The sequence below is a fragment of the Vibrio sp. 2433-A1 genome, from assembly GCF_056726085.1.
The window spans coordinates 230686-288356 of sequence record NZ_JBRESC010000001.1 but is presented as its reverse complement, the minus strand read 5'-3'; the positions used below and the strand labels follow the sequence as shown (position 1 = coordinate 288356).

Below are 57671 nucleotides of genomic sequence, written 5' to 3'. Positions count from 1 at the left end.
GAGAAACTGACAGACAAGATTAAAGATGAAGAGACCAAGAAAGCGGTTGATGGGCTGTTAAAAGGACTGTTCAACTAACTTGGTGTCATGTATCAAAAGCCAGCGTACCCACGCTGGTTTTTTTGTCTCAATCGGTAGCCACTGTGTATCGATTTCGAATCTCTTTATAAGCCTGTGAAGCTTGAAACTCTTCGAGTGCTTGCTGCCATTCATTGAGCACTTTTGGATCTGTTCCTTTAGAAAAGGCGATATAGAGATCAATATCGAACAGACTGATATCGGATCGGATCACGCTATTTGAATCAATCCCTTGAGCCTCTAAAAGGCTTGGCATTGCAAACTCCCCCGCGACCATTGCTGTGACTCTATCGTAAATAAGTAGACGCGTATTTTCTTTTGGTTGACTTGTGACCCAAAGGTTGTCGAACCCCAGATCTATCAATACTTGGTGTTCTGGGTAATTGGCTGTGACCGCGATACTTTTCCATTGCTTTGCGCTGTTGATGGTTTCGTTGGAGGAATCAAACTTATCGTTGTGGAAAAGGTAGACGCCATCAGAAAGGATAGGGCCAACCCATTCGAATTTGTCATTGCGGGCAGGGGTTCGAGCAACACAAAATAGCGCTCGGTTAGGTAATAGTTCGAGCTTTTTAATCGCGCGAGACCAAGGGAGAACTTGGATTTCAGAGGAGATATCGAGTTTATTGGTCAGTGCTTGAACGATTTCTACACCTATACCTGTCAACTTACCTGATGAGTCATAGTAACCAAATGGCGCGAAATCTTCGGTCATAAGAGTAATTTTCGCGTTTGCCCACAGGGACCAAAAACAACTAAGGATGATAAGTGTTTTTATAACCATCGACATAATACAAAAGTACCAGTTTGAGTGCGCATGTGTTGATCATAGTCGAAGAGTATTTGGATGTCAGAATTAATCCAATGGAGGACCGGTTATTTACCGATGTTTAAGGTACAAAAAAGACCGCATTTCATCACGGCCTTTATTCGTTAGGTGAGGTTCTTTCTACCAGTCAACACCTTGCAGCGCTTTCACTCCAGATTCAAAAGCATGTTTCACATTTTTCACTTCAGAGACAGTGTCGGCCATTTCAATTAATGTGCGATGAGCGCCGCGGCCGGTAACAATCACTGACTGCATCTTAGGGCGGTTATTTAGCGCTTCTACGACTTCATCAAGATCAATATAGCCATAGCTCACCATATAGGTCAGTTCATCAAACAGAATGACGTCAATGGACTCATCAGTGAGTAGGCGCTTACATTCTTGCCAAACCATTTGCGCCGCTTCGGTGTCCGCTGCTTTGTTTTGAGTTTCCCAAGTGAATCCTGTTGCCATAACGTGGAACTCAACCCCAAGCTTTTCGAGTAGGTTCCGTTCTCCGTTGGCCCAGGTTCCTTTAATGAACTGTGCGACCGCTGCTTTCTTATCATGGCCTACCGCGCGCGCAACAGTACCAAACCCAGAGGTAGATTTACCTTTACCGTTGCCAGTGATGATCAGTAATAAGCCTTTTTCCTCTTGAGCCATAGCGACTCTAGCATCGACTTGCTCTTTGACTTTTTGCTGTCTTGCTTTGTGACGCGCTTGCTTATCGTCTTCTACAGACATGGGAATTCCTTTTTACACGTTAGATTTCTCTATGATAAAGCAATGGTTAGCTAAGAAAAACCATTGATAATTCGGGGGTTCAAGTCACTGTCTTGCGTTTAGCAGAAGTTCAATAAAATCACACTAGTTACCAATATGACACTGTGCCTATAGTTAGCTCAATATGAATCTATGTACTCAATCTATCAATGCCCTAGTTTTTTATCAAATTGCTTATTAGTATCTAACTGTCTTGCTATTGGTTGCATATGTTTTTACTAGGAAAATATGATTATTTAATATATGGAATTAATAATTTAAATAATGGAATGAATAAAATTGTGTTCGAAATATAGCCATATTCATATGAATTCCCTCTATAAATATATTTTAACTGAATGAATTATTTTTCCCAATTATGGGTTTTGAGTTCTAACTCATTGAAAGTATTGATTAAATGTCAATATTTACTTGACTATATGTTGAGTGTGTATGGTAAATAGTGAAAATATTTAATAGTCATTAATGGAATGAAAGTGTTCGTTTTTTGCAATTCACATTCATTGATTGGAGGAGTAGTTTGTTTCTGAAATGTTTTGTAACGTATATATATAACGAGTAAGTTATTTTATACAGATATCAAAATGTTATAAATAGTGGCTCGTAGAGGGTGTAAAAATGAATGAAGACAGTGCTAGTGATGACATTTTGTTAGCAATGAAGAAAATAATGTGGTGCCAACTTTTTTTTGGGTTAGTAGCAGTTATTTTTGAAGTTTTCTCTTCATATAATAGGGCGATTAATATTGAGTCTGCTTTGATTGGTGTCGTACTGGCAATTTTGCCTGGAATGTTTGGTATGTTTCTAGCGAGCCGTAAAGCTAAACTTAAGCCAGACACTAATCTAAGAGATTTAATGCAATTGAGTGGCACGATTAAAATTGTTTATACAGTATTAGCGTTCGCGCTTGCTTTTCATTTTTTTAAAATGAGAAACGTAGTAATGATAACAAGTTATTCAATTACATTTTTAGGGTATTTCTTTGCTCCTATATTTTATAACAACCTTCCCAATTTATGTAGTAAGGAGGGATAAGTGGATAATGTACAGTCCGCTCATGAGTATATTGAGCACCACCTAACATTCCTGACCAAAGGTACAGGTTTTTGGGCGGTGAACATTGACTCAATGTTCATGGTTTGGATTTTGGGACTGCTATTTATTGGCGTGTTTAGATTTGTAGTTTCTAAGGGAACCAGTGGTGTACCTGGCCGTTTACAATGTTTTGTCGAGTTAGTGTTTGAGTTTGTAAACAACTTAGTTAGTGAGATCTTTCAAGCAAAAGACAGACTCATTGGCCCTATGGCTCTGACAATTTTTGTTTGGGTCTTGTTAATGAACGCAATAGACTTAATTCCGGTTGATTTTGTTCCTGCCTTTACTCGCATGTTGGGTATAGAGCACTTCCGTGATTTACCTTCTGCGGATGTCAATGTAGCGATGTCTATGGCATTGGGTGTATTTTTCTTAGTGATCATTTACACACTCAAAGCAAAAGGTCTAGTTGGGTTTATCAAAGAGTTGACCACTCAACCTTTCCAACATCCGTTACTTTACCCAGTTAACTTTGTACTGGAGTTAGTGACATTAATATCAAAACCTATTTCTTTAGGTTTACGACTATTTGGCAATATGTACGCAGGCGAAATGATATTTATCCTGATTGCATTAATGCCATGGTGGATGCAATGGGCACTTAGTGTTCCATGGGCGTTATTCCACATACTGATTGTTTGTTTGCAAGCATTTATATTTATGGTTCTTTCTGTTGTTTATTTAGCAATGGCAGTTGAAGAGCATCATTAATTTTAAATTTAAGTTAATTTTTTAGTTATATAAAAATATCGGAGTTATTTATGGATATGGTAAGTGCAGTTCTTTATGTTGCTGGTGCACTATTAATTGGTTTAGGTGCTGCTGGTGCTGCATCAGGTATTGGTAACTTAGCTGGTAAATACTTAGAAGGTGTCGCGCGTCAACCTGACTTAACTCCAATGCTACGTACCCAATTCTTTATCATGATGGGTCTTGTCGATGCTGTACCAATGATCGGCGTAGGTATCGGTCTATATATCATCTTCGCTGTTGCCTAACTATCTCCTCGATATTTAACAACTAAGTAGTATCCGTTAATAAAGTGAGGACGAGATGAACATAAATGCGACGATGCTTGGCCAAGCAATATCCTTTGTGATTTTTGTGTGGCTTTGTATGAAGTATGTTTGGCCACCTCTTGTTGCTCTGTTAGATGAGCGTCAAAAAGAAATTGCTCAGGGCTTGCGTAATACAGAGGAAGCGACAAAAGAGCTTGCTTTAGCTCGAGCTAATTGTGAGCAGCTTATCGAACAGGCAAAGAAAGACGTTAACCAAATGCTTGAGCAAGGCGAAAAACGTCGAGCGAAGCTAATTGAACAGTCTGTCAAAGAAGCCGAAGTTGAGAAAGCTCGTATCATTGCTCAAGGTCAGCTTGAGATTGAAAGCGAACGAAATCGTGCTCGCCAAGAGCTAAAAGCTGAAATGGCTGATCTTGTGGTACAAAGTGCTCAAAAACTGATTAATAAGAATTTGGATACGGATTCAAACCGTCGACTTATTGATCAGATGATCAAAGATATTTAACGCCTTAGGGGAGCAAAATGTCGGATATTCAAACCATTGCTTACCCATATGCCAAAGCGGCTTTTGATTTTGCGAAAGACAATGGGTCGCTTGAAGAATGGAAAGTGGCGTTGGTATTGGTTGCTGATGTTATCGAGCAGCCAACGTTAGCCAGCCAAGTTAAAGCTCTCGATCAAGCTGGTAAAGATGAAGCAGAAAACTTTATTCATTTATTGTTCTCTGTTTGTGAAGGCTTTATCGATGAGCACATGCAGAACTTGATCAAAGTAATGGCTGAAAACCAACGTCTTATTGTAATGCGTAATGTTGCCGAGATTTTCATTGAGCTTAAAGACGAATATGACTTGAGGCTTGATGCAACCGTGTATTCTTCTGAACCTTTGCAGTCAGATCAACTCGACATGTTGACTGAATACCTTGAGAAGAAGCTAGCACGAAAAATCACATTATCGAACGAGATCGACAGCGATCTTATCGGTGGCATTGTAGTAAAAGCCGGTGAGCTGGTTATTGATGGTTCTCTTCAGACTGCCATCAAACGTCTCGCGAGCAGCTTGAACGTGTAGTAGGAATTTAAAATGCAACTAAATTCAACAGAAATTAGTGACTTAATTAAGCAACGAATTGAAACCTTCAATGTAAGTAGTCAAGCTCGTAATGAAGGCACTATCGTGTCTATCAGTGATGGTATCATTACCATCAATGGATTAGCTGATGTCATGCAAGGTGAAATGATCGAGCTGCCTGGAAATCGCTATGCGCTCGCACTTAACCTAGAACGCCACTCAGTGGGTGCCGTTGTTATGGGACCTTACGCTGACCTTTGTGAAGGTATGACTGTTACTGGGACAGGTCGAATTCTCGAAGTGCCAGTCGGCCCAGAACTACTAGGTCGTGTGGTAAACACACTTGGTCAACCAATTGATGGATTGGGTGAAATCAACGCGAAACAATCTAACGCAGTTGAAATTATCGCTCCTGGTGTTATCGACCGTAAGTCTGTCGATACACCAATACAAACAGGTTACAAAGCCGTTGACTCGATGGTACCAATTGGTTGTGGTCAGCGTGAGCTTATCATTGGTGACCGCCAAACAGGTAAAACTGCACTTGCTATCGATACGATCATCAACCAAAAAGATTCTGGCGTTAAGTCAATCTATGTTGCGATCGGTCAGAAAGCATCAACCATTGCTAACGTTGTGCGTAAACTTGCTGAACATGATGCATTGCGCAATACCATCGTGGTAGTGGCATCAGCATCTGAATCAGCTGCACTACAGTACCTTGCTCCATATGCGGGCTGTACTATGGGTGAATACTTCCGTGACCGTGGTGAAGATGCGCTGATTGTTTATGATGATCTCTCTAAACAAGCTGTAGCGTATCGTCAGATTTCGTTGCTATTAAAACGTCCACCAGGCCGTGAAGCATTCCCTGGTGATGTATTCTACCTTCACTCACGTCTTCTTGAGCGTGCTGCACGTGTAAATGAAGCGTATGTTGAGCGCTTTACTAATGGTGAAGTGAAAGGCAAAACGGGTTCGTTGACTGCATTACCTATCATTGAAACTCAAGCTGGTGATGTATCTGCATTCGTACCAACCAACGTAATCTCGATTACTGATGGCCAAATCTTCTTGCAAACAGAGTTGTTTAACTCTGGCCTACGCCCAGCCGTGGATCCGGGTATTTCGGTATCTCGTGTTGGTGGCGCGGCGCAGACCAAGATCATTAAAAAGCTATCAGGTGGTATTCGTACCGCGCTTGCTCAATATCGTGAGCTTGCTGCGTTCGCCCAATTCTCTTCAGATCTTGATGATGCTACGCGCCGTCAAATCGACCATGGTGAGCGTGTAACTGAATTGATGAAGCAAAAGCAGTACGCACCGATGAGTGTTGCAGAGCAGGCTATTGTTATTTTCGCAGCAGAGCGTGGCTATTTACATGGTGTTGAACTATCTAAAGTTCCAGCATTTGAAGAAAGCTTGATCGCTTACGCTAAAACTAACTTTTCTGACTTATTAGCAGAAGTTAACCAAAGCGGCGATTTTAACGACCAGATTGAAGCTCAACTTACCAAGCTTCTTGATGAGTATGTTGCTCTTAAGTCGTGGTAATTGCCTCATTCTCTAATAGTTAAGAACGGAGCTTACCATGGCCAGTACAAAAGAGATTCGCACTAAAATTGCAAGTATTAATAGTACTCAGAAGATCACTAGTGCGATGGAAATGGTTGCCGCGAGCAAGATGCGTAAGGTGCAGGAAAATATGCAAAAAAACCGCCCTTACGCAGAAAGTATGCGCCGTGTAATCAGCCATATTTCTTCGGGTACACTTGAATACAGTCATCCGTATCTCGAAGAACGTGAAGTTAAACGGGTTGCCTACATTATTATCTCATCAGATCGAGGTCTATGTGGTGGCCTGAATAATAACTTATTTAAGTCAGTGCTATCTGAAATGACAGCTTGGCGAAAGGATGGGGTTGAAGTCGACGCAACATTGATTGGGGCGAAAGCAATCAACTTCTTTCACCGTGTGACGAATGTTGTTGCTCAGGCATCAGGGTTAGGCGATGAGCCTAAAGTAGAAGACATACTGGGTACAGTCCAAGCGATGCTTGAGCACTATAGTCAAGGTCATATTGATCGCTTATTCATCGCGTTTAATGAGTTTGAAAATACCATTGTTCAATCGCCTTCGATAAAGCAGCTGTTACCTTTCCCTATCGATGAAAGTATTAAAGAGGCTAAGAAAAAGTCTCGTTGGGATTACATATACGAACAAGAACCACGCGTCATATTAGATGAGTTGATTCAACGTTATATAGAGTCTCAAGTATATCAAGGTACCGTTGAAAATATCGCTTGTGAGCAAGCGTCTCGAATGGTAGCGATGAAAGCAGCAACAGACAATGCCGGCCAGCTTATTGATGATCTTCAGTTGGTTTACAACAAAGCAAGACAAGCAGCTATCACACAAGAACTCAGTGAAATAGTGTCTGGTGCACAAGCGGTATAGTAAGAATTCTGAGGTATAGAATGAGTATTGGTAAAATTGTAAAAATCATCGGCGCGGTGGTCGATGTAGAATTTGAACATGGCAATGGGCCGCGTGTATATGATGCGCTACGCTTAGTTGATCAAGAGTTTTCTTCATTAGTACTGGAAGTTCAACAGCAACTTGGTGGTGGCATTGTACGTTGTATTGTAATGGGCTCATCTGACGGTCTGCGTCGTGGACTTAGTGTAGAATCTACGGGTGAACCAATTACAGTGCCAGTTGGTGAAGAAACACTTGGCCGTATTATGAATGTGCTAGGTGAGCCGATTGACGAATGTGGTCCGATCGGAGAAAAAACCAGTTATGGTATTCACCGTCCAGCCCCTAGTTATGAAGAGCAAGCAAGTGGTTCAGATCTACTTGAAACTGGTGTCAAAGTTATCGATTTGATTTGTCCTTTTGCTAAGGGTGGTAAGATCGGTCTATTTGGTGGTGCTGGTGTTGGTAAAACAGTAAACATGATGGAGCTTATCAACAACATTGCAAAAGCTCACTCAGGCTTATCTGTTTTCACTGGTGTTGGTGAACGTACTCGTGAAGGTAACGATTTCTACTACGAAATGAAAGAAGCCGGCGTTCTGGATAAAGTAGCGATGGTTTACGGTCAGATGAATGAGCCACCGGGCAACCGTCTACGTGTTGCTTTAACGGGGCTTACGATGGCAGAGCGTTTTCGTGATGAAGGCCGTGATGTATTACTGTTCATCGATAACATCTATCGCTATACCCTAGCGGGAACGGAAGTATCGGCACTACTTGGCCGTATGCCTTCTGCGGTAGGTTATCAGCCAACTCTTGCAGAAGAGATGGGTGTACTTCAAGAGCGTATTACTTCAACTAAAACAGGTTCCATTACCTCTATCCAAGCTGTGTACGTTCCAGCCGATGATTTAACGGACCCATCACCAGCAACAACATTTGCTCACTTAGATGCAACGGTTGTATTGTCACGTAACATCGCTGCTCTAGGTCTATATCCTGCAATTGATCCTTTGGACTCGACTTCTCGTCAGCTTGATCCAATGATTGTTGGTCAAGAGCATTACGACGTAGCACAAAATGTTCAGATGACATTGCAGCGTTATAAAGAGCTGAAAGATATCATTGCAATTCTTGGTATGGACGAACTATCGGAAGAAGATAAGCAGTTAGTATCTCGTGCTCGTAAAGTGGAACGTTTCCTAACTCAACCGTACCATGTAGCGGAAGTGTTTACAGGGCAAAAAGGTGTATTTGTCCCACTAAAAGAGACGATTAAAGGCTTTAAAGGCTTACTTGCTGGGCAATATGATGATATTCCTGAACAAGCGTTCTTATATTGTGGCTCAATTGACGAAGTACTAGAAAAAGCGAAATCGCTATAAGGCTTTAGGAGGTCATATGGCTATAGCCGTAAATGAGAATACCTTTCAACTGCAAATCGTCAGCGCTGAGGGAACGTTGTTTTCTGGCCCAGCTCATGCTCTAGCAATATCTGGAGCGAGCGGCGAGCTAGGTATTCGACCAAATCATTCGCCTTTGATCAGTAAAATAAAACCCGGCATTGCTAGTTATGTCTCTGACATTAAAGAAGAGCCGAGTATTTTATATATTTCTGGTGGCATGGTCGAAGTTCAGCCCGATGTGGTGACCGTATTAGCCGATACGGTATTGCATGGTGAAGATATTGATCAAGCGCGTGCTGAATCTGCACGACAAATGGCACTTGAAAATATCAATAAGCATCAAGAGGGTGGCCTGAGCTTCGAGCAAGCTCAGCTTGAACTCAATAAAGCATTAGCTCAATTGCGAGCCGTCGAATTGGTAGGTCGTTTGAAGCACCATTGATCGATTGGTAAGGGAACATAACTTGTTATGTTCCCTTTTTTTTTATTCGTGTCTAATGATCTCGCTTACCCCTCAAAAGAGACAATTTTCTCGCTTTTAGTTCTAATATTTTTCGTTATGATGGATGAGTCGTAAACATTATTTAGGGATGAAAATGAACAAGATACTGGTCGTTTGTATGGGGAATATTTGCCGTTCTCCAACAGGGGAAGCCATTTTACGGGCCAAGTCGGAGCAACTGAAGATTCCAGTGATAGTCGACTCAGCAGGAACGATTGGTTATCACCAAGGGAATCCACCAGATTTGCGTGCAAAAGCCGCTGGTGAGACGCGCGGTTACTCGTTTAAAGGGATTCGTTCGAGAAAGGTGGTAGCTAATGATTTTGACGAATTTGACCTAATTTTAGCGGCAGATAAAGATAACTTGTCTGATCTAGAAGCGCAGTGTCCACAACACCTCAAGTACAAGTTAAAACTGTTTTTGGAGTTCGGTGATTCAGGTTACGACGAAATACCCGATCCGTACTACGGTGGCGACAAAGGGTTTGAGCTGGTGTTGGATCTGATTGAAGTGGCATCAGAGCGAGTGCTGCGCTCGCTTTGATACTAGAAAGGTCTTTAGGCTACCATTACTCGGCCGCTAAAATAGTCATAAAAGCACTTGGTAGTAATACCCAACATCTAATGCTACTTTCCTGATTGCAAGTACCCTGCTTGCACTAATAATCTATAACTCACGTACAATGTGTTGTCTATTTAAAAAAGTCTTAATTTAGATAACACAGCCAATTTTTCAATAAGTTAAGTTTTCCGAGTCATCGTTTGACCCCATTTAATGCAGTATTGGTCATCTAATGTACTTGGTAGGAATTAACAATTGTGATCACTAAAAAATTAAAACAGAGATAAGATTTATATACAGTGGGTTAATACTTAAAATTTGAGACAATATTTTTTAGTTTGTCACTGACTCCTGCAATTTCATCACTGTATTTCACTGAAGTAGTGACAACTTCAAAAGTGTCACTAGCCAAATGTGATATTTGAGTAATATTACGATCGATTTCTCTCGACACTTTTGCTTGTTCTTCGGACGCAGTCGCGATTTGACTGTTAATATCAGACATCTCATTGACGCGGTCGTTGATTTTTTCAATCGCTTTGACCACTCGTTGTGTATGGTAATTAGATTCTCTCGCTTGCTCAGCATTCACATACATTTTGTTCGCAACCTGAACAATGTTTTGTGACAGCTCTTTAACGGTTGACTCAATCTGTTTGGTCGACTCGTTGGTTTGATAAGAGAGTTGGCGCACCTCATCGGCAACGACTGAGAATCCGCGTCCGCTATCACCTGCCCGAGCAGCTTCGATCGCTGCATTCAACGCGAGCAGATTGGTCTGTTCAGAAATACTCTGTATGGAATATATCACTTGATTAATATTTTTGCTTTGCTCTTGCAGATCCACAATAGTTGCTTGTGATTGCTCAATATTTACCGCTAATGACTCAATATTACTACCAGTAATGTAAGTCATATCCAGTGCACTTTTAGTTTCTTTCGTCACCAGTTGAGCATTATTGGCTGCAAACTCAATGTTGGAGGAAATTTCTTCATTACTAACAACCAGTTCATTGGCAGAGGTTGCCACCAATTCAGATTCCAATTTTTGTTGTTCAACATTATCAATACTTTTCAGTGCTGACTGCTCAGATTTATCCGAATTATCACTGAGTATAGTAATCACCGAAGCTAGCTCCTTAATATGTTCATGTAAAGAACTAATAAATAGATCAAACGAGTTTGCTAAAGCTGTTAGCTCATCATTACCTTGAGCATTCATTCTAATCGTTAGGTCACCATTTCCTGTGGCGATTTGCTGCATACGAAGATTAATGACATTGATGCGTTTTAAAATAGTACTGCCAATCCAATAAAGTAGCCCCGAGACTGATAATATCAATATGATACCAAAGATATTTAGCTCCCTATTAAGAGCAACCTTATCCTTTTCGATAATTTCATTAATATCATTTTGTAAACTCGTGATCGAACGCTCTACATTATGAACATTTGCTCTTAGCTCCTTTCTCATGCCATGATTAGAAGTTAGACCAAGTGACTGTATGAGCTCTATATGATTATTAGCTATTTGACTATATTGGTCGAAAGCAGTCTGTACATCATCGGTTAATGTTTGTTGAGTAAAACTATCGAGGCTCTGTTGGAATCGTTTTATGGTGTTCTGGTTTGGGTTGGCCAGATAGCTTAAGTCAGCCTCGCCTAATTCTAATCCAGATAACTCAAGCAACATATCATTTTGCTTAGCAATAACTTGCTTCAATTGTTCTCTTTGTACAGTGAGTTGAACATGCATGCTACTAGCCTCAGTTTCACCATATAACTGTATTATAGCATTAGCTAACTTGTGAAATTGCTTTTGGTATTGTTCGAGCTTTACTAGGATCTGCTTGCTATCATTTGCAAGGTTTATTTTATGTGATTTAGCCACTTGTTGAAGATTATCAATACGAGTATTTAATTTTTCAAAGGTCTGGTCAAAGCGAGTTATATACTGTTCATCTCTGCGTTCAATAAAATCTTTTTCGTTACGTCTGAGAGTGAGTAAATCAATGACACTATATATATTCTCTCTTTCTGCAAACTCAAGGTATTCGATTTTATCTTGATTGTATTCATTGTAGAAGTAATATACCCCAGCTCCAATAAAAACAATAAAGTTAATAAGAATTAACGTACTTTTTATGCTAAGTGGATGAATAATGTTTCTCCTATTTAAAAAAACAATCATAAAATACTCTATACTTTCACTAGGTAGTAACCCAGATCTTAAATAATTATTCGAGTAATATTAAAGAAAGTGCACGTAAGGTTGCAAGGGGGGAGGGTGTAGGATTATTCTCTAAATTAACCACTTATGTTAATTGCTTATATAAATCTTATATCCGTTTAACTTAAAGAGGTTTTGTTGCGTAATTCTTAATTAAACTAAACAGCTTTAACTTGAGTGGTTCTTAACTAATATACTGAGTTTAGGGCATATCAAGACCTGTAAGTTTGTTCAGAGCTTTAATCATGGCGTAAACCTGAGCATTGTAGTTTTCAGGCTTAACCGCTCGCCTAACATCTGCCTCACTTGATGCATTGCTGTTTCTGATAGTGAACATTTATGAAAGCTGTACCGTTTTTTCCACTTATTGTTGGGGCGGCTTTGTTGCTTAAATCGATGTAACTAAATCAAGAAGCTACGATCTGATCGGCGACACCCATCAATCATCGTAGCCTCACGCCTAAACCTCGTTACGAAACAACTAACTGGAAGCAGTACAATAACACCTTAAACAACTGAGGTTCACTGACGTTCTGGATTGACGAGGAGGCCATAACTGAGTGGAAAAATCCAAAATTGGAAAGGTATGGCAGACCAAGACTGTTTAGTTATTTCGCTTCATGGTAAAGCGTATCTTTTCTTTCCCTTTAAGGGCGCTACAAGGCTTTATCGACTCTGTTTTTAGATTGGCGAACGTCCCATTAGTTTGCTCTCACTATACTTGTATAAGTCGCCGAGCTAAGGACGTAGAGGTTAATTTCAAAACCTCTACACCAGGTGCTATCCAACACTAGGTCATCGATGAAACTGGTCTCAACGTATACGGTGAGGGAGAATGGAAAGTGAAAAGCATGGAACCGATGGCAAGCGTCGAGTTTGGCGTAAGCTCCATCTTGCGGTTGATACAGATACATATGAAATTATCACCGCTAAGCTGACACTATCAGGTGTGACAGATGCGGAAGTACTCCCCAATTTACTCAAGAAAACACGCCGACTAGGGTTAAGAAAGCGATACCTCTAATCCCTCCGCTTGAGGGTGCAGCTTTCTGGGAAAAAGGGCATCCACACAATCTGGCAGTTGGCTGCCAAAAGCGCTATGGCTCGAACAAAAAGTGGAAACAGAAGTATGGATACCATAAGCGTTCGTTGTCGGAGACCGCTATGTATCGCGTAAAACAACTACTAGGTGCTTCACTCAAGCTTCAAAATTACAACGCACAAGTTGGTGATACCTACACCATGATCAAAGTACTCAACAAGCTAACTGGGATAGGTATGCCCTAAACTCAGTATATTGTTTAAAATACGAACGATTTAGCTAGCGCTCGCTATGATGCTAGAAAGGTTTTTACGCAGCCATGACCCGACCACTGAAATAGTCGTTGGAAACGATGTACTCAGTGTTGCGAATGAGTTCATCCTGAATCTCTGCCCAGTGAGTATTGTTGTGATCTAAAGTCGGTACAACTCCGCCAACACGGATATTGAATGGTGTGAGTTCTTTGGCCCAACTTTGAGTAAATCCTGCCACCATAGAGGTTGCGTTATCAAATCCAGATAAGTCCTGATATTCAGGATGAGAAATGACATTCACGATAACGCCATTCTTCTTTTCTTTACGCATTCTCTCTGCGGTTGCTTGACCGAAACTAAACATAGTTGCAGCCATTAATGACAGGCGCTGCGTGAACACGTCACTCGCTTGTTGATCAAAAATATTCGGCATAGCTTGCGCGGTCAGTGTATTGATCAATACGTCGGGGGAACGTTTTAAGCGTTGATCCATAAACTCAAATAGATCTTGAATCGATTGCAGTGAATGATCCGAAACTTTGAACTGATGGACTTGTTCAGAGATCTCGCGACATAGTTGATAAGTGTGCTGCAACTGTGGACTACTTTTATCACACAACACGACCGTCGCTCCTAGTGAAGCGAAGTGGTAAGCAAGTGTACTTCCTACCTGCGAACCGGCGGATGTCACTAATACTACAGCACTTTTAATATCCATTGGCTTACCCCCATAAGCTATGTCAGCGTGAAAACTTGTCCACATAGCATGGTAGATTAACTGTTATTGAGTTGTGAATAAGGTCAAATAACTGGCCGGATTGTATGACAACTTATGAATCTTTGGCCTTATTCACATTATCGAGCAGCCTTGCTAACAAAATCCGAAAAATGAGACGGCCAAAATGTGATCTTAAACGATCGTTAAGCTTGAGATTGGATCTGAAAAGTACGCTGGGCTTTGATCAACTGATTATATAAATCGATCGGCATTAACTCTTTAGGTTCTTTTTCTCTCATCGCGCGACGCTGGTGGCCGGATAGGTTGTGGTAAACCTCTTCAGGAAGGTCATGAGTGTCTTCTGGCAGATAGGTAAGCGCATCGGGCGTGAGATAGTGACTGAGCTTTGCACTTGGCAGGCCTGAACTGTGAAATAACGAGGCTTGCTGCGCCGATATATCGTACGAGCTTTGATCTGAGCGTAATGGCTGAGGGGGTTGGAGTTCGAATCGTTTACGAAGCGCTTGTTCTGAGGTGTCAATTTCATCGACTTTCTCGACAGGAGTGTTGTCGCGAACATCATTTGAGAACATAGACAAAATTAGCGCAAAATCAGCACGACGACCTTCATGAACGGCGTGGTTAATCCCCGTGCCGAACCCAAGCTCGTTAATAATGGCTGCTTTGTCTAAAGTATGGATTTGCATATTGCCCCTCGTATGATGCTTTTATAGCGACGTATGGGCAGAAAACTTTAGATAAATCAGCAGCAGAAATGAAAAAAGCCAGCTAAGTGCTGGCTTTTTATACGACTAAATTTTAAATCCTATAGGGAAGGATTATTTAGCTAGGTTCTCTGCAACGAAGTCCCAGTTAACTAGAGCCCAGAATGCGTTCATGTAGTCTGGACGTACGTTACGGAAGTCGATGTAGTAAGCGTGTTCCCACAGGTCAACTGTTAGAAGTGGAGTAGTGCCTTCTTCAGTTAGAGGAGTTGCCGCGTTAGAAGTGTTAACGATTTCTAGAGAACCGTCAGCTTTCTTAACTAGCCAAGTCCAAGATGAACCAAAGTTATTGATTGCAGAATCAGTGAACTTCGCTTTGAACTCTTCGAAAGAACCGAAAGCAGCGTTGATTGCGTCAGCAACTGCACCTGTTGGCTCGCCACCTGCGTTTGGCGCTAGACAGTGCCAGTAGAAAGTGTGGTTCCAGATTTGAGCTGCGTTGTTGAATACGCCGCCAGTAGAAGTCTTAATGATCTCTTCTAGAGTTTTACCTTCAAACTCAGTACCTGGGATAAGACCGTTTAGCTTAACAACGTAAGTGTTGTGGTGCTTACCGTGGTGGAAATCTAGAGTTTCTGCCGAGATGTGTGGTTCTAGTGCGTCTTTCGCGTAAGGAAGAGCTGGTAGTTCAAATGCCATTGCTCGATTCTCCATTTATATGAAAGGGGAAGACCCTTTCGATTGCTTCCAGTGATATTTATTATTCATGGCTCGCGCAGTGCTAGCCATGGTCAATTCGCTGACTTGTCATCTAGTTTATCAAGTTTTTACTTTATTAAAAGCACTGACGGTAAATTTCTATCTGAAAGACAACAAATTTCTGGTGACGGCTACTGCCATCGCACACAAATTATAACCATACATATTATAGGCTTTTTATTCTGTGCTAATGGTTTAGAATATGCAGAATATTTGCAGTAACTCCATTAAAGAGGAAGCAATGGAAACTATCGATAAAATCAAACAGCAAATCGCAGAAAACACGATCCTTCTATACATGAAAGGTTCACCAAAACTACCTAGCTGCGGTTTCTCTTCTCAAGCTGCTCAAGCACTTATGGCATGTGGCGAGAAGTTCGCTTATGTAGATATCCTACAAAACCCAGATATTCGTGCAGAGCTTCCAGCTTACGCACAGTGGCCAACATTCCCTCAACTTTGGGTTGAAGGTGAGCTAATCGGCGGTTGTGACATCATCATCGAAATGTTCCAAAAGGGTGAGCTTCAGCCACTAATTAAAGAAGCTGCTGAGCGTGCAGGTTCTGACGAAGAGTAATCTTCACAAAATTTAAAGATACTGTTTAAATTTACAGTTTTTCTTGATTTCTAAGGGTCACATTCGATAATGTGGCCCTTATTGTATCTAGCAGACCCTATTTTATGTCTCGTCTATTTATTGCTGAAAAACCTAGCCTAGGCCGCGCGATTGCAGCCGCATTACCCGGACCAAAGAAAAACGACCAAGGTTTTATACGTTGCGGTAATGGTGATGTGGTGACTTGGTGTATTGGTCACTTGTTAGAGCAAGTAGAGCCTGATGTGTATGACGAGCGCTATAAAAAGTGGAATCTCGCTGACCTACCGATTGTCCCACAGCAGTGGCAACTTAGACCGCGCAAGTCCGCGAGTAAACAGCTTACGGTAGTACGAAAGCTACTCAAAGAATCCAATCAAATTATTCATGCTGGAGACCCTGATAGAGAAGGGCAGCTGCTGGTGGATGAAGTTCTCGATTACTGCAAAGTCAGCAAAACCAAGAAAGAAGCCACTCAACGTCTGTTGATTAGTGACCTTAACTTACCTGCGGTGAAACGTGCGCTTAATCAGATGCGCAGTAATCGTGACTTTATCCCTTTGTCCGTTTCAGCGTTGGCTCGCTCTCGTGCTGACTGGTTATATGGCATGAACATGTCGCGTGCCTATACCTTACTGGGGCAAAAAGCAGGCTACCAAGGAGTGCTTTCGGTTGGTCGTGTGCAAACACCTGTATTGGGCTTGGTGGTTAGACGTGATGAAGAGATCGAAAACTTTATCCCACGTGATTACTTTACCTTGCATGCGCTAATCCCTTATCAAGATGGTAACAGCGCTTTTGATATCCGTGCTCGTTGGAAGCCAAGCGCAGCTTGTCAACCCTATCAAGATGAAGAGGGCAGAGTACTCAACCGTAAACTGGTCGAGAATGTGGCTAACCGCATCGCTAATCAGCCAGCGACGGTCGTTGAGTCAGAACAAAAGCAAACTAAGCAATCCGCACCTCTGCCTTACTCACTCTCTGCACTGCAAATTGATGCGGCTAAGCGTTTTGGCATGAGCGCACAACAAGTGCTAGATACTTGTCAGTCTCTGTATGAAAAACATAAGCTGATCACTTACCCGCGTTCCGACAGTCGTTATCTGCCAAAAGAGCACTTTGCTCAGGCGGGCTGTGTGTGCGAGGCGATTGCTAATAACGCCAACGAGCTAAGTCAGGCTGTGAATGGCGCTGATTTAAGTTTGAAATCGAAAGCTTGGAACGACAACAAAGTCGATGCTCACCACGCCATCATCCCGACGCCCAAAAAAGCCTCGGTGAATGGATTGTCGGGTAATGAGATGAAAATCTATCAGCAGATAGCGCGCCAATACCTGATGCAATTCTACCCTGCTGCAGTCTATGCCGAAGCGAAGTTAGTGTTTGATATTGCGGGCGGCACCTTTATCGCAAAAGGGCGACAACTTGTCTCAGCAGGCTGGAAAGAGCTAATGGGCAAGGTCGATGACGATGATGCGAGTGTTGATGCGGTTCCTCCATTAACCAAGGGCACGGTGTTGACCTGTCGTGAAGGGGAAATTAAAGATCGTAAGACTGAGCCTCCAAAGCATTTCACTGAAGCTACCTTGCTGCAAGCTATGACAGGAATAGCGCGATTTGTTGAAGATAAAGAGCTGAAAAAGATCTTAAAAGAGACCGATGGTTTAGGCACAGAAGCGACCAGAGCGGGTATTCTTGATACTTTATTTAAACGCCAATTACTGCAGCGCCAAGGCAAGTCTATTTTAAGTAAACCAGCAGGGCGAGGCCTAATTCACGCCTTGCCTTCTGATTCAACGTACCCGGACATGACGGCTCACTGGGAGCACCAGTTGCAAGGTATGGCAGAGCGCAATCAAGCGTATGCGCCGTTTATGCTAGCGTTGCAAACTCGAATCGATAATTTGATGGGGCAGGTAAAAACTGGCGATGTTCCGGAGTCATTACGTCATTTGCCAAAAGTAGAGCGCCCAGCGTTCAAGAAAAAGAAAGGCGGTTATCGCAAGAAAAGCTCACCTTCGAGTCGAAAGAAGGCTTCTTAGCCGACTTTGCGGCCACAACGCTTAAACAATCGTTGCCAATATTGGATGTGCTCGAGAGTCGCTTGGCGGAACGCACTGTGGCTCTGCTCTAGCGGGTAGATAAACGGGTGCAGTTCTGGTTGAGGTGCGAAGAGAGTTAAGTTGGGCGATAATTGTTGATAGTAGCTGTCTAGCGTTGCTAAATAAGGTTGAACGTTACCGATGTACTGCTGCTTGAAGACATTGTTCAAATAATTAAAGCGGGTGGTGTCTCTTTGTGGGGCACAAATAATTTTATGATCGTTATTGTTCAATTGTTCTGTGATCAACGAGAGCTGCGCAGCTGAATAGGACAAGGAATAGTAAAGGTTACCCACTACAGCGATCTTCTCGAGCGTTTCTTGAGCCTCTATTACGTTCGATTTTTCTGACCCAGAGTGGAATGCCTTATTTAGATGTGTCAGAGCGTTTGATACTTGCTGAACTTGCTCGCTCATCCCACCTGTTAGCAGACTAGTCCCTTTCAACTGAGCTTGCATTGCATCGCTGGTGTACAGCAAGTTCCATTGATGCATATCCAACTGTTCTCGTTTTTCTTTTCTAATGTCTGTCAAGGTAGGTTTGAGTTCGCCATCGATTTCCGGATCATCGATGCATGCCGTTAGGCCTTTTAGCAATGCTGATTGATAGTCATAATTACTGAAATCATCTGCCACCTTCCCTAAAACGGAGTTCCTCTCCGCAATCAGTTGAAATAGCCCACATTGGCGCAACTGATAACTATCCAGTAGTCCGAGTGTGATCGGGGGAATCGTTAGATACAATTCACGTTTGCGAGGTAGTTGGGCAATGGATATCTCTTGGGTGATGTCTGCTGTATCGAGAACATTGTCGACCCGTTCAGAATAGGTCTCGAAGAAGCGACTAGGAGAGTCGCTCTTGCAACCGTTTAAAACAGGGATGAGGCATATCAAACCAAGGGTGGCGCGTACAATGTGCATCGTAATAGAGTAAGTTCCTAAACCGTTATAGTTCTATTTACGTAGCATTACCAAGGGAGTTCACTCCCATCATAGTTGATGAACTTACCACTTTGAGCTTGTGTCGAATTTTCAATGACTTGGCTTAGGCCATTTGCAGAAGTATCGGCATCAATCAGCGCATTTGGTCCACCCATCTGCGTTTGTACCCATCCCGGGTGAAGGGCTAAGACGGTGAAGCCTTCAGGTGTTAAATCATTACTTAGGCTCTTCACGACGGAATTCAGAGCAGCTTTTGATGAGCGGTAAATATAACCACCACCCGACGTGTTTTCCGTCATGCTACCAACTTTAGAAGAGAGGCAGGCGATCTTCTTAAGTGAACCTTGGCGTAGGTTTGTTGCGAATGCTTCGACGAGTTTTAGTGGAGCGATGGTATTAATCTCTAACACTTTTCGCCACTCTTCCACATCCGTATGGCCAAAACCATACCCTTTAGGACCATAGTAACCAGCGTTATTAATCAATAGGTCGATGGCAGGAAGTTGAGCAGAGAGAGACGTTATGGCCGCATAATCTGTGATATCAACCTGATGGCACTCAAGTTGTTCTGCCGATGTTAATTGCAGTAACTCAGACGAACTATCAGTATTACGATAGGTCGCATGAACGCGCCAGCCTTGTGCGAGATAGAGCTTAGCCAAACTCAAACCAATACCGCGATTTGCGCCAGTGATAAGAACGGTCTTCATCGCCAATTCCTTTTTTTAAATAAATAGTTAGATTAGTTTGCTAAGTAAGTGCGACAAAATCAACCAGCCACCATGAACAAAATAGCATTGCAGAGAATAAGCCAATAGCGACCAATGAGCCTGAGATAGCACCGAAGAATAAGAACAGCGTAGTTTTTGACATAGTAATAATTAAATGAAATTGATAATTAATATCATTTAACTATTTTTGAAATCAATATACAAGCTGATACCATAACTCCATCTTAGTTTGGTCTAGTGCATTATGATCCCGTTGATTTACCATTCGATCTATTCGGAGTTACCCCTTCCAGAAGGGCATCGTTACCCCATCAATAAATATCGCTTACTCCATGATGCGATAAACAGTGAAATAAATGCCAACGATGCTTGGAGAGAGCAGTTCATGCATGTGGTGCCATCTATGCTGGACCGACAAGCTGTCACCCAAGTGCATTGCCGCGAGTATATTGATTCACTGTTCTCCGGCACACTACCGGCGCCTAAAATGAGACGAATAGGCTTTCCATGGAGCGAAATACTCATCACTAGAACACTCACATCGGCTGGTGGCACGTGTGAAACAGTCAACCTATCGGTCGAGCACGGTATAGCGATTCACCTAAGCGGGGGTTACCACCATGCACACCATGACTTTGGCAGCGGTTTTTGTTTAGTTAATGATTTAGTGTTGGCAGCGAAGAGGGCTCTGACACTTGATAATATAGATAAAGTTCTGATCGTTGATAGTGACGTCCACCATGGTGATGGTACAGCGACATTATGTGAAGAGGACACGAGCATCGTGACCTTATCGTTCCATTGTGATAAGAATTTTCCGGCGAGAAAGCCTCATTCCGATCTTGATGTGCCATTAGCGCGAGAGACGGGGGATGATGAATTTCTAGCGTCATTTACGTCTGTTGTTGAGATGGCGGTCAACCTTCATCAACCTGATCTGATTCTTTATGACGCTGGAGTCGATATTCATCAGGATGATGAGCTAGGCTATTTAAGTGTATCAAGTGAAGCGATCTATAAACGTGATGAGTTTATGTTTCAGTTAGCGAAGCGTAAACAACTGCCTATCGCATGTGTCGTTGGTGGTGGTTATCGTAGCCTGCATGAAGCACTTGTCCCAATTCACATGCAGCTGATTCGTGCTGCGCTTAAAGTTTATGGACGTTAGAAGGATAATTCATGGAACATCGTATTCGTGCCGCAGGCATCTTAATTAGAGATGGCGCAATGTTGTTACTTCGCGTACAGGACTTTAGTGGTGAATATTGGGTGCCGCCTGGAGGAGGAATGGAACCAGGCGATCAAAGCTCAAGAGCCTGTGTAGTTCGAGAGTTTAAAGAAGAAGCGGGTATCGATGTTCAGGCTGGGGAATTGATTTGTGTAAGAGAGTTTCTTGAAACGCACACTGAACGTTACCATGCAGAGTTTTTCTATCTGATTAATAGTTTTCTCGGCACACCGCACCTTGAGAATCTAAAAGGCTTAAATGATGAAGGATATATTCAAGCGGTAGAGTGGGTGCCAATCCCGCAGTTAGCAGACAAGCGAATCTACCCTGCTGAGCTGAAAAACAAATTGATTGATTTGATTGAGACACAGCATTTTTCTACTCACTTAGGCAGTTATGTCCAAGGGCAGTTTGAACATATTGATCACCTTTGAGCGACTCTCTTTGCTTTGTTTGAAAACGAAAAAGGCCGCGAATTGCTTAGCGCCTTTTTACTAAACTTTCACTGCTTTAAAACGAGAAAACCCCAGTCTTTCGACTAGGGTTTTAAATGTGGCGGAGAGATAGGGATTTGAACCCTAGATACGCTATTAACGTATGCCGGTTTTCAAGACCGGTGCTTTCAACCACTCAGCCATCTCTCCGTTGTTGACGCGAATGATATAAGGCTTACGAAAACTTGTAAACCCCTAATTTTATTGTTTGCTTTAATAATGAGCACTTAATATAAAAAAGTTAATTAGATGGTTGTTTCTTGCGCTTTTAAAGCTGGTGAATACAAAAAGAGAAAGCCTTAGCTCTCTCTTTATAGGTCAGTTGTCAGTCGTAACAATATGAATTAGTTACTCTTAACGTAGAATCGTTGCAGTTCAGTTAACCCTTGCATCAATACTGGAAGTGTTGGGTTCTGATCTTTTAAGCGATGATAGTCTTCGTCGTACAGCTTGTAGTTACCAAATTTATCAATCACGGTTGTGTTCTTATTGGTAATAAGCGCAAGTTCACGAGCATCACCTGCTAGGATCCAGCGGCGTTTGCTTTCATCAAACAAGTTTCGGCCACTGCTAAAGTCAGAAGGGTTTGAAGAAACACCTAGTAGATCTTGAAGTAGCGTGACAGAAAGATCTAGATGACTAGTGCGATGTTGATACACGCCGGCTACAGTACCCGGCCAATGAATAATCATCGGAACTTGAAGCTGGTAGCGGCTATAGTTTGTGTTTGAGCCCCAGCTGTTAGTTTTAGTTTCATTGAATTCAGTAGCGTGATTTGAAGTGATTACAATTACCGTTGATTTGGAAAGATCCAACTCTTTGACTTTAGTGAGGAGTTGTGCCACTTCGTTATCCGCTTCGCTTACAGATTCGAAGTAGCCTTCTTTTAGCTTCTCAGCAGCTGTTTGTCCCTTAGTTGAAGGGTAAGCGCTAAAGTTATCTACCGTTGTAAGCTCAATGTAGCTAAACCACGGTTTTTTACCTTGCTTCGCAGCCCACGTAGCCCAAGTATCGATCGCTTGAGAATCTGCTGATGTGCGATCGTTAAAGGCAATACCGGTAAAGTTCATACCGCGGAATACGGTTTCACCATAAAGCGGTTCATCGAAGTTATCACCGCTAAATAGACCAAATTGGTACTCTTTCTCTTTTAAGGTATCGATAAGGATAGGACGAGAGCCTTGAGCTTGAATGCTAGAAGAGTAGCTGCTTGGTAAGCCATAGAACAAACCAAACACACCATAAGAATCGTTGCTTGAACTAAAGTGGTTATTGAACCTTAGGTTGTTTTGCGCAAATTGATACGTTGCAGGCATCGACTCAGCATTAAGTGCATCTGAGCGCAAGTTGTTGATGCTAACAACTAGGATGTTCAGTGGGTTAGAGCGACGGTTGAACTCTATACGCTCTAGCGGGTATTGCACCAAGCCAGTTTCGCCTTTACTTTGCTCTAAGCGCTCTAGGTACTCATCACGATCCAATAGGCCGTGTCTTTCCATAAATGACTTCGCGGTCATTGGGTAAGAAAGTGGGAAATTCGCCTTTTGCGCCGTAATTGGGCTGTAAAAGTGCGCGTCGGCCCAAACGTAAATTAAGTGACTAGAGATAAAGCTGACAAAGAATAGAGCAGCAATTGGTCGGCCTACGTGTTTGTGCGACAGTTTACGTTGCTTTCTCCATACCCACTCAGACAGTGCAAGCTGAAGCAGGAAAATAAGAGGAAGTACAATAAATAGATGCTGTAAGTCAGCGCTAATGTTTGAGCTTTCATCACTAAATAGCACTTCCCAGACTACAGGGGTTAAGTGTAAGTTGATGTTTTGGTAAGCCTGCGTATCAATCAGAAGTACAGTCAACCCAACAGTAGCAAAACAGACCGCCACCAAACGGAATAGCTTGCGTGACGGTATGACAAAGGTGAGTGGGAATAGAACCAGGAGGTAAAGCGCAAATACAAGGAAGCCAAAGTGACCAACCCAAGACGCCGCTAAATAGAATTGCCCCAAAAGGGTTTCTGGCCACGGAGAATGAGTGATATAACGGGTTCCGATCAACATCGCCGCTATAATGTTGAAGAAGGAAAACCAGTGTCCCCAACCTACTAAGCGTGATACGCGTTCGCCGTATGTATTTACGTTATCGACCATGTAATTGTTCTATTATCCGTTATTATTTTTAGTGTTTTTTGTCTTCAATTGAAGATACAAGCGCTTCTGCAAATTTTTCAGCAATTGCCTTACGTTGTGAAGCGGCAACGTCATGATTTAAGACATTGGTTGCGATATTGCCAGCAATCATTAATGCAAGTTCAGGGCCAGCTGAATGTTTTTCAAGTACTGCGGCTACTTCAGTAAGGATTTGTTCTACTTGTTTGTCGCTGTATTTAGATGTAATCGGCATAAAGACTCTAATGATGATAGTAAAGCGGCTTATGATAACCTACAATGCCACGCAACTGAAACCTACGCAGCGATAAATTTCATCATGAGCTTACACCTTTCTAATGTTATCTTGCATCAATTGCAAAAAAACGATTCAGAGGAACTGGTTGTAAATTTCCGTTCCGAGTCTCTGACCAACGATGCTTCTACTGAAAATCTAGTGGCAGAGCTTCATCGTGTATTCAATTCCAAAGCGGGTAAGGGCTTCGGTTCTTTCAAGTCTGACAGTGAATTCCAACACTGGTTGCAAGATTTACGTCAAGGAAATAAGAATTTCTATGACTTCTCACAATCTAGTGCAAACCGCCTGAAAGATGAGCTAGCAAAATACCCATTTGCCGATGAAGGTATTCTTGTGATTGCCGAATATCAGTCACTGGCTACAGATTACCTATTCGTTGCGATCATTCCATCGAACCAAAGTTTGAAAGTAACAGAAGGTCTTGATATCAGTGCGACGGATTACCTTGATCTAAGTAAGATGGATATCGCTGCTCGAATCGATTTAACCAGCTTTGAAACAGACAAAGAGTCTAATCGTTACCTTGCATACATTAAAGGACGCGTAGGGCGTAAAGTAGCCGACTTCTTCTTGGACTTCTTACAGGCTGAAGTAGGCTTAGATACTAAGCAACAAAACCAAGTGCTGATGCAAGCGGTAGAAGACTTCTGTGCGGATTCAAAACTAGAAAAAGACGAAGTGCTTAACTACAAGAAGCAAGTAGCGAGCTACTGCAATGAGCAGATTAAATCGGGTGATGAAGTTCAAGTTCGTGAACTTTCTGGTGAGCTTCCTCCTGCGCAAGATGGCACCAGCTTCTTAGATTACACTCAAGAGCAAGGCTACGAGCTAGAAGAGAGTTTTCCGGGTGACCGAACTGCCGTACGTAAACTGACTAAATATGTTGGTGCTGGTGGCGGCCTGAATGTGAGCTTCGATAGCATGCTTCTCGGTGAGCGTATTTTCTACGATCCACAAACCGATACCCTGACCATTAAGGGGACGCCGCCAAACCTGAAAGACCAACTTACTCGCAATAAGTAAGCCTCTCAGAATCGGACTAACTGCAACATTTTTGCAGTTAGTCCTGCACTTCTTGAATATTGTGTATATGCTTGTATTACAGGGATTTATTGAATACAGGCACGACAATGGAAGGCAAGGCTCTCAAATTCGGCTGGTTGCTACTTAGCTTATGGTTGATTTGTATCGCGTTACTTGCGAGTAGCTACCGCTCGACCAGTGAAACCAAAGAGCAAATCTACGAGCTAGGCAGCGGAATTCAAGAGCTGCGCGAAACTCTTACCTTCGATTCTCTTTATCGAACTCACATGGCCGATACTCAGGCCCTAAACATCCAGCTTATTTACGCGTTACGCTTACAAATCGAGACGCACTATAAAAACAGTTGGTTCCTACCTGATATTCATCAGTTGTTGTTTACTACTGACCGCTTCATTGAACAAACTCAAATTTACCTCGACAACAACTTAGACCTGCTTAATCTGGTTGAACAGATCCGCGTCATGCGAGATGAATACAAGGGGCAGCAGGGTGTATCAGAGCTTTACCTACATCTTAGTGCCAACGTGCTAGATGCGATGTACAGCAACAACGGTTCTAACCCAGCAATTTACCGCGAACTGGATCAAGTCTATTTTCTATCGACCAAATTACCTTCAGAGCAACGACAAGACTTACAGCAAGTACTGGCGCAAACTTCTACTGTGCTAGGAGGGTATGCTCAAGGGCAATATATTGTCGATAAACTGATCACTCATGATGTCCACACTCAAATAGCACTGCAACGAAATGAGTTCAACCAACTACTGGCTCAGCATATTTGGCTTGGCATTTTTGTCAGCTTTTTAACTATGGCTGGCTACCTTTGGTTAATTCGTATCGCGGCTGGCTCTGTCCTTACCAAATCAACAGAGTTATCGAGTAGTGAGCGACAAGATGCTGAAGCGAATGAGAGCAACAATGAGCAGACCAATGTGTCTGTTGCTGAGCCATCAGTGGAAGCTGAACTGGGTGAACCTGAGATAGACTTTGCCAAGATGTTGGACTCGTTGAACCAAGATGTAGAATCCGTCTGTATGCTGTTGGAAGTTTTTATCGAAGACCACTCTGCAGATGTAGAACGGATCACTAGCTTGCTTACCGACTCTCCAGAAGAAGCACAACGAAAAGCGCATAGTTTGAAGGGGGTTGGAGGTAATCTAGGTGCTTCAAAATTGAGAGAATCGGCAAGTAAAGTTGAAGTGGCGATAAAAGAAGATTTCACTGCCGTACCTGATCTTCTTAATGAACTCAAGGCACGATTGGACAATGCCCTTGAGGAAGCAAGAATTTTCCTAAAAGAGAACGCCAAAGTAGAGCGTTGACTTCGTCCTGACTTAAGGATTGTATGGTGCTTGGCTTTTTTAATTCTGTATGTGAGGTTATATGCTTCTTCGCCGCCTATCTGTTCTATGGCTGTTGGCTTTCGTCCTTCCAATTTCGGGCTGTTCACTACTTGAAGTGAAAATCGATAGCCAGACAACTCCTTTGACACAACAAGAGCTCAATATGCGTTTAATGACGCGTGAGTATACCCAACAGTTTTTTGCGCAAGTAGAGCAAGCTGCGGATGCTACGGCTGAACAATATGACCCTCAAGATAAGCTGTATCAATCTTATGTATTGCTGTGGAAAATCAATGCAGAAGAAGGCTTACAACGTTCTTCTTATCAAGTCTCTCCAATGGCTGCACTTATTGATAGCTGGGTGTTTACCGAGCAGATGAATCAGTTTTTTAATACTGGTGCAGGGCAGGAATTATTTGTAAATGATGACGCAAAGCACGTTTCTACAGAGTTAGCGTCTGATATCAACAAGCTTGCGAAGTCGCTACTTAAAGGCAGTAGTTATTCTCAAACCCAGAAGTTTGTGAGTGAATTTGCCAATGCTCACCCGTTTGAGGACTTAAGCTTTATCAGAACACCCGCTTACCGAGCATGGCTTGAGGCGAATCAGATCAGTGAAGGTGAAGCCGTCTCGACGTTGGGTACTATGCCAGAAGCATTAGGTGACGTGTCTGACCGACTCAGCTTAGTGTCTGAGCAAACGCCAAAGTTGATGACATGGAAAGCGCAACTTATCGCATTAAATAGCTCTATTAGTGGCGAACAGTTAACTCAAACGCTTCAGAGCTTGCAAGCGACGTCGGAGTCATTCCAAGACTTTGTTGAGAATAATCCACAATATATGGAAGATCTTGCCCGTCAAATGTCGCTTCAACTTGAGCCTTTAGTACAAGAGATCGATCTGCGTACCACTCAACGTATTGAGCAATTAAGCTTAGAGCGTGAAGCGCTGGAAAAAATGGTGGCAAGAGAGCGCGCGGAAATTGCGTTAATTATTAGCGCAGAACGTGAGCAGTTTACTCAAGATATCGATAAGGTTTCGCAAGATGTGGTGACCTTAGCGGTTGATAAGTTAGTTGAGCTCATTAAGAGTACGATTATTTACTTTATCCTCTTTATCGTTGCGATTTTCTTTGCGCCACTTGGATTGGGTTACTTACTAGGGCGACGCAGTGCAGCAAAGAGCAGTCAATAACATCGTTTAGTAGATACAAAAACGCCTCAATTGAGGCGTTTTTTTATCCAGACGATGGGTTATGCGGTCTGTTTTGTTAGTTCAGCCTCTGCTTCAGTATCCGCAGCAGGTGCTGTCGGTTCGCACTTATCAACAAACCAGCCCATGTATGAGGTAATAATTGTCACGATAATACAGACGAAGCTTAACCACATGAATGGTGCATAAGAGAGTGTTGCTACACCAAGGATACTTGCCATGTAGATACCGTTATCACTCCAGGGCACCATACCTGATGTTAGCGTACCGCCGAACTCTGCATTACGAGATAGGTTCTTACGCTTGTAACCTAAACGGTCGTAGTTCTTAGCACAGATTTTAGGTGTCAGGATTAAAGACACGTACATTGCCGAGCCAAAAACGTTACCCATGAATGCAGTACCAATGGTGCTAGTTGCTAGCGAGCCTGCACTTTGAACACGGCGTTCAAACAGTTTCGCGATGGTCTCTAGTACGCCCACTTTATCCAGTAGACCACCAAAACCTAGACCAAATACGATAACCGCAACCGAGCCAAGCATTGATGACATGCCACCACGGTTAAGGATTGAATCGATAAAGCTTACGCCAGACTCGATTTCGAACGGTGCCCAAGCGGTGTTAAATGCTTGCAAGAAGTCGACATCCTGGATCATAACTGCCCAGATGATACCTAGCAGAGAACCGAAGCTGATCACTGGGAAAGAAGGCATACGCATTGCCAGTAGACCCAGTACGATAATCACAGGGACAAACGAATATGGCGTGATGTAGAACTGCTCTTCCATTGCTTGAATCACTGACTGCACCTGAGACATATCAACGTTTCCAGCGTAGTGGAAACCAAACGCAGTAAACATAATGCCGGTAATGATGTAGCTGATCAAAGCGATAGGTAGCATGCCCTTAATGTGTTCAACCACTTCAACGTTAGACATTGAAGAAGCTAAGATCACTGAGTCAGACAGCGGCGACATTTTATCACCGAAGTAACAGCCTGATAGCACAGCACCAGCCGTAATTGGCGCGGGAACACCTAAGCCTTGGCCGATACCCATCATTGCGATACCTGCCGTACCTGCCGCACCCCAAGAAGTACCCGTAGCAAGTGCGGTCAATGAACAGATGATCATCGTAGCAAGAAGGAAAATAGAAGGGTGTATTGCTTTTAGACCATAGTAAATGATAGTTGGTACGATACCGCCAGAGATCCAAGTGCCAACCAAGGCACCGACCGCTAGAAGAATAAGAACTGCACCAAGTCCGTTAGAAATTCCGTTAAGAGCTGCTTTTTCTAAGTCTTTATATTGATGTCCTAAACGGATACCAAGGAACATGATGATAAACCAGCCGATGTAAAGCGCCAGCTGGATTGGTAGATCGAGTTGTGCTGTAAACGAAAATGCCAGTAATAGAAATAACCCTAAGGAAATTACTACCTGCATCAAGCTTGGCAGACGGTGGGGAAGTTGCGTCATACAGAGCCTCTTATTAGAGTAATTAGCGAGTGAAAGTCGTGTGCTTAGCACCACTTCTAGCAGGAGCGCTAACTCCTATTAGGTATGAAGCGCACTTTATCTCAGTTGGAGCAATATTTCGAGATAATGTCGTTATGCTGTGATTTATGTCTGTGTTGTTGTTCTTTTGTGGTTAAATCTATTGTTTAAGTTTAATTTTAATGGTGTGAAATGTTTTGAAATGTAAATTTTCTGTGGCACGCAATGTGTGTATTTGTTCCCGTTTTTGATGGTTTTTGGTGTGCTTGTAACAACTGAGTAAAAACCAGCCAAAACACGCGTCTAAGTGTGTTTTTTGAAAATAGGAAATAAAAGTTACAGATTTGATGCAAATTTCCCTTGAGATTTTGCTGCGAAAATTGAATATTGAACCATTCCCTTTTTAAAATTGATTACACGGAGAGTTGAAAATGAGAGTAGGTTTAGTTGGTTGGCGTGGCATGGTTGGCTCTGTGCTAATGCAACGTATGGTAGAAGAGAAAGACTTCGACCTTATTGAACCCGTATTTTACAGCACATCTCAAGTGGGTATCCCAGCACCAAACCTAGGTAAAGATGCAGGTATGCTGCAAGATGCTTTTGACCTTGAGAGCCTAAAACAATTAGATGCTGTTATCACTTGTCAGGGTGGCAGCTACACAGAAAAAGTGTACCCAGCACTGCGCCAAGCAGGTTGGAAAGGATACTGGATTGATGCTGCTTCTACTTTGCGTATGGCGCAAGACTCTATTATTACATTAGACCCGGTTAACTTAGCGCAAATCCAACAGGGCATTCATGGTGGCACGAATACGTTTGTTGGTGGTAACTGTACCGTGAGCTTGATGCTAATGGGCCTAGGTGGCCTGTTTGAGAAAGGTTTGGTTGAGTGGACAAGTGCCATGACTTACCAAGCAGCTTCAGGTGCTGGCGCACAAAACATGCGTGAACTTATCTCTCAAATGGGGGTAATCAATGATTCAGTAAGCTCAGAGCTTGCTAACCCATCTAGCTCAATTCTTGATATTGATAAGAAAGTTGCAGACACAATGCGATCACCTTCTTTCCCAACCGATAAATTTGGTGTGCCACTATCGGGTTCACTGATCCCTTGGATTGACGTGAAGCGTGACAATGGCCAGAGCAAAGAAGAATGGAAAGCGGGCGTTGAAGCAAACAAGATTCTTGGCTTCCAAGATACACCAGTGCCAATTGATGGCACTTGTGTACGTATCGGTGCGATGCGTTGTCATTCTCAAGCGTTGACTATTAAGCTAAAACAAAACGTTCCGATGGACGAGATCGAAGAGATGATTGCCACTCACAACGATTGGGTTAAAGTGATCCCTAATGATCGTGATATTACTGCACAAGAACTGACGCCAGCGAAAGTAACAGGTACGCTTTCTATTCCAGTTGGTCGTCTTCGTAAGATGGCAATGGGTGATGACTTCCTAAATGCGTTCACTGTTGGTGATCAACTTCTCTGGGGCGCAGCAGAACCACTACGTCGCACGTTGCGTATTATCCTTGCTGAAAAGTAATTGCTTTGTAGTGCTATTCTTTATAACAAAAAAGCGCCTTTAGGCGCTTTTTTTAGTTTTCTCGAGTGACAACTCGATTATCTGGTTCGGCTAACTCACTGCCACAGTGCTTGCAGTGTATGGCATCTGAGTCGTGCCCGGAACGATTACAGTTGGGGCATTTTACTAGCTCTTTGTGTGCGTTCATCTCGTTACTTAACTCTGCTGTAATGATACCAGTGGGAACGGCGAGTATTGAATAACCGAGCAGCATGGTTAAAGAGGCGATCGCCTTACCTAAAGGGGTTTGCGGAACCATATCACCATAGCCAACGGTTGTTATCGTCACAATGGCCCAGTAGATACTCTTCGGAATACTGGTAAAGCCGTTATCAGGGCCCTCAATCACAAAGATCAAAGCGCCGAAAATAGTGACCAAAATACCTACCGTGCTGAAGAATATTAGGATTTTTCTGCGCGCCATAAGGAGTGAGCGCAAAAGAATATTTGAGTCTTGCAAATAGCGCACAAGTTTAAGAACACGGAAAATACGCATCACACGGAGTAAGCGAATCACCCCCATAAACGAAGCCCCAGGGAAGATTAGAGCTAGGTAGGTTGGCAGAATCGCCAGTAGGTCGACCACGCCGTAAAAGCTGGTTGCGTAGGATTTTGGCTTAGGTGAGCAGTAGAGCCTTAATATATATTCGATGGTGAATAGGGCTGTAAAGCTGTACTCAATGTAGCGTAATTCTTGTGACCATCGGGAGCTCACGTTTGGCAACGATTCTAAGATGAGAACCAATAGCGAGGCGATGATAGCCACAATCAGGGCAATGTCGAATGCTCGACCTGCTTTGGTATGAGTGCCAAAAATGACGACGTATAAATGATGACGTAATGAATTGCGTGGCATGATAAAGCGACCTATGAAACAGTCGCTCTATCATACCTAGATTCTGATAATCAGGCTAATCCCGGTAACAGGTTACGTAATCCGTTGGCGATAAATTCGATTCCAAGTGCACCAAGTATCAGACCCATGATACGAGTAATGACGTTAATCCCCGTTTGACCTAAGAAACGTACGATAAGTGGTGCTGAGCGGAACAATAGCCAAGTACATAGTGCGAAAAGGGCAATCGTCACAATAATCCCGACAGTATCGAACGCAGTTGGGTGGCGTGAGCCATAAACGATGGTAGAGCTGATCGCACCAGGGCCTGCCATTAATGGCATGGCTAAAGGTACAACACCGACCTGTTCACGGCTAACGTATTCAGTTTTCTCTTGCTTGTTCTGTTTATCTTCACCCAGCTTACCGCTCATCATTGAAAACGCGATACTTAACAGCAGCAACCCACCCGCTACACGGAATGAATCTAAAGAGATGCTAAACATGTCGAGTAGCATCTGACCTGCCAGTAAAGAGACAATCAAAATGATCGCGACACCAATGTTGGCTGTAACTGCTGTTTTATTCTTTTCTTCTTGGGTCATGTGCCCAGTTAAAGAAACGAATACCGGCATAATACCTATCGGGTTAACTGCTGCGACTAAACCCAAGAAAAACTGCAAAAAAATAGCGATTTCGAACGTTTGCATTCGGCGTGCCTATACAAATAAAAGAGGGAACAAGGATACATGCGCGAATATAGTCCAATTTTTGCTTATGAACGAATGAAAAAAACTAAAGTTAAAGTTATTGCATAACTGAGAAAATCTAATTATTGAATAATTGGTAAACAGTAATGTCATACTTTGTTACGTAGAATGATGGTCGAGAAGTGCTGAAATGACACAAACGTTAACATTCGCACATTTTTCACATAAAACGAGGCGAAAAATAGAGAGAAAATGCGTTTTGCATATACTCTCAGTAGCACAATGTTTATGGATCACATGTAAGTTTGTGGTCAAAAAATGAAACTTTTTTACAAGATGTGGCTATTTATCCAAGATGGCGAACTGTTTGATGATTTTTTGTTCAAACTAAAAGTGTGAATTAAATTCATATAAATCATATTGTTAGGCTTTATTTTGTGATTTGGATACCACTAACTGGTTAATTCTTTTTGGGTAACTGATCTGGGTCAATTTTTTTCATAACCTGAAATAATATACTCAGCCCTGAAAGCAATTTACTAAGACGTCTGTTAGATGACAGTGACCTTAATAAAAAGTTTTTAATATTTATCTATTTTAGGAGATTCACTATGCCTGTAACTAATATGGCTGAACTAGACGCTCTAGTAGCTCGCGTAAAAGCGGCTCAAGAAGAGTTTGCAACGTTCTCACAAGAGAAAGTAGACGCAATCTTCCGTGCAGCTTCTCTAGCAGCTAACCACGCTCGTATCCCGCTAGCTCAACAAGCGGTTGCAGAGTCTGGCATGGGTATTGTTGAAGACAAAGTAATCAAAAACCACTTTGCTTCAGAGTTCATCTACAACAAATACAAAGACGAAAAAACATGTGGCATCTTAGAAGAAGATGACAACCTAGGCACAATGACTATCGCTGAGCCTGTGGGTATCATTTGTGGTATCGTTCCAACGACTAACCCGACTTCTACTGCAATCTTCAAATCTCTAATCTCTCTAAAAACTCGTAACGGCATCATCTTCTCGCCACACCCACGTGCGAAGAACTCAACTAACGATGCGGCGAAACTAGTTCTAGACGCAGCAGTAGCAGCTGGTGCACCAAAAGACATCATCGGTTGGATCGACCAACCATCTGTAGAGCTTTCTAACGCTCTTATGAAGCACGACGGTATCGCTCTTATCCTTGCAACTGGTGGTCCAGGCATGGTTAAAGCAGCTTACTCTTCTGGTAAGCCAGCAATCGGTGTAGGTGCAGGTAACGTTCCTGTTGTCATCGATGAAACAGCTGACATCAAACGTGCAGTTGCTTCTATCCTAATGTCTAAGACTTTCGATAACGGTGTTGTATGTGCTTCTGAGCAAGCAGCAATCGTTGTTGATTCTGTGTACGATGAAGTGAAAGAGCGTTTTGCTTCTCACAAAGCTTACGTATTGAGCAAAGCTGAAGCAGAGAAAGTACGTAAAGTACTGCTAATCGACGGCAACCTAAACGCGAAAATCGTAGGTCAGCCAGCGCCAGCAATCGCTGAAATGGCAGGCGTTAAAGTTCCAGCTGATACTAAAGTTCTTGTTGGTGAAGGCATTGGTAAAGTGTCTTACGACGACGAATTTGCTCACGAGAAATTGTCTCCAACACTAGGCCTATTCCGCGCAGACGACTTCGAAGACGCAGTTGCTCAAGCGGTAACTATGGTTGAAATCGGTGGTATCGGCCACACATCTGGTCTTTACACCAACCAAGACGTAAACGCAGACCGTATCCGTTACTTCGGTGACAAGATGAAGACTGCACGTATTCTTGTAAACATCCCAACTACTCACGGTGGTATCGGTGACCTTTACAACTTCAACGTAGCTCCTTCTCTAACTCTAGGTTGTGGTTCGTGGGGTGGTAACTCTATCTCTGAAAACGTTGGTCCTAAGCACCTTATCAACAAGAAAACTGTAGCTAAGCGAGCTGAAAACATGTTGTGGCACAAACTACCTAAGTCTATCTACTTCCGTCGTGGTAGCCTTCCAATCGCAATGAGCGACCTAGAAGGTAAGAAACGCGCATTCCTAGTAACTGACCGTTTCCTATTCAACAACGGTTACGCTGACGAAGTAGTTAAGCTGCTTAAAGAGCAAGGCATCGAAGTTCAAACATTCTTCGACGTAGAAGCGGATCCAACACTGTCTGTTGTTGAGAAAGGTGCAGAAGCAATGAAGAGCTTCCAACCTGACGTAATCCTTGCTCTAGGTGGTGGTTCACCAATGGACGCTGCGAAGATCATGTGGGTAATGTACGAGCACCCAGACACTCACTTCGAAGAACTAGCAATGCGCTTTATGGACATCCGTAAACGTATCTACAAGTTCCCTAAAATGGGTAAGAAAGCTGAGCTTGTATGTATCACTACCACTTCAGGTACTGGTTCAGAAGTTACTCCATTCGCGGTTGTTACTGACGACAAGACTGGTGCTAAATACCCACTAGCTGACTACGAAATCACGCCCAACATGGCTATCGTTGATGCTAACCTAGTAATGAACATGCCTAAGTCTCTAACAGCATTCGGTGGTTACGATGCAGTAACTCACGCTCTAGAAGCTTACGTATCTGTTCTTGCTAACGAGTACTCTGACGGTCAAGCTCTACAAGCACTTAAGATGCTTAAAGAGTACCTACCTTCAAGCTACGCGAACGGTGCAAATGACCCAATCGCTCGTGAGAAAGTACACAACGCGGCAACTATCGCTGGTATCGCGTTTGCGAACGCATTCCTAGGTGTTTGTCACTCTATGGCGCACAAGATTGGTGCTGAGTTCCACTTACCACACGGTTTGGCGAACGCACTACTAATCTCTAACGTTGTACGTTACAACGCGAACGATAACCCAACTAAGCAGACTGCATTCTCTCAATACGACCGTCCACAAGCACGTCGTCGTTACGCTGAGGTTGCTGACCACCTAGGCCTAAGCCAAGAAGGTGACCGTACTGCTCAGAAGATTGAGCGTCTACTAGCATGGTTGGACGAGCTGAAAGGCGACCTAGACATTCCTAAGTCAATCAAAGAAGCAGGTGTTTCTGAAGCTGACTTTGTAGCGAAACTAGATGAGCTAGCTGTAGAAGCGTTCGATGACCAGTGTACAGGTGCTAACCCACGTTACCCTCTAATCACTGAGCTAAAAGAAGTTCTAATGGCTTCTTACTACGGCAAAGCGTTCGTTGAAGGTGAAACTTTCGAAGGTACTACTGTTATCAAGAAGAAAGCAGACCAAGTAGCGAAAGAAGCAGCACCAAAAGCTAAGAAAGAAAAAGCTAACGCATAAGCAAGATGTTAGTTATGAGATAAGTTTTCGCTAGCACGACACTTATCTATCGGGAAAAGTGAAAGCCCCAGTCGACGGACTGGGGCTTTTTTTGTTTACAATGGTGTGAATCTCGTAGCCGTGTCAATCAATAGGCTGATGAAGGGTTAGGGATACCTGTCATTCCATAGACCGAAGAATGAGGGAGTAGGGAATCTGTATGAGGTTACGGCACAAACAAAAAAGCCGATGCTTTCTCATCGGCCTTAAAAAATTAAATCACCTCTGACTTACTTCTCGTCTTCAGGCAATTTGACATTCAGTTCTAGCACTGAAATATCATCATCTTTGTGCTCAAAAGAGAGATCAACCATCGATGGGTCAATCGCTACATACTTGCCGATCACCTTAAGAATATCTTCCTTAAGCTGCGGTAAGTACGAAGGCGCTGGATCACCTTGGCTACGGCGTTCAGCGACAATAATTTGTAGGCGCTCTTTGGCTAGGTTCGCAGAGCTCTTTTTCTGCGGGCGGAAAAACTCAAGTAATGACATGCCGATTTAGCCTCCGAATAGACGTTTAAAGATTCCTTTCTTCTGTTCAGTCAGGAAGCGGAAATCCACTTGCTGGCCAAGCAGGCGTTCAACTGTGTCATCGTAAGCCATACCAGCATCTGACTGGTCATCAAAGATCACTGGTACACCTTTGTTTGAAGCGTTCAGAACAGCTTGGCTTTCAGGGATAACACCCAGTAGCGAAATATGTAGAATTTCTTCCACGTCTTCTACGCTCAGCATATCACCTTGTGTTACACGTGTTGGGTTGTAGCGTGTTAGTAACAGGTGCTGCCTTACTGGCTCAAGACCTTCTTCTGCGCGACGAGACTTAGAGTCAAGAATGCCAAGGATACGGTCAGAATCGCGTACAGAAGAGACTTCTGGGTTCGTTGTTACGATGGCTTCATCTGCAAAGTATAGTGCCATTAGCGCGCCTTGCTCGATGCCTGCTGGAGAATCACAGATAACAAAGTCGAAGCCCATTTCGTCAAGTTCATCCAGCACACGACGAACGCCTTCTTTAGTTAATGCGTCTTTATCACGGGTCTGAGAAGCAGGCAGGATGAACAGGTTTTCTGTGCGCTTATCTTTGATCATCGCTTGGTTAAGCGTTGCTTCACCATTGATAACGTTAACGAAATCGTAAACCACGCGGCGCTCACAACCCATGATCAAATCAAGGTTACGTAGGCCAATATCAAAGTCGATCACTGCCGTCTTTTTACCCTTCACCGCAAGGCCAGACGCGATAGCTGCGCTTGATGTTGTTTTACCAACACCACCTTTGCCTGACGTTACAACAATAATGCGTGCCATTATGTGTTCCTTATAATTCTTAAATTGTTAATAACTCGAATTTGAGCGAGTCATTGTCCAAACTAAACATGATTTTTTGTTGCCAATACTCTTCGGCAAATTGTTCTGTTAACCAATAATGCCCAGCGACCGACATTAATTCAGCATTGAGCTTATTGCAGATAATGACTGCATCTTTGTTGCCATTAGCACCAGCAATCGCTCGGCCACGCAATGTTCCGTGAATATGGATTGAGCCATCAGCGATGACTTCAGCGCCTTCGCTAACATGGTTAAGTACCACTAAGTCAGCGTCTTTCGCATAAATCTGTTGACCTGAACGTACGGGTGAGCGAACGATTTTGGTCGGCTGCATCGTTGCTGGAGCTTGCGTTGGCGATTTACTTGCAGACATCACGGCAAATTTAGCCTCTGATGCCAAGTTTTCGGTTCGTTTATCTTTACAACCTGTTACGCCAACGGGAATCATTCCAGCCAGAGAAATGCCTTCTTTTAGCCTCGAAAAGTCGATGTCACCATCCACTTTAGATATATTAATAACAACTGGCGCTTGGGCGAAAAACGCAGGTGCCTGAGTAACCTTTTCTTGTAGGAAATCAATCGAATTCTCTACATCGTTGTCAGAAAGGTGTAAAACTGACAAAGTAAAGCTACTGCCTTTTAGGTCTGGGGTATGTGACATCTTTACTTACAACCTCTTAAGGGCGTTGCCTGAGACTAGGGGTATCATGTTATATTCCTAAAATAAGCACAGCAAGCTATCTTGCAATCAATTGACTGTTTTGCTCTCAAAAATGGCAAAACACTAACGTTCCATGAATCAAACGGACAAAGGTTTCCCATGCTTTGTGCAATTTACAAAAGTTCTAAAAAAGAAGGCGCTTACTTATATATCCCTAAAAAGGATGATTTTTCACAAGTTCCTGACACATTAATGCAGATGTTTGGCAAACCTACTATGGTCATGGTGGTGAAACTTGAAGGGCGTAGCCTGGCACAAGTTGATGTAGAAAAAGTTAAACAATCTCTTGAGGATGAAGGCTTTTTCCTACAATTACCGCCGCCACCAAAAAATTTACTAGAAGAATACAAAGAGCAAAAACAAGCTCGTCAGCAATCCGAAGACGAATAACGACTTAAACTCGGATTGTTGCTTACTTTGCTCAAGGGGGGCAAAAGTGAAGAAATTATTGTCAGTTGCACTAGGTCTGACCATTGCGTCCACGGCTTATGCTAATGAAGTGAGTTTTGAGCAGTACATCGAAGGGCTGAAAAAAGAAGCCCGTGAAAAAGGCATTTCTGAGCAAGTCGTCAAACAAGCGTTTGCCAATGTTGAACACAAACCTCGCGCAGTTAAAGCCGATAATAACCAGCCAGAGAAGCGTTTAACGTTGGACGAATACATTCCGCGCGCGGTGCCTGATTGGAAAGTGAAGCAAGCTAAGTCGCTCTATAAAGAGCACTACGCAGAGCTGAGCAAAATTGGTGAAGAATACGGGGTGCAGCCAAGATTCATCGTTGCCCTTTGGGGAATCGAAAGTAACTTTGGTCGATTTACTGGTAACTACCCAGTGATTGATGCGCTTTCTACCATGGCTTATGATGGTCGCCGAGAAGCTTTCTTCCGCAAAGAGACCATGGCAGCACTTCAGATCTTAGATGAAGGCCATATCCCTTTAGAGGATTTTAAAGGCTCTTGGGCTGGTGCGATGGGCCAATGCCAATTTATGCCGAGCTCGTTCCTCTCTTTTGCCGCTGATGGTAACGGAGATGGCAAGAAGGATATCTGGAACACCGAAGCGGACGTATTTGCCTCAGCCGCTAACTATTTAAGCCAGTCTGGTTGGAATGATACGTTCACTTGGGGGCGTCAGGTGAAACTGCCGGCTGGTTTCGACATGAATCTAGAAGGACGTGTCGAGGGTAAAGAGAAAACGTTAGCTCAGTGGAATCAACTTGGCATCACTCGTTACGATGGCAGCGCATTGCCACAAGTCGATGTGGATGCATGGCTGACGGCACCAGACAATGCGAATGGGCGAGTCTATCTGGTTTACAACAACTACAATGTTCTTATGAAGTGGAATCGCTCTTACTACTTTGCACTAGCAGTAAGCCATTTAGCTGATAGAATTACCCTATAAGAACGAAACAACGTATTCTTAAGGAGCTCAATCGAGCTCCTTTCTTTTTTGAGAAACGATTTTGCTGTCAGAACGCGCGTCACAAATGGTGGTTTTTGCTGCCTTGCTCAAACATAAAAACTTCACTCTTGCAGCGAAAAGCTTAGGGGTGTCGGTTTCTCATGTCAGTAAACAGCTTGCCTCGTTAGAGTCTTCGCTGGGCATTCAACTGGTTCAGCGAACCACACGTAGCTTTACCCCAACTGAAGCTGGGCAAGATTATTATGAGCACTGCGCCAAGGTGGTTGAGATCATCGACGAAGCTCAGCGTGAAGTTGAATGCCAAAGAGATGAAGTGGCTGGCTTGGTTAAACTAGGTCTGTCGCAGTCGTTTGGTTCCTTACATGTTATCCCGGCTATCAATGAGTTAAGGGAGCGTTTCCCAAAGCTGCAAGTAGAGCTTCACTTGTTTGATTACAAGGTCGATATGTTGGAGGAGGGGCTCGATCTGTGGATTACTAACAACGAACATCTTCCAGAAGGGTACGTGGCACAAAGAATTGCCGATTCTCACTTTGTGGTTGCGGCTTCTCCGGATTATTTAGTCAAGAATACTACCCCCACGCACCCTAATGATCTGGCTGAGCACAACTGTCTTATCTATCGTAGTTGGGAGCGAGATTACACTCGTTGGGCTTTTTCAAATCATGATGAACAGCTGAATGTTAAAGTGTCTGGCAACTATTCGGTTGATCTAGCTGAAGCTGTGAGAGATGCCGCAGTGTCAGGGTGGGGCATCGCCTACCTTGCGACTTACTTAATCAGAGATGAATTTAGAAACGGTCAACTGATTCAGCTTTTTCCTGATTGGTGCGCTTCTCAGGTGATGCCGTTTTATGCGGTTTACCCAAGTCGTCGTTACTTGCCAAAGAAGACCGCTGCTGTAATTGAGTTTATTAAGCAAACCATTGGCACGCCTTGCTACTGGGATAAGCGCCTAAGCCCTTATATTCAGCGCCCGTAATCTTGGTGGTAAGCGAAGCGATTATTTCCAAACCTAGAAACATCTTTTCTAATTGGAAATAAAATCAATAAGCAAACGTTTATATGTAATAAAATCAGTCACTTGATTGTGTGGGTGATTTTTGTTCAATCTAAGAACGCATGAAATTAACAAATGTGATTTGCATCTCACTTTTGATTCTATACACTCCGTCGCCACTCTTGTTCCCCCTTTTGTCGGATTCATTTTATGAACTCAATTCTTGGTATTGTAGCCATCCTGTTTGTCGCATGGCTGCTATCGACTAATCGTAAAAGCATTAACCTAAAAACGGTATCTTTAGCGTTTGCTTTGCAGATTTCTTTTGCACTATTGGTTCTGTATGTACCTGCAGGCAAAGAAGTGCTGAATACAGTAACTGGCGCTGTATCTAACTTGATCAACTATGGCCAAGAAGGCATTGCGTTTCTGTTTGGCGGCCTAGCGACTGGTGGCTTTACCTTCGCGATTAATGTCCTAGGTATCATCATCTTCTTCTCTGCACTGATTTCAGGTTTGTACCATATTGGTTTAATGCCAAAGGTGATTAATGTGATCGGTGGTGGTTTGCAAAAGCTACTAGGCATTGGCCGCGCAGAATCACTGTCTGCAACTGCGAATATTTTCGTCGGTATGATTGAAGCGCCATTGGTTGTAAAGCCATACCTAAAACACATGACGGACTCTCAGTTCTTCGCTGTTATGGTTGGTGGTCTTGCTTCTGTAGCTGGGGGCACACTGGTGGGTTACGCATCGTTGGGTGTTGACCTTAACTTCCTAATTGCAGCGGCATTTATGTCGGCGCCAGCTGGCCTGTTGATGGCGAAAATCATGGTGCCAGAAACAGAAACGATTGATACAACTACTGAACTTGATAACGTTGAAATGCCACGTGCAACCAACGTAGTCGAAGCGATGGCTGACGGTGCAATGTCAGGTTTGCGTATTGCAGTCGCGGTGGGTGCGACACTTCTAGCGTTTATTAGTGTGATTGCGATGCTAAACGGCATGCTTGGTTGGCTAGGTAGCCTAATGGGCATTGAGCTAAGCTTTGAGTTGATCCTTGGTTATCTTTTCGCTCCTGTTGCATGGCTATTAGGTATCCCTTGGTCTGAAGCGATTACTGCGGGTTCTCTGATTGGTAACAAGATCGTTGTGAACGAATTTGTTGCCTTCATTCAATTGATGGATGTAAAAGCTCAGCTAAGCACTCATTCGCAAGCGATTGTTACTTTTGCCCTGTGTGGTTTCGCTAACATCTCAACCATGGCAATGCTGATCGGCGGTCTAGGTAGCGTGGTACCCGAGAAGCGTCCGTTTATCTCTAAATATGGTTTCCGAGCGATTGCTGCTGGCGTCATGGCTAACCTGATGAGCGCATCTATTGCGGGTGTGATTTTAAGTCTGTAATTACAAGCATTAATAATCAGTGTGTCATTCCTTAGAACGAAGGATGAGGGAATCTCATAAAGTTATAGGCTCGCTTTAAGAGATCTCCAATTCATTCGTTCCTCACTCTTGAGGATGACAGCGCGTTTACTGAAAACTAAAAAGGGTTGATGTCTTTAAACATCAACCCTTTTTTATTTCTCTGAAGCGTTTTGAACTCTACTTGCTTGTATGGAACTGCTCACAAGCTAGCATAGTATTTTCAATCAAGCTGGCAACTGTCATTGGGCCAACACCGCCCGGTACAGGAGTAATGAAGCTAGCGTTCTCTTTCGCCACTTCGTAATCCACATCACCGACCAGCTTACCTGACTCTAAGCGGTTAATGCCTACATCGACCACAACCGCACCTTTCTTAATCCAATTACCTGGAATAAAGTTCGGTTTACCAACCGCGACAACTACAAGATCTGCGTGGCGTACATGGCCTTCTAGATCTTTAGTAAAGCGGTGGCACGTTGTTGTTGTACAGCCTGCTAGCAGTAATTCTAGCGTCATTGGGCGACCAACAATGTTCGAAGCGCCAACGACTACGGCGTGTTTACCACGAAGGTCAATGTTGTAACGATCAAGCAGAGTGATAATACCCTTTGGCGTACATGAGCGTAGCTTTGGAATACGTTGAGCTAGACGGCCAACATTGTATGGGTGGAAACCATCAACGTCTTTTTCTGGGTGGATACGCTCTAGTACGTGTGTTGCATCGATGCCCGCAGGAAGAGGCAACTGAACTAGAATACCGTCAATTTCATCATCGTTGTTGAGTTCATCAATAAGAGCAAGCAGCGTCTCTTCTGTTGTGTCTGCTGGAAGATCAAATGACTTTGAAATAAAGCCTACTTCCTCACAAGCGCGTCGCTTACTTCCTACATACACCTGAGATGCAGGGTCTTCACCAACTAAAACAACCGCAAGTCCCGGAGCGCGAAGTCCTGCTTCTTTACGAGCTTTAACGCGCGCTGCTACTTCTGAACGAACGGTTTGGGAAATAAGAGTTCCGTCGATATTTTGAGCTGTCATGACATACCTTAAGAATTTATAGCGACTTATTTGCAGCGCATTGTCGCAAATTATTTGACGAACATCCATAAGCAAACGTTTGCCTTGGGGTGTTTTTAATCAAAATAGAGTTCCGTGACCTTTTTTTAGTCAATCAGATCATAATGTTAAACAAAGCCCTTGTTTTAACGGCTCATCCTCGTATAATCCTGTCCCTGTAGCGCGCCCTTAGCTCAGCTGGATAGAGCACGTCCCTTCTAAGGATGTGGTCGAAGGTTCGAATCCTTCAGGGCGTGCCATTTCTTTAGAAAACCCCGATAACTCTCAGAGTTGCCGGGGTTTTTGCTTTTCTGCTGATATCTCACTATTCCATTTAGCTTGCAGTTGTTTGTTTTGTGAACAAAACGGTCGCGTTTTCTTTATGTTTTTGTTTTTAGTATTTCTATAGTGAATTCTGTAGATGTTGTGAAGTTGACATTAAATATATGAATATAAAGGAATAGTTATCTTTTTATATTGATTGATTTGTAAACTCTTTCTCTCTTGTGTATTTAGAACACCGAACAGATAAGGTTGTTGGCGACGGACTTTCACCTTGTCTCATTCTCAGAGAGTGCGATAGATACAATAGATGGCTGGCAATTTAGATTTAAGAAACAAGCGAATATTGATCGTTGAAGAAAACAGCATGCTTTCTTCCTCAATTAAAAACATGCTAAAAAAAATGGGTGGCGCAGAGGACAAAGTGCATAAGGCACAGAACGTTGTAACCTACCGACAGTTGATTAATCAATATTCGTTTGACCTAATCCTTTGCTCATACATGAGCCAGAAACGTGTCGTAGGCGCTAAGTATTTTTTCCTTTACCAGCAAAGCCGATCATTTTCTCGTAACTGCTCCTTTGTCATGATCGCTAATAGCAGTGATGAGGCGCAGCTCAAAGAAGTGCAGGAGCTAGAACCAGATAACATTCTTGGTCATCCATTTAACTATATTCAACTCAAGCAGACCGTATCAGTCAGTCTGCTGAAACGCGATATTCTAACTGCGGTGCATAAACATCTTGTTTTGGGGTACTTTGAGAGCGTGATGAAGATTTGCGATGCTCAATTAAAGCGCAAAGGGGAGAAATGGTTCGGCTGTCACAAAGTCGTGGTTGATTACTATGCTGAGCGAGACAATTACGGTGCTGCGTTTGAAGTTTTAGAACGTCTGCATCAGCAAGTGAAGCACCCTTGGCCCTTGATAAAGCAAATAAACCTTCATGTTCAGATAGGGAATGATGATAAAGCGTTGGCTTTGGCTCATGAGTATGAGTTATTAGGTTATCCTGAAGATCCTATCGTCTCGCAGATTACTGCATATCAATCGCTGCTTGATAGCAATGTGGAACGTGCAGTCGCTGTGATGAGTAACTTATGTCAGCGCTTCCCTCATAGAGTAGAGCTGACGATTAACTGCTCAATGCTTCATGTTGGGTTAGGAGAGTATCATAAAGCGCTGTGCTGCCTTGCCAAGGCCGACGGTGATGCGATTGTGAGTGATGCTCAGCGGATTGAAATTGAAGAGCTGAGACTGTTTCTCGATCTTATCATCGCTTTTCAAATAAAAGGTAAGCTGAATCCTGCTAGCTTGAAAGCGACGCTCAATCAGATTCTTGTTTTAGCACAGTCATCGGTGATTGATTCACGTAAGGTGACGAAAGGGCTCTATCAGCTATTAATGCAGATGAACAGTTGTAACCCCGTGTGCTCTCCAAGACGCCTCGATGTTTTGTATGCACAGACACATTGGCAGCATCGTAAACTAATCCTTATTGCGGTTGCGCTGCACATTGGCTGTTTGGGTTTAGTTCAACAGTGGAGACCGGGACTGCAACAACAAAATGTCACAAAGAAGAATCTAGCGGCTGCGGTGAATGGGTTGATCTTAAAGCGAGTTGATATGCGTCTTGCGGGTAAGCTGGATGCGATAAAGAGTGCCCGTGCCAAAGAGTCATCTGGCAGTATGGTTGATTCCTTAGCGATCAAAGCAAAAGAGGCGCCATATTATATCAATCACCATTCGCATTTTATTAATGCGATGCTTAAGTATGACGTTGCGGGCCATCCAGACCGTCAGTCTCTTGAGCAGCAGTTTACGACCAGTATTGATATTGTGATTGCGAACTTAATGAAGCAGGACCCACGGCATCCTAAGGTGAGCAAAATCCTGCAAGCGAAGCAGATAGTTGAGCAACGTTTGGCGAGTTTTGCATAAATTAATTATCGATTTGAGCTCTAGATAGCAGAGTTAGTGGATATGGGGCCGCTTGATAGCTGTACTTAAAGGTTGCTTTTCGGTAGCATGTCGTTCCCCAATCGAATGTGATTTGACCAAGTTCTTACCGAGTACCCATCTTTAGTAAATATGCGCAGTATCCATACTAAAATTAAACCTGAGTTTGAACCTTTACTGGCTGAACTCGCTCTTCATGCTTTGCTTCATTTGCGCACCAATCATACAGGTAAAGTACTGTCGAGAAAGTCTCGCTCAGATGTTAACGATATCCTGTCTGCTTGGTTAAACAAAGCGAGCAACAGTAAAAAATACAAGCCATTTAAGAAGAAAGTGCGTTCGTTGGTGAGCCATGCGCGAGCGCAGAACTTAGATATTGAGTCAATGTTGGGCAATCTTCTCACGCCTATTGAAGGTGATGAGTTGCCGCATTTGGACAGTTTCTTACTCTTGGTCAATATGCTTGAAAAAGAGTTAAACACGACAGTCTTGGTATCAAGCCCAGAAAAAGTCGATTTGCAGCATAACAGTAAAGGGTGTTTATTGTGTGTGCTGTCTCAAGACTTAAATGCCCACTTTAACAACCGTAACCGTCTTGTTGCTGATATTTCGATGCTATTTCGTGGCACACACGGTGAAAGGCATAGTTTCTTACGTACGATTTACTCTTCTTCGCTTTTTGATCATAAGGTCGAATTTGAAGATGGAGATTTTGTTCGCATCTCTCTCGGATTGCGTAAGTAATGCAGGTATTGAATTAAGAAAAGTGGCTCAAAAGGCCACTTTTGTCGTATTACGAGTCTGTAAATTCTTGTTATAGCGCAGGCGGATTATTTCGCAGGCTTCTTACAGGCTGGATTTATTCAGTAGGCTTGTGCTAGTTTCAGGTTGTTAAATTCTGTTAATGGTTTGTATATGTCCGCGCCAATCAATCTTTCACATCGTTTTGTCAATCTGCCAACTAGTTTCTATAGCTTGGTTCAGCCCCAGCCTCTCGAGAACACTGAGTGGGTTGCATGGAACCAAAATCTTGCCGTACAGTTTGACCTGCCTGTTACTGCGCCGAGTGGCGAACTCAAAAGCTTGCTATCTGGTGAGGAGGTAGATGAAAGCCTTCCATCACTGGCAATGAAGTACGCCGGCCATCAGTTTGGTACGTACAACCCTGATTTGGGTGATGGACGGGGGTTGTTGCTTGGTGAAATGAAAGCTCAAGACGGTCAGGTATATGATCTGCATATTAAGGGCGCTGGACTCACTCCCTATTCGCGTATGGGAGACGGCCGAGCAGTGTTGAGGTCCACCATTCGAGAGTACCTCTGTAGTGAAGCGATGGCGGGGCTTGGCATACCTACAACTCGCGCGCTTGGAATGTTGGTGAGTGAAACGCCGGTATATCGTGAAAAAGTTGAACAAGGCGCTTTGCTGCTGCGTGTGGCAACCACTCATATTCGCTTTGGCCATTTTGAACATTTCTTCTATACCAACCAACTGAGCGAACTTAAGCTGCTAGCAGACAAAGTGATTGAATGGTATTGGCCAGAGTGCCGCGATCACGATAAGCCTTATGTAAAGATGTTCAACAATATTGTCGAGCGTACTGCCGAGATGATTGCGTTGTGGCAGGCGTATGGTTTTGCTCACGGTGTGATGAATACCGACAACATGTCGATCATCGGCGAAACCTTTGACTATGGGCCATTTGGTTTTTTAGATGATTATGAACCCGGCTACATTTGCAACCACTCAGATTACCAAGGACGCTATGCCTTTGACCAACAACCAAGAATTGGCTTATGGAATCTATCGGCATTGGCGCACAGCTTATCGCCATTAATTGAGCGAGAAGATCTTGAACGTGCTCTCGCTGAGTATGAAGCCAAGTTGGGTCAACATTTTAGTCGCTTAATGCGCAGTAAACTCGGTCTGCAAAACAAGCAGGAGGACGACACGCAGTTGTTCGCCTCGATGTTTGAATTACTGCATCAAAACCGAGTGGACTACACCCGCTTTATGCGCGCTTTATCCTGCCTTGATCGCGACGAGTCTAGTGAGGTTTACGATCTATTTATCGATAGAGAAGCAGCTAAGTTATGGCTAGCAAACTATTTGCAGCGCTGCGAGGAAGAAAGTGATGAACAAGGGCAATTGATTAGTGATAAAGAGCGCTGCGAACGGATGCGTAACGTTAACCCTAAGTACATTCTGCGTAATTACCTTGCTCAGTTGGCGATTGATAAAGCGGAGCAGGGTGACTACTCCGAGGTTCATCAGTTAGCGCAGCTTTTACGCCAACCCTATGCAGAGCAACCAGAGATGGAAGCGTATGCGAACTTACCGCCAGATTGGGGTAAGAAAATGGAAATTAGTTGCTCATCTTAATCTGATGGACTCCATATCTGGAGCTTCTCTATGAGTAAGGTACGATTTAATGGCTTAGTCAGGAAGTCATTCATGCCTGCGTCTTTGCAGGCTTTGCGATCACTCTCCATTGCATTGGCTGTCATCGCAATAATCGGTATATTCCTTACTTCTTTGCCCCCCTCACCGTTGCGAATTCGGTGGGTGGCTTCGTAGCCATCCATTTCTGGCATTTGGCAATCCATCAATATCATATCGAAGGATTGTGAACCTGAAAGCGCGCTGAGTGCTTCTTTACCATTATTGGCAATCGTGCTGTCGAGCCCCATTTTGTGTAAAACGCTGGTGATGACTATTTGGTTGACGCGATTATCCTCGACAACCAGTAGTCGTAGGCCGCTTTTCAGCTCGGGTTCTGGTTGTGGTTCGGGCTCTAACGCTGACAAATAATTGTGGGTGACCAGTTGCTCGCCTGGTGAGAAGTCGGGGCTGGCAATGACCTTGAGTGCGTTAAGTAAATCTTGAGTGGTTGCCGGCTTAACGAAATAGCCACTGAAGCCATAAGTTTGAAACGCGTTTTGCTGAGAGATGGCATCGATAGATGTCATCATAATGAGTTTTATTGATTGAGTTTTTGGGTTCGCTTTCAGATTTTGACTCAACTCTAGCCCACTTACATCGGGCATCTGCATATCTAATAGGGCAATATCGAACATCGGGAATTGTTCGTCTTTACGGCGTTCACAAAGTTCAAGGGCTTCGTCTGCGCTAGATGCTGCAATCACTTTTGCTCCCCAGTGCTGCAACTGGCGTGTAATGGCTTCGCGGTTAATGGCATTGTCATCGACAACCAAAATATTGAGTAACGATACGTCAACAGATGGAATCACTTTTATCGATTGGTCCGACTTACCGACCAGAATATTAAATGAAAACTCGCTCCCCTTACCCGTCTCACTATTGACCGTAACGCGTCCCTCCATGGCATGGCATAAGCGCTTAACAATCGCTAGTCCGAGTCCTGTACCGCCATAGCGACGTGTGGTAGAAGCATCAACTTGACTGAACTTATCAAATAGGGAATCGAGTCTGTCTTGTGGAATACCGATGCCTGAGTCTTTAATTGACGCATTAAGCTGCCAGCTGTCCTCATCGTGCTCTTCTAATCGTACGCGAATGACCACTTCACCTTGCTCGGTAAACTTCAAAGCATTACTGACTAAGTTAGCGAAGATCTGTCTAATCCGAGTACTGTCGGCGAGAATCATTGAGTGCTCAACTTGAACCATATCTAGGATGATCTCAACGTTCGGATTGGTTAAGCTCGCCGATATCTGTTCAGCGAAATCACCTAGCATATGCCTTAAATTAAAGTGTTGGCGTTCAAGCTCTAACTTGTCGGCATCGATTTTGGAAAAGTCCAAAATATCATTGAGCAATGTCAAAAGGGAGATCGCACTGGTATGAGCGAGGTAAGCTTGATGAGATTGAGAGGTGTTAAGGTCATTATCCAATAGCAAGTCGAGCATGCCAATGATGCCATTCATCGGCGTTCGGATCTCATGACTCATTACAGCTAAGAACTCGCTTTTCGATTTCGCTGCTTCTTCGGCTTCTTCTTTAGCTGCGATCAACGCTTTCTCGCTATCTTTCTGTTTCGAAATATCTTTGATCACGCCAGAAAATATAACGTCATCATTGGTCTCGACTTTAGCAATGGATAGAAGGATCGGAAACAGTTCTCCTGCTTTATTGACTGCTTGAAACTCTCGGCCAAGACGGCCTTCTTTATCTTTAACACCAATGATTTTGCTTCGTCCTATCGCATTGTGTTGGTCGATAAAGGTTTGGTGCATGGAGGCGTATTTCTTCGGCATTAAGTTTTCTACAGGCATGCCAATCGCGTCGTGCTCTAAGTAGCCAAACATCCTTTGCGCTGCTTGGTTAAAGCTAAGGATCTTACCTTTCTGATCTATGGTGACGATGCCGTCTGCGGCGGTGTCTAAGATAGCTTCGAGTTTTTGGCTCAGCAGTATTTGGCTTGATTCGGATGCTTGCTTGAACTTCATTTCCTCATCAAGCCTATTTATCGAGATGGTGTTGGTATGGATTCGTTGTAATAAGTGGTTAATCGTTGAAGCTATGGTATTCGCTTCGGGGCTAGCAAAACTCGGTAGCCTCTGCTCTGGGCGATTAGAGCTGATTTTACGAATACGCGAGTTTAGTTGGTTAAGGGGCTGGACAATAAGAGCTCTTAAAGAGATCCATAATGCTAAAGCTAATATGATGGCTGAAAGGGTAAAAATGAACAGCATCATTTGTTTGATGGCGCTCAGACTACTCAGTGCTCCCTCTTCGCTGAATGTGATCGATAGTAGGTAGTTGGCTTGCCCAAAGAACATATCTTTTTCAGCACTTAAAGGCATTGTCGGTGGGGTGTCATTGCCAACAGTGACGGGTGTAACATTGCTGAGTTGATCGGAGAGTTTGATTTGAGTAACCGGATAAAAGGCGTTTTCGAGACGCAGCAGTATTGCATTGAGTAAATCTTTCATACTGGTTTCCCAGTCAAATGAAATGAGAGTCCATCCGATCACTTGTTCACGGAATAATATCGGGCTGACAACCCATTGAGAAATCGCCTCTTTGTCCTCAAGGAAAGGGTCGACGCCCGGTGTACTGATGACGGTATTGCGGATAAACAGCGGACTAAACATACTGTGGGTGAGCAAATTTTCATATAGCCACTGGTCGCCATAAAACTTCTCTTTTTGGTCATTGATGGTGGAGGTTGAAAAGACGTGACCATCATAGTCGACGATAAAAATGTAATTGACGAACTGACTGTTTTTTATCGAATCATTCAATTCCTGAGCGACGCCTCGATTGATGCCAAGATCAAGTGCTTTTATGACGCGCCGATTCTGACTATTGAGGTCGGCAATTAATGTCATCTTTTGATTGTAACCATTAATGATCCCTTTCGTCAGTTCAAGCGAACCATGGAGTTTTTGATGTGCGTTATAGCGAATAGTCCGTTCTGAAAATTCCGCAATGTAATAACCCGCGCAAAAGAAAATAAAGACGATAAGTAGTGTAATAATACCGAGAATTTTCTGCGTTAAGCTCATAGTTGGCTAGTACCATTGAAAACGCAAATTGAAAACGCAATGAAGAGGGATTTTTCGTATCAATGTGGTCAAAAAAGAGCGGGATAACCTTGTGCCGATATTCATTGCATCACCTAGCGTAATTGTTTTATTTATTTAGCTTAGACGGAAAGCGGGTGTTTTGAAGCGTTTACATTGCTAATTTTGTTAATGGGATGTGACCTGTGTCCGCGAGAGTTTCAAATTATGGCTATTTGTCGATCAATGACTCATAGATAAATGATTACACTCGCTTTATAGATTTAAGTAGTAGTAGGTAAAGGTATGACAGCCAAGATCCTCGTTGTCGATGATGATCAAGAAATTTGTGAATTGTTAGAAGAGTATCTAACTAAGCAAAGCTACCAAGTGAGTACGGTCAATGATGGCGAGCAAATGAAGGCTGCGATTGAACAGTATGGCTATCCTGATCTTATCTTGCTTGATGTTATGCTTCCCGGTGACGACGGATTTACCCTTTGCCAGCAAATTCGCCGTCAATCTTCGGTCCCGATCATTATGCTGACTGCGGTTTCGGATGACACTGACCAAATCATTGGTTTGGAAATTGGTGCTGATGACTATATTGCCAAACCCTTTAATCCTCGTCACTTAAATGCGCGCATCAAAGCGGTACTGCGCCGAGTGACTCAGACAGAAGAACTCCCTGCCAGCTCAACCGCCAAGTCGATCGTGTTTGGTGACTGGCAGCTTGACCCACTAGCACACCGCATTACCCACTTAGAGACAGCGCAAAGTCATGACCTCTCTGGTAGTGACTTTGCGCTGCTGATGCTGTTTCTGAAGCGTCCTAATGAAGTGCTTGATCGAGACACAATATCTTTCGCTACTCGCGGCCGCGAGGCATTGCCGTTTGAGCGAGGTATCGACGTACAGCTGAGCCGACTTCGTCAGCGTTTGGGTGACAGTGCCCGATTCCCTCACTACATAAAAACGATGCGAGGCAATGGCTATATCTTGGCGGTTCCGGTGAGCTATGAGTAATAGGTCATGGTTTCGGTTATTTAAGCCCAATTCCCTGGTTGGTCGCACGTTAGGGTTGACGCTACTGGCGGTCATTTTGGCGCAGGGAGTTGCCACCAGTATTTGGTATACCGAATCCAAACATAAAGAATTGGCAGGCATACGCGATGCATCTGAGAGCATGGCGAACATGTTTGCTTCCACAGTGACCTTTTTCCAATCGCTGCCAGTAAAATATCGCCATATCGTGTTAGACCAGATTCGCAATATGGGGGGGACTCGATTCTTCGTTTCTTTTAATAAAGAGCAGCTGACTGTTGAGCCGATCAAAGATACACCGTTAAAGTTGGCTTCCATTGACTCAATTGAAAGGGTGTTAGAGAACAAGTTACGTAAAGCAGAAAGTATCTCAGTCGATTTTTCTCACCCTGATAATTTACGTCTGCTTAAAAACGATATTTACCTGCATGATCTGCCCAAGTCGTGGGCGCATCACACATTGACTTTGAAGCCAATTGACCCGCCTATTCTCGTAGTACAGATTGAGCTAGCTACTCATGAGTGGCTTTATATAGCTGCGTTATTGCCTGCCCCATACGTCACCCTTGACGATACCTTGATTGGCCGCGAGCAAATATTGTTTTTGATCTTCTCAACCACGATCTTATTGGCGTTGACCTATCTGCTGGTGCGCAGGCAAGTTAAACCTCTGAAGCGGTTAGCAAAAGCAGCCAACGAAATGAGTATGGACATCGACCAAGCGCCACTCAAAGAAGAGGGAGCGAGTGAGCTAGTGACTGCAACGCGAGCATTTAATCGTATGCAGCAACGCATTCGTCACTATGTCGCCGATCGAGAACATCTATTTTCTGCTATCTCCCATGATTTAAAAACGCCGATTACGCGTTTACGACTTCGTGCAGAGTTGCTTGAAAACGATGAGAAACGTTCCAAGTTTAACCGCGATCTTGATGAGTTAGAGATGATGGTGAAAGGGGCGTTGCAGTGTGTACGAGATACTGACTTACATGAGAACAATGCCTATATCGATCTCAATGAACTTATTACTTCTATTGTCGAGCCGTTAAACCAGTACCAGCAGCAGGTCGTATTTATTCCTTCAGATATGGAACCGATAGTGGCTAAGCCGCTAGCAATGAAACGAGTGTTAAGTAACTTAGTCGATAACGCAGTGAAGTATGGCATGAAGGCGAACATCGAAATCAGCACTGATGAAGAGTGGATTAAAGTGGTGATCTGCGATCAGGGGGGCGGCATACCAGAAGATAAGCTTGAAGCTGTGTTCGAACCCTATTTCCGCTTAGCGACAGATGATGACGGGCACGGATTAGGCCTTGGAATCTGTCGTAATATTCTTCATGGACATGGCGGAGATCTCATTATTGATAACTTGCCTACTAAGGGGCTTCGCGCGCAAGTCTTTATTCCTTCTAGCTTAGAAGTCTAATGTAACATTGTTGTTACATTACCTTTACGGTTTGTTTCAATCAAAAAATTCTATTTGGTTAGACTCGTTTTAGTACAAGCAAGAACGCTTGGGGTCATTGAGCTGTTGGCCTGAATGTCTAATCCAATCCATGGAAGATAATAATGAAACTTAATAAAATCCTACTTACCTTATCCCTCCTTTCTGCTGTGAATGTTGCAGGTGCTGGCGAAGTTGAAGTACTTCACTGGTGGACTGCAGGCGGCGAAGCGAAATCAGCAGCCGTGCTCAAAGATATGCTTGAGCAGCAAAACCATACTTGGAAAGATTTTGCTGTTGCTGGTGGCGGCGGTGAGTCAGCGATGACGGTACTGAAAACTCGCGCTGTATCAGGTAACCCACCGTCTGCAGCTCAAATCAAAGGGCATGATATTCAGGAGTGGGGTGGTTTAGGCTTCTTAACGTCTCTTGAAAGTACAGCTAAACAAGAAAAGTGGGATGAAATCCTACCTTCAGTCGTCACTAAAGTGATGAAGTTTAATGGTGAGTATGTAGCGGTTCCTGTTAACGTACACCGAGTGAACTGGATTTGGGCTAACCCAGAAGTACTTAAAAAAGCGGGTGTAGAACTTCCAACCACACTGGATGAGTTCTTTGTTGCAGCTGAAAAGATTAAGGCTGCGGGCTATGTGCCTTTGGCTCACGGTGGCCAGCCATGGCAAGACGCGACCGTGTTTGAAGCTGTCGCACTCGATGTGCTAGGCAGTGAAGATTACAACAAAGCCTTTGTTGACCTAGATATGAGCGTATTATCTGGCGACAAGATGGTTGAAGTGTTCACCAAGTTTCAAAAAATTCGTGATTACATTGATGCAAACTCACCAGGTCGTGACTGGAACGTCGCAACATCTATGGTGATTAACGGTGAAGCCGCAATGCAAATCATGGGCGACTGGGCGAAAGGTGAGTTTACTGCAGCGGGCAAGGTTCCAGGTAAAGATTACATCTGTGCACCAGCGCCGGGTACAGCTGGCCAGTTTACCTTCAATATCGACAGCTTTGCTTTCTTTGAGCTAAGCGACAAAGACAATCAAAAAGCGCAGCAAGATCTGGCGCGCACCATCCTAACCAAAGACTTCCAAGAAGTATTCAACCTAAACAAGGGTTCTATCCCAGTGCGTTTGGATATGGACATGGCGAAGTTTGACCAATGTGCTCTAGATTCAATGGCAACCTTTAAAGCGAGTGCGAAGTCGGGTGATCTTGTACCAAGTATGGCGCACGGTCTATCAACGACAAGCTACGCTCAGGGAGCTATCTACGACGTTGTAACCAACTTCTTTAATGATGCTGATGCCGATCCTCAGCAAGCTGCACAGAAACTCGCGAAAGCGGTTAAAGCCGCGATCTAAATCTTCGTTGATATCAAACACCCCCAAAGGGCGTTCAGGCTTGTGGGAAGCCGGTTCGCCCTTTCCTTTACCCAAATAGGAATTTGATTTGGGTTGATGACGTAAGGATTCGTTATGGAGCATGCTGTAAATCGGTACGAGAAGAAGTCGACAGCGAAGCCAAATTTGGCCGATAGACTTCAGCACTGGCTACCGAAAATCGTTCTTGCCCCGACCGTGTTAGTAACTGTGGTGTGTATCTACGGCTACATTTTTTGGACGGCGGCACTTTCAATGACCAACTCCCGTTTTCTACCAAGTTTCAACTTTGCTGGCTTTGTTCAATATGAAAAGTTGATGGAGAACGACCGTTGGGTCACTTCAATTACCAATTTAGGCATCTTCGGTTTGCTGTTTATGTTGGTCGCAATCGGCCTTGGCGTCGGCCTAGCTATCTTGCTTGACCAAAATATCCGCCAAGAAGGGGCAATTCGTACTATTTATCTTTATCCAATGGCGTTGTCATTCATCGTGACGGGTACCGCTTGGAAATGGATTTTAAACCCGGGTTTAGGCATCGAAAAGTTGATGCAAGACTGGGGCTTTACCGACTTTAAATTTAACTGGTTAGTTGATTCCGATATGGCGGTGTACACACTGGTTATTGCGGCGGTGTGGCAATCGTCAGGATTTGTGATGGCGATGTTCTTAGCCGGCTTGCGTGGTATTGATGCCTCTATTATCAAAGCGGCGCAAATCGATGGCGCAAATCTGCCAACCATTTACTGGCGCATCATTATGCCGTGTCTAAGACCGGTGTTTTTCAGCGCAGTGATCATTACGTCACATATCGCAATTAAGAGTTTTGACCTGGTGACTGCTATGACAGCTGGTGGACCGGGTTATTCATCTGACTTACCCGCACTGTTTATGTATGCGCACTCGTTCACTCGTGGTCAAATTGGTCTTGGCGCTGCCAGTGCAATGATGATGCTAGCGGGTATCTTAGCGATTCTGGTGCCGTATCTTTATTCTGAACTTAGGGAGAAGAAGTCATGATGCAGAGTATCAATTTCTCTCGGCTGATTATTTACTCGGCATTGCTGTTTTTCTGTCTTGTTTACCTAATGCCACTGTTTGTGATGGTGATTACCTCGTTTAAAACCTTGCCTGATATTAAAGCGGGTAACTTGATGAGTTTGCCGACTGAGTGGGTATTTGATGCTTGGTTTAAGGCTTGGGACAGTGCTTGTACTGGCGTGAAGTGTGAAGGTGTTAAGGGCTATTTTTGGAATTCATTCCAGATGGTGATTCCAGCAGTGGCTATTTCCACTCTATTGGGTGCATTTAATGGTTACGTTGTGACCAAATGGCAATTCCGTGGCTCTAACTTATTTTTCAGCTTATTACTGTTTGGCTGCTTTATTCCATTCCAAGTTGTTCTTCTACCAATGGCCACTGTGTTGGGCAAATTAGGTCTCGCGAATACTACAACGGGCCTGGTGATTGTGCACGTAATCTATGGCATGGCATTTACTACGCTGTTTTTCCGTAACTTCTACATCAGCATTCCTGATGAGCTGGTTAAGGCAGCCAAGCTTGATGGCGCTGGGTTCTTTACCATTTTCTTCAAGATTCTTCTGCCGATATCGACACCCATCATTATGGTCACGGTGATCTGGCAGTTCACGGCAATTTGGAATGACTTCTTATTTGGCGTGGTCTACTCCGGTTCAGAAACTCAGCCGATAACGGTGGCACTGAATAACTTAGTCAATACCAGTACCGGGGTTAAAGAGTACAACGTCGACATGGCGGCGGCGATCATTGCAGCACTGCCTACCTTAGTGGTTTACGTCTTAGCAGGAAAATACTTTGTTCGCGGCTTAACAGCTGGATCGGTAAAAGGATAATTATCATGGCAACACTAGAACTTAAACAAATCCGTAAGACCTATCCAAAAGCGGAGCAGGAAACCTTAAAAGGGATCGACATTGATATCGACTCAGGGGAGTTCCTAATCTTGGTTGGGCCGTCAGGGTGTGGTAAATCGACCCTGATGAATACCATCGCAGGGCTTGAGAACATCAGCTCGGGTGAAATCGTGATTGATGGTAACGATGTATCGAATGTCGAACCGAAAGATCGTGATATCGCAATGGTGTTCCAATCTTACGCGCTTTACCCAAATATGACCGTACGCGGCAATATCGAATTTGGTCTCAAGATTCGTAAGATGCCTAAACAAGAAATCGATGCAGAAGTTAACCGTGTGGCTGAGATGCTGCAAATTGACCACCTTCTGGACCGTAAGCCTTCGCAACTGTCGGGTGGTCAGCGTCAACGTGTGGCAATGGGGCGTGCGCTTGCTCGTCGACCTAAGTTGTACCTATTTGATGAGCCACTTTCAAACCTTGATGCGAAACTGCGTGTCGAGATGCGTCATCAAATTAAGCGCTTACATCAGCAGCTTAACACCACCATAGTTTACGTAACGCATGACCAAATTGAGGCAATGACGCTCGCTGATCGAATTGCCGTGATGAAAGATGGTGAGTTGCAACAACTGGGTACGCCACAAGAGATCTACAACAAGCCGAATAATATGTTTGTTGCCGGCTTTATGGGCTCACCGTCGATGAACTTTATCAAAACCATGGTCGACCTTGATGCGCAAGAAAAGCCAGTGATTAAAGTGAAGGGAAGCAATGGTCAAGAGCACCATATTAACTTACCAGCCTCAATGCGCGAGCAAGATGGCAAGGAAGTCGTGATTGGTTTGCGTCCTGAGCACATTACTGACAGCGAAAACCCGGACTCAGGTGCTACCACTCAGTTAGACTTAACCTTGGAAGTACTTGAGCCAACCGGGCCAGATACGATTGCGATGATTAAAGTCAACGAACAGGAAGTTGCGTGTCGTTTATCGCCAGAATTTGATGTTACAGCCGGTCAAGTTGCGCCACTTCATTTCGATCTTTCGAAAGCGGTGTTTTTTGATGCGGCTACTGAGCAGCGCATTGAATTTAACTAATGAGTGAATTTATTGATACGTTTGTTAGTAATTGTGAATGAAGTCTACTAGTCTTAGAGTCATAGCATGAAGTAACCATCATGCGTTGTGAGTGGAGGTGGGCAGTCATGTCTCCTTATTGCTCACCTCATCTCTAGTAACGAAAATGGCAGCTTGTATAGCTGCCATTTGTTTTTATAAGTTCGCCGTAGACGGCACTACTTTCTAATTTGGTATAAATTCACCCGTATTGGTCAATTCAATGGGTGGAAATCCCCCCATTTATTTTGAATAAATTTGAACTAGCAACACTCTTCAATATTTACATTGTCTAAGTTATTGAAATTTAATAAGTTAAAATTCTTCTGTAAGTTGGCTTAGTTATTGCCCTTAGTTATGTATCAACACCCATTGATGGGGTTGTTCATTTAACAAGGAGAATAATAATGTTTAAGCC

Annotated in this window: 53 protein-coding genes, 2 tRNA genes and 2 pseudogenes (2 of these 57 only partly in view); 36 read left to right on the top strand and 21 right to left on the bottom strand. The window is 43.6% G+C overall.

Going from position 1 to position 57671, the window contains the following annotated elements:
• Positions 1-78, top strand: the 3' portion of a protein-coding gene (locus ACU01J_RS01260) for an AsmA family protein (protein WP_481084075.1). Its footprint begins 2079 nt before the window's first position; only the last 78 of its 2157 coding nucleotides appear in the window; its start codon lies beyond the left edge, outside the window; the stop codon is at positions 76-78.
• Between the two features lie 49 nt (positions 79-127).
• Here ACU01J_RS01260 and ACU01J_RS01255 read toward each other — a convergent pair whose 3' ends face one another.
• Together ACU01J_RS01255 and cobO are read right to left on the bottom strand one after the other, a co-directional pair.
• Positions 128-793, bottom strand: coding sequence for a substrate-binding periplasmic protein (locus ACU01J_RS01255; protein WP_481084074.1), 666 nt, complete (start codon positions 791-793; stop codon positions 128-130).
• Between the two features lie 234 nt (positions 794-1027).
• Positions 1028-1633 (bottom strand): cob(I)yrinic acid a,c-diamide adenosyltransferase, encoded by a 606-nt coding sequence (cobO, locus tag ACU01J_RS01250; RefSeq protein ID WP_481084073.1) that lies wholly within the window; start codon positions 1631-1633, stop codon positions 1028-1030.
• A gap of 657 nt (positions 1634-2290) precedes the next feature.
• On the opposite strand from cobO, the gene ACU01J_RS01245 reads away from it, so the two are divergent.
• The 10 genes from ACU01J_RS01245 (at position 2291) to ACU01J_RS01200 (ending at position 9788) form a co-directional block, all read left to right on the top strand.
• The gene (locus ACU01J_RS01245) at positions 2291-2707 is read left to right on the top strand and encodes a hypothetical protein (protein ID WP_481084072.1); all 417 of its coding nucleotides are present in this window, start codon (positions 2291-2293) and stop codon (positions 2705-2707) included.
• On the top strand, positions 2708-3478 hold the full coding sequence (gene atpB / locus ACU01J_RS01240; RefSeq protein WP_481084071.1) for a F0F1 ATP synthase subunit A: 771 nt from the start codon (positions 2708-2710) through the stop codon (positions 3476-3478). It begins immediately after the preceding gene.
• Positions 3479-3528: 50 nt separating this feature from the next.
• Positions 3529-3765 (top strand): F0F1 ATP synthase subunit C, encoded by a 237-nt coding sequence (gene atpE / locus ACU01J_RS01235; RefSeq protein ID WP_005593897.1) that lies wholly within the window; start codon positions 3529-3531, stop codon positions 3763-3765.
• 55 nt (positions 3766-3820) lie between these two features.
• Positions 3821-4291: a F0F1 ATP synthase subunit B gene (locus ACU01J_RS01230; RefSeq protein ID WP_481084070.1), complete on the top strand. Its 471-nt coding sequence runs from the start codon at positions 3821-3823 to the stop codon at positions 4289-4291.
• 17 nt (positions 4292-4308) lie between these two features.
• A complete protein-coding gene (locus ACU01J_RS01225) occupies positions 4309-4857 on the top strand; it encodes a F0F1 ATP synthase subunit delta (protein WP_481084069.1) in 549 nt (182 codons plus the stop codon).
• Between the two features lie 12 nt (positions 4858-4869).
• Positions 4870-6411 (top strand): F0F1 ATP synthase subunit alpha, encoded by a 1542-nt coding sequence (atpA, locus tag ACU01J_RS01220; RefSeq protein WP_481084068.1) that lies wholly within the window; start codon positions 4870-4872, stop codon positions 6409-6411.
• A 37-nt stretch (positions 6412-6448) separates the two neighbouring features.
• Positions 6449-7315 carry a F0F1 ATP synthase subunit gamma gene (gene atpG, locus ACU01J_RS01215; protein WP_481084067.1) on the top strand — a complete coding sequence of 289 codons (867 nt, stop codon included), beginning with the start codon at positions 6449-6451 and terminating at the stop codon, positions 7313-7315.
• 20 nt (positions 7316-7335) lie between these two features.
• The gene (gene atpD, locus ACU01J_RS01210; RefSeq protein WP_481084066.1) at positions 7336-8721 is read left to right on the top strand and encodes a F0F1 ATP synthase subunit beta; all 1386 of its coding nucleotides are present in this window, start codon (positions 7336-7338) and stop codon (positions 8719-8721) included.
• A 16-nt stretch (positions 8722-8737) separates the two neighbouring features.
• A complete protein-coding gene (locus ACU01J_RS01205; RefSeq protein ID WP_481084065.1) occupies positions 8738-9184 on the top strand; it encodes a F0F1 ATP synthase subunit epsilon in 447 nt (148 codons plus the stop codon).
• A 154-nt stretch (positions 9185-9338) separates the two neighbouring features.
• Entirely contained in the window at positions 9339-9788 is a 450-nt protein-coding gene (locus tag ACU01J_RS01200; RefSeq protein ID WP_481084064.1) for a low molecular weight protein-tyrosine-phosphatase, read from the top strand.
• A 322-nt stretch (positions 9789-10110) separates the two neighbouring features.
• On the opposite strand, the gene ACU01J_RS01195 is transcribed toward ACU01J_RS01200, so the two are convergent.
• Both ACU01J_RS01195 and ACU01J_RS01190 read right to left on the bottom strand, forming a co-directional pair.
• A complete protein-coding gene (locus tag ACU01J_RS01195; RefSeq protein ID WP_481084063.1) occupies positions 10111-11997 on the bottom strand; it encodes a methyl-accepting chemotaxis protein in 1887 nt (628 codons plus the stop codon).
• A 241-nt stretch (positions 11998-12238) separates the two neighbouring features.
• Positions 12239-12408, bottom strand: a pseudogene (locus tag ACU01J_RS01190) (IS5/IS1182 family transposase); the annotation flags it as partial.
• Between the two features lie 66 nt (positions 12409-12474).
• Here ACU01J_RS01190 and ACU01J_RS01185 point away from each other — a divergent pair.
• Positions 12475-13323, top strand: a pseudogene (locus ACU01J_RS01185) (IS5 family transposase).
• A gap of 64 nt (positions 13324-13387) precedes the next feature.
• On the opposite strand, the gene ACU01J_RS01180 reads toward ACU01J_RS01185, so the two are convergent.
• From ACU01J_RS01180 to sodB, 3 genes are all read right to left on the bottom strand, one after another.
• On the bottom strand, positions 13388-14050 hold the full coding sequence (locus ACU01J_RS01180; RefSeq protein WP_481084062.1) for an SDR family oxidoreductase: 663 nt from the start codon (positions 14048-14050) through the stop codon (positions 13388-13390).
• A gap of 203 nt (positions 14051-14253) precedes the next feature.
• On the bottom strand, positions 14254-14757 hold the full coding sequence (locus ACU01J_RS01175; protein ID WP_481084061.1) for a VC2046/SO_2500 family protein: 504 nt from the start codon (positions 14755-14757) through the stop codon (positions 14254-14256).
• Positions 14758-14889: 132 nt separating this feature from the next.
• Complete coding sequence (sodB, locus tag ACU01J_RS01170; protein ID WP_126575682.1) at positions 14890-15474, bottom strand: superoxide dismutase [Fe]; 585 nt, start codon at positions 15472-15474, stop codon at positions 14890-14892.
• A gap of 301 nt (positions 15475-15775) precedes the next feature.
• Between sodB and ACU01J_RS01165 the strand changes: the two genes are divergently transcribed.
• Together ACU01J_RS01165 and ACU01J_RS01160 are read left to right on the top strand one after the other, a co-directional pair.
• Positions 15776-16111 (top strand): Grx4 family monothiol glutaredoxin, encoded by a 336-nt coding sequence (locus tag ACU01J_RS01165; RefSeq protein WP_053440283.1) that lies wholly within the window; start codon positions 15776-15778, stop codon positions 16109-16111.
• 104 nt (positions 16112-16215) lie between these two features.
• Positions 16216-18171 (top strand): DNA topoisomerase III, encoded by a 1956-nt coding sequence (locus ACU01J_RS01160; RefSeq protein ID WP_481084060.1) that lies wholly within the window; start codon positions 16216-16218, stop codon positions 18169-18171.
• On the opposite strand, the gene ACU01J_RS01155 is transcribed toward ACU01J_RS01160, so the two are convergent.
• From ACU01J_RS01155 to ACU01J_RS01145, 3 genes are read right to left on the bottom strand one after another with little or no spacing between them, the layout of a single operon-like run.
• Positions 18168-19151, bottom strand: coding sequence for a DUF3080 domain-containing protein (locus ACU01J_RS01155; RefSeq protein ID WP_481084059.1), 984 nt, complete (start codon positions 19149-19151; stop codon positions 18168-18170). The two genes, ACU01J_RS01160 and ACU01J_RS01155, sit on opposite strands and share 4 nt — an antisense overlap.
• A gap of 47 nt (positions 19152-19198) precedes the next feature.
• On the bottom strand, positions 19199-19882 hold the full coding sequence (locus ACU01J_RS01150; protein WP_481084058.1) for an SDR family oxidoreductase: 684 nt from the start codon (positions 19880-19882) through the stop codon (positions 19199-19201).
• Positions 19883-19922: 40 nt separating this feature from the next.
• Positions 19923-20045, bottom strand: coding sequence for a hypothetical protein (locus ACU01J_RS01145; protein WP_279630704.1), 123 nt, complete (start codon positions 20043-20045; stop codon positions 19923-19925).
• A gap of 102 nt (positions 20046-20147) precedes the next feature.
• Here ACU01J_RS01145 and ACU01J_RS01140 point away from each other — a divergent pair, with 102 nt between their 5' ends.
• Positions 20148-21071 (top strand): histone deacetylase family protein, encoded by a 924-nt coding sequence (locus ACU01J_RS01140; protein ID WP_481084057.1) that lies wholly within the window; start codon positions 20148-20150, stop codon positions 21069-21071.
• An 11-nt stretch (positions 21072-21082) separates the two neighbouring features.
• Positions 21083-21565 carry an NUDIX domain-containing protein gene (locus ACU01J_RS01135; protein ID WP_481084056.1) on the top strand — a complete coding sequence of 161 codons (483 nt, stop codon included), beginning with the start codon at positions 21083-21085 and terminating at the stop codon, positions 21563-21565.
• Between the two features lie 119 nt (positions 21566-21684).
• Here the strand turns inward: ACU01J_RS01135 and ACU01J_RS01130 are convergent.
• The 3 genes from ACU01J_RS01130 to ACU01J_RS01120 form a co-directional block, all read right to left on the bottom strand.
• A tRNA-Ser gene (locus ACU01J_RS01130) sits at positions 21685-21775 on the bottom strand.
• Positions 21776-21969: 194 nt separating this feature from the next.
• Positions 21970-23772 (bottom strand): DUF3413 domain-containing protein, encoded by a 1803-nt coding sequence (locus ACU01J_RS01125; protein ID WP_481084055.1) that lies wholly within the window; start codon positions 23770-23772, stop codon positions 21970-21972.
• 28 nt (positions 23773-23800) lie between these two features.
• The gene (locus ACU01J_RS01120) at positions 23801-24025 is read right to left on the bottom strand and encodes a YejL family protein (RefSeq protein ID WP_481084054.1); all 225 of its coding nucleotides are present in this window, start codon (positions 24023-24025) and stop codon (positions 23801-23803) included.
• Between the two features lie 84 nt (positions 24026-24109).
• Here ACU01J_RS01120 and yejK point away from each other — a divergent pair, with 84 nt between their 5' ends.
• The 3 genes from yejK (at position 24110) to ACU01J_RS01105 (ending at position 27670) form a co-directional block, all read left to right on the top strand.
• Entirely contained in the window at positions 24110-25111 is a 1002-nt protein-coding gene (yejK, locus tag ACU01J_RS01115) for a nucleoid-associated protein YejK (RefSeq protein ID WP_481084053.1), read from the top strand.
• Between the two features lie 107 nt (positions 25112-25218).
• Positions 25219-26454, top strand: a complete 1236-nt coding sequence (locus ACU01J_RS01110) for an Hpt domain-containing protein (RefSeq protein WP_481084052.1) — start codon at positions 25219-25221, stop codon at positions 26452-26454.
• A gap of 61 nt (positions 26455-26515) precedes the next feature.
• Positions 26516-27670, top strand: a complete 1155-nt coding sequence (locus ACU01J_RS01105; protein WP_481084051.1) for a chemotaxis protein — start codon at positions 26516-26518, stop codon at positions 27668-27670.
• Between the two features lie 59 nt (positions 27671-27729).
• Here the strand turns inward: ACU01J_RS01105 and nhaC are convergent, their stop codons facing one another.
• The gene (gene nhaC / locus ACU01J_RS01100) at positions 27730-29166 is read right to left on the bottom strand and encodes a Na+/H+ antiporter NhaC (protein ID WP_481084050.1); all 1437 of its coding nucleotides are present in this window, start codon (positions 29164-29166) and stop codon (positions 27730-27732) included.
• A 449-nt stretch (positions 29167-29615) separates the two neighbouring features.
• On the opposite strand from nhaC, the gene asd reads away from it, so the two are divergent.
• On the top strand, positions 29616-30728 hold the full coding sequence (gene asd, locus ACU01J_RS01095; protein WP_481084049.1) for an aspartate-semialdehyde dehydrogenase: 1113 nt from the start codon (positions 29616-29618) through the stop codon (positions 30726-30728).
• A gap of 52 nt (positions 30729-30780) precedes the next feature.
• Here asd and ACU01J_RS01090 read toward each other — a convergent pair whose 3' ends face one another.
• Positions 30781-31623 carry an ion transporter gene (locus tag ACU01J_RS01090; protein WP_481084048.1) on the bottom strand — a complete coding sequence of 281 codons (843 nt, stop codon included), beginning with the start codon at positions 31621-31623 and terminating at the stop codon, positions 30781-30783.
• A 50-nt stretch (positions 31624-31673) separates the two neighbouring features.
• A complete protein-coding gene (locus tag ACU01J_RS01085; RefSeq protein ID WP_481084047.1) occupies positions 31674-32312 on the bottom strand; it encodes a YchE family NAAT transporter in 639 nt (212 codons plus the stop codon).
• Positions 32313-32923: 611 nt separating this feature from the next.
• Between ACU01J_RS01085 and adhE the strand changes: the two genes are divergently transcribed.
• Positions 32924-35626, top strand: a complete 2703-nt coding sequence (gene adhE / locus ACU01J_RS01080; protein ID WP_481084046.1) for a bifunctional acetaldehyde-CoA/alcohol dehydrogenase — start codon at positions 32924-32926, stop codon at positions 35624-35626.
• 269 nt (positions 35627-35895) lie between these two features.
• On the opposite strand, the gene minE is transcribed toward adhE, so the two are convergent.
• The 3 genes from minE to minC are packed head-to-tail and all read right to left on the bottom strand — an operon-like array spanning position 35896 to position 37660.
• The gene (gene minE / locus ACU01J_RS01075) at positions 35896-36159 is read right to left on the bottom strand and encodes a cell division topological specificity factor MinE (RefSeq protein ID WP_159651616.1); all 264 of its coding nucleotides are present in this window, start codon (positions 36157-36159) and stop codon (positions 35896-35898) included.
• A gap of 6 nt (positions 36160-36165) precedes the next feature.
• Positions 36166-36978 (bottom strand): septum site-determining protein MinD, encoded by an 813-nt coding sequence (gene minD / locus ACU01J_RS01070; protein ID WP_481084045.1) that lies wholly within the window; start codon positions 36976-36978, stop codon positions 36166-36168.
• A 19-nt stretch (positions 36979-36997) separates the two neighbouring features.
• Positions 36998-37660, bottom strand: coding sequence for a septum site-determining protein MinC (gene minC / locus ACU01J_RS01065; protein WP_481084044.1), 663 nt, complete (start codon positions 37658-37660; stop codon positions 36998-37000).
• 159 nt (positions 37661-37819) lie between these two features.
• Here minC and ACU01J_RS01060 point away from each other — a divergent pair, with 159 nt between their 5' ends.
• The 4 genes from ACU01J_RS01060 (at position 37820) to ACU01J_RS01045 (ending at position 41553) form a co-directional block, all read left to right on the top strand.
• Positions 37820-38110 (top strand): YcgL domain-containing protein, encoded by a 291-nt coding sequence (locus ACU01J_RS01060; RefSeq protein WP_394127819.1) that lies wholly within the window; start codon positions 37820-37822, stop codon positions 38108-38110.
• 46 nt (positions 38111-38156) lie between these two features.
• Positions 38157-39122 (top strand): lytic murein transglycosylase, encoded by a 966-nt coding sequence (locus ACU01J_RS01055; RefSeq protein WP_481084043.1) that lies wholly within the window; start codon positions 38157-38159, stop codon positions 39120-39122.
• A 61-nt stretch (positions 39123-39183) separates the two neighbouring features.
• Positions 39184-40125, top strand: coding sequence for a LysR family transcriptional regulator (locus tag ACU01J_RS01050; RefSeq protein WP_481084042.1), 942 nt, complete (start codon positions 39184-39186; stop codon positions 40123-40125).
• A 228-nt stretch (positions 40126-40353) separates the two neighbouring features.
• The gene (locus tag ACU01J_RS01045; protein WP_481084041.1) at positions 40354-41553 is read left to right on the top strand and encodes a NupC/NupG family nucleoside CNT transporter; all 1200 of its coding nucleotides are present in this window, start codon (positions 40354-40356) and stop codon (positions 41551-41553) included.
• Positions 41554-41751: 198 nt separating this feature from the next.
• On the opposite strand, the gene folD is transcribed toward ACU01J_RS01045, so the two are convergent.
• The gene (gene folD / locus ACU01J_RS01040) at positions 41752-42612 is read right to left on the bottom strand and encodes a bifunctional methylenetetrahydrofolate dehydrogenase/methenyltetrahydrofolate cyclohydrolase FolD (protein ID WP_481084040.1); all 861 of its coding nucleotides are present in this window, start codon (positions 42610-42612) and stop codon (positions 41752-41754) included.
• Positions 42613-42813: 201 nt separating this feature from the next.
• Here folD and ACU01J_RS01035 point away from each other — a divergent pair.
• From ACU01J_RS01035 to ACU01J_RS01020, 4 genes are all read left to right on the top strand, one after another.
• Positions 42814-42890, top strand: a tRNA-Arg gene (locus ACU01J_RS01035).
• 332 nt (positions 42891-43222) lie between these two features.
• Positions 43223-44851, top strand: coding sequence for a response regulator (locus ACU01J_RS01030; RefSeq protein WP_481084039.1), 1629 nt, complete (start codon positions 43223-43225; stop codon positions 44849-44851).
• 150 nt (positions 44852-45001) lie between these two features.
• Positions 45002-45613, top strand: a complete 612-nt coding sequence (locus tag ACU01J_RS01025) for a DUF2913 family protein (protein WP_481084038.1) — start codon at positions 45002-45004, stop codon at positions 45611-45613.
• 171 nt (positions 45614-45784) lie between these two features.
• On the top strand, positions 45785-47251 hold the full coding sequence (locus ACU01J_RS01020; RefSeq protein ID WP_481084037.1) for a protein adenylyltransferase SelO: 1467 nt from the start codon (positions 45785-45787) through the stop codon (positions 47249-47251).
• Here the strand turns inward: ACU01J_RS01020 and ACU01J_RS01015 are convergent.
• Positions 47248-50361, bottom strand: coding sequence for a response regulator (locus tag ACU01J_RS01015; protein ID WP_481084036.1), 3114 nt, complete (start codon positions 50359-50361; stop codon positions 47248-47250). The two genes, ACU01J_RS01020 and ACU01J_RS01015, sit on opposite strands and share 4 nt — an antisense overlap.
• Before the next feature lie 303 nt (positions 50362-50664).
• Between ACU01J_RS01015 and ACU01J_RS01010 the strand changes: the two genes are divergently transcribed.
• The 7 genes from ACU01J_RS01010 to ACU01J_RS00980 form a co-directional block, all read left to right on the top strand.
• Positions 50665-51384 carry a response regulator gene (locus ACU01J_RS01010; RefSeq protein ID WP_481084035.1) on the top strand — a complete coding sequence of 240 codons (720 nt, stop codon included), beginning with the start codon at positions 50665-50667 and terminating at the stop codon, positions 51382-51384.
• The gene (locus ACU01J_RS01005) at positions 51377-52831 is read left to right on the top strand and encodes an ATP-binding protein (protein ID WP_481084034.1); all 1455 of its coding nucleotides are present in this window, start codon (positions 51377-51379) and stop codon (positions 52829-52831) included. Before ACU01J_RS01010 ends, ACU01J_RS01005 begins: the two co-directional genes overlap by 8 nt.
• Positions 52832-52974: 143 nt before the next feature.
• Positions 52975-54222 (top strand): ABC transporter substrate-binding protein, encoded by a 1248-nt coding sequence (locus ACU01J_RS01000; RefSeq protein ID WP_481084033.1) that lies wholly within the window; start codon positions 52975-52977, stop codon positions 54220-54222.
• Between the two features lie 114 nt (positions 54223-54336).
• The gene (locus ACU01J_RS00995; RefSeq protein WP_481084032.1) at positions 54337-55260 is read left to right on the top strand and encodes a carbohydrate ABC transporter permease; all 924 of its coding nucleotides are present in this window, start codon (positions 54337-54339) and stop codon (positions 55258-55260) included.
• On the top strand, positions 55257-56114 hold the full coding sequence (locus tag ACU01J_RS00990) for a carbohydrate ABC transporter permease (RefSeq protein ID WP_481084031.1): 858 nt from the start codon (positions 55257-55259) through the stop codon (positions 56112-56114). Before ACU01J_RS00995 ends, ACU01J_RS00990 begins: the two co-directional genes overlap by 4 nt.
• Positions 56115-56119: 5 nt before the next feature.
• Positions 56120-57235, top strand: a complete 1116-nt coding sequence (locus ACU01J_RS00985) for an ABC transporter ATP-binding protein (RefSeq protein WP_481084030.1) — start codon at positions 56120-56122, stop codon at positions 57233-57235.
• A 425-nt stretch (positions 57236-57660) separates the two neighbouring features.
• Positions 57661-57671, top strand: the beginning of a protein-coding gene (locus ACU01J_RS00980) for a TRAP transporter substrate-binding protein (protein ID WP_481084029.1). The gene runs 985 nt beyond the window's last position; 11 of the gene's 996 nt are visible here — the first part of the coding sequence; its start codon is at positions 57661-57663; its stop codon lies off the right edge, out of view.

Bases quoted from the DNA above. Each gene is read 5' to 3' on its own strand.
- ACU01J_RS01135 (WP_481084056.1), top strand. From the start codon at position 21,083: ATGGAACATCGTATTCGTGCCGCAGGCATCTTAATTAGAGATGGCGCA.
- ACU01J_RS01105 (WP_481084051.1), top strand. From the start codon at position 26,516: ATGCTTCTTCGCCGCCTATCTGTTCTATGGCTGTTGGCTTTCGTCCTT.
- atpE (WP_005593897.1), top strand. From the start codon at position 3,529: ATGGATATGGTAAGTGCAGTTCTTTATGTTGCTGGTGCACTATTAATT.
- ACU01J_RS01165 (WP_053440283.1), top strand. From the start codon at position 15,776: ATGGAAACTATCGATAAAATCAAACAGCAAATCGCAGAAAACACGATC.
- ACU01J_RS01175 (WP_481084061.1), bottom strand. From the start codon at position 14,757: ATGCAAATCCATACTTTAGACAAAGCAGCCATTATTAACGAGCTTGGG.
- ACU01J_RS01045 (WP_481084041.1), top strand. From the start codon at position 40,354: ATGAACTCAATTCTTGGTATTGTAGCCATCCTGTTTGTCGCATGGCTG.
- atpG (WP_481084067.1), top strand. From the start codon at position 6,449: ATGGCCAGTACAAAAGAGATTCGCACTAAAATTGCAAGTATTAATAGT.
- ACU01J_RS01150 (WP_481084058.1), bottom strand. From the start codon at position 19,882: ATGAAGACCGTTCTTATCACTGGCGCAAATCGCGGTATTGGTTTGAGT.
- ACU01J_RS01025 (WP_481084038.1), top strand. From the start codon at position 45,002: ATGCGCAGTATCCATACTAAAATTAAACCTGAGTTTGAACCTTTACTG.
- ACU01J_RS01000 (WP_481084033.1), top strand. From the start codon at position 52,975: ATGAAACTTAATAAAATCCTACTTACCTTATCCCTCCTTTCTGCTGTG.
- ACU01J_RS00990 (WP_481084031.1), top strand. From the start codon at position 55,257: ATGATGCAGAGTATCAATTTCTCTCGGCTGATTATTTACTCGGCATTG.
- minC (WP_481084044.1), bottom strand. From the start codon at position 37,660: ATGTCACATACCCCAGACCTAAAAGGCAGTAGCTTTACTTTGTCAGTT.
- ACU01J_RS01200 (WP_481084064.1), top strand. From the start codon at position 9,339: ATGAACAAGATACTGGTCGTTTGTATGGGGAATATTTGCCGTTCTCCA.
- ACU01J_RS01085 (WP_481084047.1), bottom strand. From the start codon at position 32,312: ATGCAAACGTTCGAAATCGCTATTTTTTTGCAGTTTTTCTTGGGTTTA.
- ACU01J_RS01205 (WP_481084065.1), top strand. From the start codon at position 8,738: ATGGCTATAGCCGTAAATGAGAATACCTTTCAACTGCAAATCGTCAGC.
- asd (WP_481084049.1), top strand. From the start codon at position 29,616: ATGAGAGTAGGTTTAGTTGGTTGGCGTGGCATGGTTGGCTCTGTGCTA.
- yejK (WP_481084053.1), top strand. From the start codon at position 24,110: ATGAGCTTACACCTTTCTAATGTTATCTTGCATCAATTGCAAAAAAAC.
- folD (WP_481084040.1), bottom strand. From the start codon at position 42,612: ATGACAGCTCAAAATATCGACGGAACTCTTATTTCCCAAACCGTTCGT.
- ACU01J_RS01155 (WP_481084059.1), bottom strand. From the start codon at position 19,151: ATGCACATTGTACGCGCCACCCTTGGTTTGATATGCCTCATCCCTGTT.
- ACU01J_RS01125 (WP_481084055.1), bottom strand. From the start codon at position 23,772: ATGGTCGATAACGTAAATACATACGGCGAACGCGTATCACGCTTAGTA.
- ACU01J_RS01255 (WP_481084074.1), bottom strand. From the start codon at position 793: ATGACCGAAGATTTCGCGCCATTTGGTTACTATGACTCATCAGGTAAG.
- sodB (WP_126575682.1), bottom strand. From the start codon at position 15,474: ATGGCATTTGAACTACCAGCTCTTCCTTACGCGAAAGACGCACTAGAA.
- ACU01J_RS01120 (WP_481084054.1), bottom strand. From the start codon at position 24,025: ATGCCGATTACATCTAAATACAGCGACAAACAAGTAGAACAAATCCTT.
- ACU01J_RS01090 (WP_481084048.1), bottom strand. From the start codon at position 31,623: ATGCCACGCAATTCATTACGTCATCATTTATACGTCGTCATTTTTGGC.
- ACU01J_RS01245 (WP_481084072.1), top strand. From the start codon at position 2,291: ATGAATGAAGACAGTGCTAGTGATGACATTTTGTTAGCAATGAAGAAA.
- ACU01J_RS01010 (WP_481084035.1), top strand. From the start codon at position 50,665: ATGACAGCCAAGATCCTCGTTGTCGATGATGATCAAGAAATTTGTGAA.
- nhaC (WP_481084050.1), bottom strand. From the start codon at position 29,166: ATGACGCAACTTCCCCACCGTCTGCCAAGCTTGATGCAGGTAGTAATT.
- atpA (WP_481084068.1), top strand. From the start codon at position 4,870: ATGCAACTAAATTCAACAGAAATTAGTGACTTAATTAAGCAACGAATT.
- ACU01J_RS01180 (WP_481084062.1), bottom strand. From the start codon at position 14,050: ATGGATATTAAAAGTGCTGTAGTATTAGTGACATCCGCCGGTTCGCAG.
- ACU01J_RS01225 (WP_481084069.1), top strand. From the start codon at position 4,309: ATGTCGGATATTCAAACCATTGCTTACCCATATGCCAAAGCGGCTTTT.
- ACU01J_RS01110 (WP_481084052.1), top strand. From the start codon at position 25,219: ATGGAAGGCAAGGCTCTCAAATTCGGCTGGTTGCTACTTAGCTTATGG.
- atpD (WP_481084066.1), top strand. From the start codon at position 7,336: ATGAGTATTGGTAAAATTGTAAAAATCATCGGCGCGGTGGTCGATGTA.
- ACU01J_RS01015 (WP_481084036.1), bottom strand. From the start codon at position 50,361: ATGAGCTTAACGCAGAAAATTCTCGGTATTATTACACTACTTATCGTC.
- ACU01J_RS01005 (WP_481084034.1), top strand. From the start codon at position 51,377: ATGAGTAATAGGTCATGGTTTCGGTTATTTAAGCCCAATTCCCTGGTT.
- minE (WP_159651616.1), bottom strand. From the start codon at position 36,159: ATGTCATTACTTGAGTTTTTCCGCCCGCAGAAAAAGAGCTCTGCGAAC.
- ACU01J_RS01030 (WP_481084039.1), top strand. From the start codon at position 43,223: ATGGCTGGCAATTTAGATTTAAGAAACAAGCGAATATTGATCGTTGAA.
- adhE (WP_481084046.1), top strand. From the start codon at position 32,924: ATGCCTGTAACTAATATGGCTGAACTAGACGCTCTAGTAGCTCGCGTA.
- ACU01J_RS00985 (WP_481084030.1), top strand. From the start codon at position 56,120: ATGGCAACACTAGAACTTAAACAAATCCGTAAGACCTATCCAAAAGCG.
- ACU01J_RS01160 (WP_481084060.1), top strand. From the start codon at position 16,216: ATGTCTCGTCTATTTATTGCTGAAAAACCTAGCCTAGGCCGCGCGATT.
- ACU01J_RS00995 (WP_481084032.1), top strand. From the start codon at position 54,337: ATGGAGCATGCTGTAAATCGGTACGAGAAGAAGTCGACAGCGAAGCCA.
- ACU01J_RS01145 (WP_279630704.1), bottom strand. From the start codon at position 20,045: ATGTCAAAAACTACGCTGTTCTTATTCTTCGGTGCTATCTCAGGCTCA.
- ACU01J_RS01230 (WP_481084070.1), top strand. From the start codon at position 3,821: ATGAACATAAATGCGACGATGCTTGGCCAAGCAATATCCTTTGTGATT.
- cobO (WP_481084073.1), bottom strand. From the start codon at position 1,633: ATGTCTGTAGAAGACGATAAGCAAGCGCGTCACAAAGCAAGACAGCAA.
- ACU01J_RS01060 (WP_394127819.1), top strand. From the start codon at position 37,820: ATGCTTTGTGCAATTTACAAAAGTTCTAAAAAAGAAGGCGCTTACTTA.
- minD (WP_481084045.1), bottom strand. From the start codon at position 36,978: ATGGCACGCATTATTGTTGTAACGTCAGGCAAAGGTGGTGTTGGTAAA.
- ACU01J_RS01140 (WP_481084057.1), top strand. From the start codon at position 20,148: ATGATCCCGTTGATTTACCATTCGATCTATTCGGAGTTACCCCTTCCA.
- ACU01J_RS01020 (WP_481084037.1), top strand. From the start codon at position 45,785: ATGTCCGCGCCAATCAATCTTTCACATCGTTTTGTCAATCTGCCAACT.
- ACU01J_RS01195 (WP_481084063.1), bottom strand. From the start codon at position 11,997: ATGATTGTTTTTTTAAATAGGAGAAACATTATTCATCCACTTAGCATA.